Genomic DNA, 45,739 nt, shown 5'->3' on the forward strand with positions numbered 1-45,739 from the left:
CCCGCGCATCGCCGCCATCCTGCCGCCCGGCGTGCCCTTGCCAAGGGCCGCGGTAGTGCATGCTGGAGGCAATGCCGAACCTCCCTGCCGCGGCATGGCCTTCGTAGTGGATGCCTCCTCAGCCAAGGTGTTCGCGCTGGCGCATTGGCTGGTCGGCGGGGCCGATGGCGGGCAGCTGTTCGTGCGCTGCTTTGATGGAACACCCAATGTGCGGGAGAACTTCGCCGGCGACGTGCCGGCCTCCGGCTCACCATGCAGTGGAACGGACCGGCGAAGGGCATGAACGTGGGCGCAGCGATGACCATCGCCTGGCTGAACCGGCGGCAGACGATCCGGGTCGGTAATGGCGCGGGCTCCGTGCCGCCGGGAGGCCCTGGCTATGACGGACAGATTGAGCTTGAGCGCTGCGTCTGCGCGTCACCGGAACCGGAACCGGAACCGGGACCGGGACCGGGACCGGGCAGATGCCAGCCAGCCGGTGAGGCCATCGCCGCTCGTCACACCCCGACAAACAAGTTAGGACTGGCTGCTGACCACACTGCACGGACGGAGAGTGGGGTCGGGCAGCATTCGGTAACCTCGTCGCATTCTGGATTTACAATGGCGCTGGTGAAGACGACGGCCCTGACGGGCCGCTTGAAGATACCAAGGGCGCCCTCCCCGGACACCCTGAGCCCTACGCCGAGATCAACAGCGCGGCGCAAGGCCGCCGCCGGCCAGGACAATGCCGGCGACCGGATGGTGGCCACCAGCCTGGAACTGGCCGGCGGCATCACCAAAGCTGCCAGCGCCGTGGAGGAGCTCCGCGGATCGCTGACCATGATCGCCTCCGGCGCCGAGCAGGCGGCCGGATCGGCCCATGAATCGCTGGCCGCCGTGGTGGGCATGGCGGCCGCCTTCGAACAGGCCCGGGGACTGGCGGAGACGTCGCGCCAGCGCACCGATGCGCTGCAGACACTGCTGATCCAGTCCGGCGCCGCCATCGATGCCTCGATCCGGGCTGTGGGTGCGAATGCGCAGCGGCAACTGGCGGTGGTAGAGGTGGTGGGGGCGCTGGAGGCGCATGCCGCGCGAATTGGCGAGATCACGCAGAGCGTCGCGGATATTGCCGACCAAACCAACCTGCTGGCGCTGAACGCCGCGATCGAGGCCGCGCGCGCCGGCGAGGAGGGTCGCGGCTTCGCCGTGATCGCCGACGATATCCGCGCCCTGGCTCGGGCCGCGGAGCTGCGGTCGCTCGATATCAAGACATTGGCGGAAGCCATTGCCGCCTCGGTGCGCGACGTGGCCGGCCGCCTGCGCGAGGCCGCCGCGGTGGCGGAAGGGGAGGCCCGGGCCGCCGCGCGGGTCGGCACCACGCTGGTCTCGATCCGCAGCGAAATGGCGGCCCTCGGCGAGGACAGCCAGTCCATCCTCAGCGCCGCGGTCGATGCGGTCATCGCGATCAACGAGGCGCGCAAGGGGTCCGAGATCATCTCGAGCGCCGCGGAGGAGCAGGCGGCGGCCACCGCGCAAGCCCAGGCGGCGGTCGAACAGCAGGCGACCGCACTCGACCAGAGCCAGGCCGCGGCCGCCGCGCTGGCCGAGATGGCGGACCGGCTGGTCCGCGGCAGCACCAGCGCCGAAGCCGCGCAAGGCTCGGCCGCGGCCGCGGAGGAATTGTCGGCAACGGTGCAGGAGCTTTCGGGCTCGGCCGGTGAGATCCTGGTCGCCATCGAGCAGATCAGCCGCGGCGCGCAGCTCCAGGCGGCGGCGACGCAGCAGGCCGGCACGGCCATGACGCAGATCGAGACCACGGCGCGCAGCTTCGATGCCAGCGCGCGCGCGCGGGTGGCCCGGGTGGCGACCATCCAGGCGCAGCTGGCCGAGGGCCGTCTCGCCGTCGCGGGCCTCGCCGAGGGCGTCGCCACCGCCGTGGCTGGCAACAAGGACGTGCAGGCGCTGATCGAGGGGCTGGAGACGCAGGCCACGGCGGTAGGCCGGGTGGTCGATGGGCTTGGCCTGATCGCGGTGCAGACGACGATGCTGGCGACCAGCGGTGGCGTCGAGGCGGCCCGCGCCGGGGAAGCCGGGCGCGGCTTCGCGGCGGTCTCGGGCGATGTCCGTACACTGGCCCGCGACGCGGCGCAGAACGCGGAATCGGTGAAGGACCTTCTGGTCGCGATCGTCGCGCGCATCGCCCGGGTCCGCCGCGAGGTGGACCAGATCGCGCTGATGTCGGAGGCCGAGATCCAGCGGAACCAGACCCTGGAGGAGCGGCTGGGCCTCGTCGCCGAGGACAGCCAGAGCCTGCAGGCCGGCGCCGAGGACCTGGCCCGGACCAGCCGGACCATCGTGGCGGCGAGCGCGGAGGTGCTGTCCGGCATCGGTCAGATCGCCGCGGCGGCGGAACAGGCCAGCGGCGCCGCGACCCAGGCGGCGGCGGCGGCGCGCGAGCAGTCGCAGACCGCGGACGACCTCGCCGTCGCGATCGAGGAAATCGCCTTGTTGGCGAACGAGCTTCAGCAGGCGCCGGATCGCTAGGGCGTGTCCGCTCAGGGGGGCCATCGGCTCACGGTGCGGGCGGGCGGGGTGCGCCTGGCGCTCGCGGCCAGCGGCGTGGCGGAGGTGATCCGCCCGCGGCGGATGACCCGCGTGCCGAACGGCCCGCCGGGGCTGCTGGGCGTCATTCCCCTGCGCGGCAGCGTGCTGCCCGTGCTGTCGCTGCGTCAACTGCTGGACACGGCGGGGCAGGCAGAAGCTGCGGTGGGGCGCATCGTGGTCCTGCGCCACGACCCGCCGCTCGGCCTGGCCGTCGATGCCGTCGAGTCCTTCGAGGCCGTGGATGGCCCGGCATCGCCCGGGCCGGGCCGGCTGATGCTGGAACAGGCGGATGGCGCCGAGGCCCTGGACCTGGCCGCGATCCTGCAGGCGCGCTTCGCCACGGCGGTTCGTGGTGCCGCAGGCCGCGCCGCGCCGCGCCCGCAGGTGCGGGCCAGCCCCGCAGCCCCGGCGCGGCATGACCAGGCCTTCCTCGCCTTCACCCTGGCGGAGCAGGATTTCGCGCTGCCGATCGACACCGTCGCGGAGGTGCTGGCCCTGCCCGCTTCCATCGCCGCGTTGCCGCAGACCGAACAGCTGCTGCTCGGCGTCTTCACCCTGCGCGAGGCGGTGCTGCCGGCCCTGTCGCTGCGCCTGCTGCTCGGCCTGCCGGACCGGCCGCCCACGGGCCGTGATCAGATCGTTGTGACACAGGTGGCGGGCCAGCGCATGGCGCTGGTGGTGGACCGCATCAGCACCATCCTGCGCGTCGCGCCCGACCGCGTGGGCCCGGCGCCGAGCCTGTTCAACACGGGCGGCGGTGAGGCACGCATCGGCCAGGTGCTGCGCCAGGCGGATGGGCGCGGCGTCGTGGCGATCCTCTCGCCCGCGGGCCTCCTGGCCGATGACCGCGTCGCGGCGCAGCTGACGGCTGTGGACCAGCAGAAGGATGCGAGCATGGCGACCGCCGCTTCCACCCCCGCCGCGGCGCGTGAACGCCTGCTGGTGATCCGCCTCGGCGGCGAAAGCTACGGCATGCCGATCGGCGCCGTCGATGAGGTGGTGCGCCGGCCCGGCATGCTGGCGCGCCTGCCGAAGGCGCCGGATTATGTGCGGGGCCTGCTGAACCTGCGGGGTCGCGTGATTCCGGTCATCGACCAGCGCCGTCGCTTCGGCGTGGCGGGCGACAGCGAAGTGGGGGAACGTATCCTCGTGCTCACCCTCGGCAGGCTGCAGGCCGGCTTCACGGTGGATGCGGTGACGGAGATCCTGGAGGTCGCCCGGGCCGACATCCTGCCGGCGCCGGAACTGGCGGGCACCGGTGCCGGCCAGTTCGACCGCGCGATCGAACACGACGGCCGCGTGATCCTGCTGATCGATCCGGCCGCGCTGCTGAACCAGGCGGAGGCCGACCTGCTGCGGGACCTGACGACAAACCCCTCCCCCGCATGATCAGGATCCTGGTCGTCGACGATTCCGCACTGATGCGCCGGGTCCTGGGCTCGGCCTTCGAGGCGGATGGCGGCTTCGAGGTGGCCTTTGCGCGTGATGGCACGGAGGCGCTGGTCCAGCTGCATGCATTCCGGCCGGATGTGGTCACGCTCGATGTGCAGATGCCGCGCATGGATGGGCTGAGCTGCCTCGACCGGATCATGGTGGAGCGCCCCTGCCCGGTGGTCATGGTGTCCTCCCTGACCTCGGAAGGCGCCGAGGCGACGCTGGAGGCGCTTGAGCTGGGCGCCGTGGACTTCGTGCCGAAGCCGGGTGGCGTCGTCTCACTCGCCATCGACGACTTCGCGCCCGTCCTCATCGAGAAGGTGCGTGCCGCCAGCCAGGTTCGCCTTCGCCGTTCGCACCGGCTGGCGGAGCGTCTGCGGGCACGCACGCCCGCATCCCCTGTCGCCCGGCCGCCCATCGGCGCCGTGCCGGCGACGGGCGGCGCGCTTCCGGGCTTGGTGATCATCGGCACCTCCACCGGCGGCCCGCCGGCGCTGGAGGCGGTGCTGTCGCAGCTGCCGGCGAGCTTCCCTTGGCCGATCCTGGTTGCCCAGCACATGCCGGCGGCCTTCACCGCCTCCCTCGCCCGGCGCCTCGATGGCCTCTGTGCGCTCCAGGTGACGGAGGTCACGCGGCCGACGCCGATCCTGGCAGGCGTCGTCCACATCGCCCGCGGCGATGCGGATATGATGGTCAGCCTGCGGGCCGGCGGCCCCATCGCATTGCCGGCCCCCGCGAGCCCGAGCCATCGCTGGCACCCCAGCGTCGATCGCCTGGTCACCAGCGCCCTGGCCCACCTGCCGCCGCAACAGCTGATCGGCGTGCTGATGACCGGCATGGGCAATGACGGTGCCGCCGCCATGGCGGCGCTGCGGCAGGCGGGCGGACGCACAATCGCGGAGGCGGAGGAGACCGCCGTGGTCTGGGGCATGCCCGGCGAGCTGGTGAAGACCGGCGGCGCCAGCCTGATCGCTCCGCTGGAGGCCATTGCGGCGCGCCTGGCCGCGCTGGTCGCGGCGCCATGACCAGCGCCGCACCCCTGAGCACCGCGGAGCTGCAGCGCCTCAGCACCTTCCTCTACCGCGAGACCGGAATGCTGTTCGGTGAGGCAAAGCGCTACTACATCGAGCGGCGGCTGGCCGATCGCTACACCGCTACGGGCATCACCGAATTCGCCGCCTATTTCGGCCACCTGCGCACCGATGCGGCGGAGCGCGAGACGCTGGTGAACGCCTTCACCATCAACGAGACCTATTTCTACCGCGAGGAGCACCAGCTCGCCTGCCTGTGCCGGTCGCTGCTGCCGGCGCTGATCACCACCCGGCGGCCCGGCGACAAGATCCGCATCTGGTCGGTCCCATGCTCCACCGGAGAGGAGGCCTATTCCATCGCGATCTGGCTGCTGGAGAACTGGCGGCTGGTCGATGCCTACAACATCGAGATCATCGGGTCCGACATTGACACACGGGCGCTGGAAGCGGCGCGGGAGGGGCTTTATGGGGAGCGCGCCCTGTCGCGCCTGCCGCCCAAGCTGCGCGATGCCTATTTCGAGCCGGCGAAGCGGCACCGTCGGCGGATCATCCGGGACCTGCGCGAATCGGTGACCTTCACCCCGGCCAACTTGATCGATACAGCCAGCATGGCGGCGCATGGCATCTTCGACGTGATCTTCTGCCGCAACGTGCTGATCTACTTCAATGACGAGTCACGCCTGGTCGCGGCAGGCACGCTGTACGACCGGTTGGCACCCGGCGGCTTCCTCTGCCTCGGCCATACCGAGTCGATGAGCCGCATCAGCCCGCGCTTCGAAACCCGCCGCTTCGAGGACGCCACCGTGTTCCAGCGGCCCGCCGCCCCATGACAGGGGAGCTGATGGCTCAGTTCCTGGTCGAGGGGCGCGAGCTGGTCGCCGAGGCGGGGCGCGGGCTGTCGGCACTGGCGTTGCGGCCGGAGGATGCGACGGCTATGGAGGCCTGCTTCCGCGCCCTGCACACGCTGAAGGGATCGACGGGGCTGTTTGACCTGGAAGCCATGGGTCTGCTGCTGCATGCCGCCGAGGACCGGCTCACCGCCATCCGCGACGGCGTCGGCCGTGACGTCGCTGCGTTGGTCGAAGTGGTGGACCAGGTGGATCGCTGGCTCGATTCACTGGAGCGCGACGGTCGGCTACCGGCCGATGCGGCCGCCCTTGGCCAAGCCTTGGCAGGCCGCCTCCGGGATGACGCGCCAGCCGAGGCGAAACCGTCCTGGACCATCCCAGCCGAATTCGCAGGGCTGGCGGGCATCGCCCTGCGCTATGTGCCGCGCGGCGACTGCTACTATTTTGGCGATGACCCGATCGCCATTGTCGCCGCCGTACCGAGGCTGAGGGCGCTCCGCCTCTCCGCGCGGGTGCCCTGGGATGCCTCCGACCCCTACGATCCCTTCACCTGCAACCTGGTGATCGAGGCCCTCTCGGGCGCCGGGCGAGCGGAGGTCGAGGCGGGCTTCCGGCTCGTCGCGGACCAGGTGCAATTCGCCGAACTCGTCGCGGCAGAACCGGTCGCGGCGATGGATGGGGCGGGCGCGCGGCGGACGCTCCGCGTCGATGCGGCGCGGCTCGACCGGCTGGCGGAGCTGACGGACGACCTCGTTATCGCCAAGGCCGGGCTCTCGGAGCTCGCAGCCCAGGCCGATGCGCTGCCAGGCGGGCACGTGCTCAGCCAGGCGCTGCGCGCGCGGCAGGCGCGGCTCGACCGCCTCGCGAGCGATCTGCACGCCACGGTCGGGCGGGTCCGGCTGGTGCCGCTCGCGCCGCTCATGGCCCGCTTTCCCCGCCTGGTGCGCGACATCGCGCGCTCCCTCGGCAAGACGGCGGCGCTGGAGGTGGTGGGCGGCGAGGTCGAGGTCGATAAGGCGGTGGTGGACGCGCTGGCGGATCCGCTGCTGCACGTTCTGCGCAATGCGCTCGACCACGGCATCGAGGACCCCGTGACTCGCAGCCAGGCCGGCAAGGCCGAGGCCGGCCACATCCGGCTGGCCGCGCGCGTGGAGGGCGACCGGGTTGTCATCGAGGTTACGGATGATGGCGCCGGCATCGACGCCGCGACCATCCGGGCAATGGCCGTGCGGCGGGGTCTGCTGGCGCCAGAGGATGCTGGGCGGCTGGACGATGCGGCCGTGATCGACTTGATTTTCGCCCCAGGCTTCTCCACCGCGGCAGCCGTCACCACGCTGTCCGGCCGCGGCGTCGGCATGGATGTGGTGCGCGCCGCCGCGGCGAGCCTCGGCGGCAAGGTCGCTGTCAGCTCCACGGCGGGACAGGGAACGCGGGTGCAGTTCCGGCTGCCGCTTGCCATGGCGCTGGTGCGGATCCTGGTGGTGACCTGCGGCGCGGAGCGCTTTGGCCTGCCCCTGGATGCCGTGATTGAGACGGCGCGCTTGACGCCGGACCGTATCGTCCCGGTCCGGGCCGGGCAGGCCTTCCAGCTTCGCGACCAAGTGCTGCCCCTGGTCAGCCTCGGCAGCCTGCTTGGCACGGCCCGTCCCGCCGCCACTGAACGGGTCGTGATCGCCATAGTTCGCGGTGAGCCCATAGGCTTCGGCGTCGATGCCTTCGTCGATCGCATGGATGCCGCAGTGCGTCCGATGGGCGGGCTACTGGCCCATGCGCCGGGCATCATGGGCACGACCTTGCTGGCCGATGGAAGCGTGCTGATGATTCTGGACTTGGCGGAGCTTCTCGCATGACCGTCCGTCTTGACGGCACCGTCATCCGCCTGGAAGGCGCCTGCCACCTGGAGGATGCGGAGGCGCTGACGGTTTTGCTGCAGCCCGGGGAGTCCAGGGTGGTGGACCTTTCGGCCTGCCAATCCCTGCATGGCGCCGTGGTGCAGGCCCTTCTCGCCCTCCGGCCCCGGCTGGCCGGCGAGCCTGTTTCGCCGTTTCTCCGGGATCTGCTGTTGCCCGCCCTGGCGGTGGAGAGACATGTGCTGCCGACCGACCTATAGTGGGACAATGCTTGCCATGTGCCGTGACCCACAGGAGACGTTCTTCATGGATACGACGGTACTGATCGTCGACGACAGCAAGCTGGCCCGGATCGTTATGGGCAAGGCGATTGCCGCGCTTCAGCCTGCCTGGACACGGATCGAGGCCGGCAACGCGGATGAGGCGGTGGCGGTCGTGGATGCCCAGCCAGTGAACGTCGCCATCGTCGACTTCAACATGCCGGGGCGCGACGGGCTTGCCCTCGTGGAAGAACTGCGTGCCCGCTTCCCGAGCATGCCGCTCGCGGTGGCCACGGCCAATGTCCAGGACGAGATCATCGCCCGCGCCCGCGCCGCCAACGCCACCTTCATCGCCAAGCCGGTGACGGAGGAGGGCATCCGCGGCTTCATCTCCGGCGCGGCCTTGCGGCTCAGGTCTGCCCCGCGATGACGGCGCAGGTGGTCACGCTGGAGGATATGGAGCGGGACGCCCTCACCGAGCTTGTGAATATCGGCGTAAGCCGCGCCGCGGTCAGCCTGCGCAAGATGGTGGGCCAGCAGGTGCTGCTTTCCGTCCCCTCGCTGGAAGTCGTGACCCGCAGCGGCGCCATCACCCTGATCCGGGAGCGGGAATACGGCCAGATGGTCGCCGTGCGGCAGGATTTCGACGGCGCCTTTTCTGGCCGCGCGCTGCTGATCTTTCCCGAGAGCAACAGCTTGGCCATGGTCCGTGCCGTGGCCGGTGCGTCCCTGACGTTGGAGGAAGCGTCCGCGATTGAGAACGAGGCGCTCGCGGAAACCGGCAACATCGTGCTCAACAGCTGCCTCGCCACCATGGCGAACATGCTGAAGCAGCCCCTGACCATGTCGCTGCCCGAGGTGATCCGCAGCAACGGATCGCTGCTGTTCGAGCCGCGTATGCACGATAACGACGGCGGGATCGTGCTTTTCCTCTACATCAACTTCGCCATCAACAACCACGATATCCGCGGCTACATCTCGATGCTGATGGACCTGCCTTCAATCCAGGCTCTGCGCCTGCTGATCGCCGAGTTCATCCGGCAGGTCATGGGCGAGGAGATCTAGCCTTGTTCAAGCCAGGCCGGTTTCCGAGCGTTGGTCGTGGTCGTGCCTGATCGTGGCCGAGACCCATCTCCGTCGCCTCAATTTCCCGCCGGCGCGGAACAGCCAGCGGCACTCATGCGCCTTTCCGACCTGGCAGGGCCGTGGCTCGAGATCCTCGGGCAATGCGGAATAGCGCTTGCAGTCACGGATGCCCGCACGCCCTCCGATCCCATCATCTTCGTCAATGCTGCCTTCGAGGCGCTGACCGGCTTCGACGCGGCGGAGGTGATCGGCCGGAGTTGCCGGTTGCTGCACGCCGAGGAGACGGATCGCGGCACGTTTGACCGCCTCGAGGTGTCGGTCGCGCGGACCGGCGCGGGCACCGCCGATATCCTGAACCGGCGACGGGACGGCACGACGTTCTGGAACCGGCTGAGCATCACCACCATCCGCGACGCGGAGGGCTCGCCCGCCTTCCGGCTGGCGACACAGGCCGACGTCACCCGCGACCACGCCCAGGGGACCGGCAACCAGGAATTGCCATACAGCCGCCGGAAGCTGGACGAGGCGCAGGCGCGGCTGCGGCACTCGCAGGTCTCGGCCGCAGCCGCGGGCGCCTGGGAGTGGGACATCGCGACCAACCGGCTGATCGTGGACGCACGATTCGCCAGCATCTACGGCCTGGACCCCGCCACCGCCGAGCTGCCCGGCGCCGCATTCTTCAAGCCGATCCACGACGACGACCGCATGCGGATGCGGATAGCCGTGGCCGGTGCGTTGCAGGGGGCCGAGGTGTTCGCCCGCGACTTCCGGGTGGTGGTCCAGGGCGAGGTGCGCTGGGTCGCCGCCCGTGGCCGCACCCATCTCGATGCTGAAGAAAAGCCGCTGCGCCTCGCCGGCGTGCTGACCGACATCAGCGAGCAGCGGAAGGTCGAGGAGCGGCTGTACGTCGCCCAGACCGCTGGCGGCGTTGGGTCCTTCGAATACCTCAGCGGCTACGGCACGGCGGATGTGTCGGAGGAATTCTGCCGCCTGCTGGGCCTGCGCCCAGCCCAGACCCTGCCGGTGCGCACCATCAACGCCGTCGTCCATCCGGACGACGAGGCGATCATCCAGAACCGCGACGGCCAGATCCAAGCCGGCGCCGCCTTCCACGAATGCCGGATCACGCGCGCCGATAATGGGGCCGAGCGCTGGCTTGCCTCGCGCGGCGAGTATCGGCGCGCGGTGGGCGGCGGCGTGATCTTCGCCGGCGTCATCTACGACGTCACCACCATCAAGCGCTCCGAAGCGAAGCTGCGGCAGTTGACGGAGAGCCTGGAGGAACGCGTGGAGCTGCGGACGCAGGAGCGCGACCGGGTCTGGAACCTATCGCGGGACCTGCTGAATGTAATTGGCCCGGACGGGCTGCAGAGATCCGTCAATCCTGCCTGGACAAAGCTGCTCGGTTTCGAGCGCTCCGAACTGCTCGGCTCATCAATGGACGCGCTGGTGCATCCGGATGATCTGGCGAGTTTCGCCTTTCACCTCGCCGCGCTCCGGTGCGACGAAATGACGGCCGATTTCGACATGCGCCTTCGTAGCAAGGATGGGACATATCGCTGGGTCAGCTGGACGGCCATGGCGGAGGACGGGACGATCTACGGGGTCGGCCGGGACGTCACGCAGCGCAAGGTCCTCGAGGACCAGCTTCGCCAGAGCCAGAAGATGGAAGCCGTCGGGCAGCTGACAGGTGGCCTCGCCCACGACTTCAACAACATGCTCACCGGCATCCTCGGGGGCATCGACATGGCACGCCGGCGTATCGACCAGGGTCGCCTGCAGGATGTCGATCGCTACCTGAATGCGGCGTTCACTTCGGGCCAGCGTGCCGCCACGCTGACGCACCGCCTGCTCGCCTTTTCCCGCCGGCAGACCTTGGACAGCCGACCTCTCAACGTGAGCGCCCTCGTACAATCGGTTGAGGATCTGCTACGCCGCTCATTGGGCGAGCGCGTCGAGTTGACGATCGACGTCAGTGCGGACCTCTGGCCTGCCGTCGCCGACGAGAGCCAACTGGAAAGCGCTATTCTCAACCTGGCCATCAATGCCCGGGATGCGATGCCTGATGGTGGACAGCTGGCGATCAGCCTCCAGAATGTTCATTTTTCGGACGATGCATCGACCAAGACGAACGGCGTCATTGCCGGCGATTTCGTCCAGATCCGGGTTGTCGACACAGGCTGTGGAATGGCGCCCGCGATCCTGGCGAGGGTTTTCGATCCCTTCTACACAACCAAGCCGGTGGGCCAGGGAACGGGGCTGGGTCTTTCGATGATCTACGGCTTCGTCCAGCAATCGCGTGGCCATATCCAAATCGCCAGTGATGAAGGCAAAGGCACAGCGATTGATCTCCTGCTGCCGCGCTATGAGGGAAGTCTTCCTCTCACCCCCGGTTCGAACAATTATCCGCCGTCGACTGGGGCCGGTGAAATAGTACTGGTTATCGAGGATGACCCCTCTGTTCGACTTGTTGTTTTGCAATCTTTGAAGGAACTAGGATACAATTCAATTGAGACAGAAAATGGTAGCGAGGCGGTGCCGATCCTCCAATCTTCGCGGAAGATCGATCTTTTAGTAACTGACGTGGGCCTTCCAGGGTTGAACGGTCGACAGATTGCGGACATAGGCCGTGAAACTCGTCCCAATCTGCCTGTTCTGTTCATGACCGGATATGCAATGGAAGCTACAGATCAAAGTCAATTTCTGACAGCGGGCATGGAAATTCTCAAGAAGCCCTTCTCCGTCGATGATTTTGGGCGGCGCATCGCTGCGATCTTGCAACGCGTCGCCAGGTCATAGATTTTTCCTGGTACTGGGCTATCGACGCCCTCAGTGGTTGCAGAGGCACCTCGCAAGCGTCTTTCCGGTTCGCAGCCCCCGGTTACGAAGGAATTTGAGGACGAGGCGGTGCGCCTGGTTCGGACGAGCGGGCGAACTCAGCGCGAGATCGCGGAGGATCTCGGGGTGGGGCTATCGACGCTGGTCCGCTTGATCGGCCGCAGCCGGGACCGAGCGGCGGACGCCCCAGTCGGGTCGGCGCTGCCTGACGTGGCGACGGAGCTGAAGCGGCTGCGACGGGAGAACGAGATCCTCCGCCAGGAGCGGGACATCTTGAAGCGGGCCACCGCTTTTTTCGCCAGGGACGGGGTGAGGCCCGAGCGCCACTGGTTCGAGCGACGGGCCGAACGGTGAGCTTCAAGCTCGTCGACGAGGCGAAGAAGGAGTTCCCCGTGCACCGCCCGTGCCGCGTCCTTGGTGTCAGCCAAAGCGGCTACCTTGCCTGGAAGGGGCGCCCGGCCTGCCGCCGTCAGCACGAGGACATGGTGCTGCTGGCGCACGTGCGGTCGGCCTTCGTGCTGTCGAACGGCACCTACGGCAGCCCGCGCATGACACGAGAGCTACGCGACGATGGCCTGCTTGTCGGCCGCCGCCGGACGGCGCGCTTGATGCGGCGCGCTGGTGATGGCATTGGCTGCCGGATTTGGAAGATTCTTCGGCGCGGTCGTCTGAAGTGTCGCTTCCGTTTCAGGCAGTCCCGGTCCAGCCTGTGCGGAATCGCCCATGCGTGCAGGGAGGCCATGAGCCGCACCGCCGAACCCGGTCACACGAAGCGGTTCTTCCGCGACTTCGTCAGGCTCTCCGGCCCCTACTGGACGGAGCGAAGGTGTTGGCGGCCGCGGCTGCTGGGCTTGACGCTGGCCCTGCTTGTCGTGGCCCAGGTCGTGCTGGTGGCCCGGCTGAATATTTGGACCGCTGAACTGTTCGATGCGTTGGAACGACGCTCGACGGACCGCGCCATGGACCAGATCTGGATCTTCGTCCTCATCCTGCTGGGCACCATGGCGACCAACACAGCGCATCTGATGGTCCGCCGGTGGCTGCAATTCGACTGGCGACGATGGCTGACGGCGCGGGTCATCGGCGACTGGATGAAGGATGCGCGGCATTACCAGGCCGACCGCATCCCGGGTGACCACGCCAATCCTGACGGGCGCATCGCCGAGGATATCCGGATTGCGACCGAGTTCGCGGTCGATCTTGTCAGCACCCTGTTCTACTGTGTGCTTCTGCTGGTGACATTCATCGGCATCCTGTGGTCACTCTCGGGCTGGGTCCGCGTCGCGGGGGTGGGCGTGCCCGGCCACCTTGTGGTCCTGGCGTTCGGCTATGCCGGTGCAGGCGCGGTTGTCGCCTTCATGCTGGGCCGGCCTCTCGTGCGCGCGACCGACGCGCGCCAGACAAGGGAGGCCGAGTTCCGGTTCAGCCTGGTGCGGTCCCATGAAAGCGGTGAGCCTATCGCGGTTGCGCGCGGTGAGCCCCTGGAACGCGAACGGCTCAGGACCGTCTTTGAAACCATCGCACAATCCTGGCGTGACCAGTCCGTGGGGCTGGCGCGGCTGCTGACATTCTCCTCGGGCTACGTGGTCCTCGCCAGCGTGCTTCCCATCCTGGTGGGCGTGCCACGGTTCCTCGAGGGCACGCTGTCCCTTGGTCGGCTGGTACAATCGGGGCAGGCGTTCCAGCAGGTCACGGCCGCCTTGTCATGGCCGGTCGACAATCTGGCCGTGATCGCCGGATGGCGGGCATCGGTGGAACGAGTCCTGTTGCTCGAGGAAGCGGTCCGCACTGCCGCCGCGGAAGCTGCGCGCAAAGGGGAGACCGCGATCAACCTGAACCGCGCACCGGCCTCGCAACTTCGGGTGCGGGATCTGTGGATCGCGGCGCCCGACGGGACAGCGACCTTGTCCGACCTCTCGCTGGCAGTAGAGCCGGGCGAGCGCGTCCTGGTCGATGGCGATCCCGAGGCGGCCAGCGCGCTGTTCCGCGTCCTGGCCGGCATCTGGCCCTGGGGGCGCGGCCAGGTGGACTTGCCTGCCGATGACACCCTGATGGCCATCGGGCCATGGCCGTTCCTGCCGCAGGGATCATTGCGGCAGGCGCTCGCCTTTCCCGACGCGACGGACTGTCACGACGATGCGGTGCTGCGGGCCGGGCTCGTCGGCGTAGGCCTCGCCTATCTTGCATCACGGTTGGACGAAGCGGCTGACTGGACACGCATTCTCAGCCCGGCGGAGGTACAGCGCCTGTCCTTCGCACGGATCCTTCTGTTGCGTCCGCGCTGGATCGTGCTCGGTAACGCGGCGGATGCGCTCGACCCGGCCTCGGCCGACGTCATGCTGGGCCTGATCGTTGACCGGCTACCGGAAGCGAGTCTCTTGCTCATCGGGCAGCATCCAGGATCGCGCGATATCTTCAACCGGCAACTCACGCTGGAGCGCGCAACCGGTGGCGAAATCGTTCTCCATGAACTACATGCGCGTCGCCAGGCAGCAAAGCTGCCGCGATCCAGGCCTCTCAGCGTGATCGATCGGCTGCGAGAGGGGTACGGAGGCTGATCCTCATCACAGTGAGATGACTGCTGCACATGGGTCGCGGCCGGCTGCGGCGGGCCAGCTGCTTCTCATCGGCTTGTCGTGGTGGACGTGGCGGCGGTGCCGTGCACGAGGATCCCGCGTGGCCCAGCGGTGGGCGCGGCCGTCCCTATGCGCAGGTGGCGGTGATCGGCTTCGAGGGGGCCGATCGATCTGCAATCGCTGCGGCTCTACGGGCTGCCGGAGATCGCGCCTGCGGTACTGAACGGCATGCCGCTATTGACGGGGGCGCTATTCGGCTCGGGGCGGCGCGAGTTTGCGGCGGAGGTGTCCTGGGACCTGCCGAGCCTGGCCCCGGGGGCGACCGCGCTGCTCGACGTCACGGTGACCGGGGCGCGGGCGGGCGATCTGGCAACGGCATCGCTGGTGTCGTCGACGCGGTTCATCGAGCTCGACGTTGCGGTGTGGTCGAACAACACGGTGCGGGTGATGGCGCGGAACATCTCCACGGCGACCTTCGACCTGGCGGCGGCGGCGCCGTCGGTGGGGGTGGTGAAGCGGCGGGTGCCGTAGCCAATGCTCTGCTCGACCCATTGATAACGAATGTCTTCGGAAGGTCATCACCCTTTAAACGGTGCGCCTCACCTGCTTACTGTTCCCGGTCGTCTGTTGCGCCGACGGAGAGATTGATCTCGTAGGTGCAATAGAAGCCGAGTTGGCGGTGCGGCGGCCGGCGTCCCGCAGCAGCGTCGGGCGAGCGTTGCAGCAAAGCACCATCGTCCCAAGACCGATGCAGCAGGCCAGGTGCGGCGCATGGCACCGGCCGATGCTGCGGGGCAACTCCATTCACTCGGGCAAATTTTCCGCTTGGAGCGCGCGGCGACCGAGCGCTGCCTCGAGCGTCTGGCGGGAACCGCTTCCGCGCCTGTTCTAAACAGCGCGCGGGAATAGAAGCTCGAATTCGGTCCCCTTGCCCGGCGTGCTGTCGAGCCGCACATGTCCACCCGAGCGACGCATCAGGCGGCTGACCATCGCAAGGCCGAGCCCAGTGCCCGCGCCGCGCGGCTTTGTGGTGAAGAAGGCATCGAAGACTCGAGTTCGTACTTCAGGCGGCATGCCGGTGCCTGTATCGCATACGGTGATCGAGACGTAGTCCCCGGGCGCCAGGCCCGGGCGCAGAGCGTCGCCTTCGTCAAGCGAGACATTGCGCATGTTGATCACCAGGCGCCCACCGGCAGGCATGGCGTCGAGCGCGTTGATTGAGAGGTTCAGCAGGGCCGTCTCCAGTCCGCCTGCCTCGACCATGATCGACCAGCGGACATGGGGCACGTCCAGCAGCAGCTCGATGGCATGACCGACGGAGGCGCGCAGCAGTTCCTCCATACCGAGCACAACCTCCGCTGGCACGATCCGTTCGGGCTCGGGCGATTCGCCGCGGGCGAGGGCGAGAAGCTGGTGCACCAGGCCTCTCGCGCGCGAGCCCGCCTCCGCCGTCTCGGCCGCAATGCGCTGCTGCAAGCGGTCCGACGCACCCCGCTCCAGCATGCGCAAGCCGGACATCATTGCCTGAAGGACATTTGCAAAATCATGGCTGAGGCCGCTGGTCAGCTCGCCAATGGCCTCCATCCTCTCCGCATGACGCAGCGCCTCCTCGTTGCGCCGCGCCTCGGTGATATCGAGGTGCATCACCACGGCGCCGCCCGCCCCGTCACCGCTGAGAGCAGCCGGTACCGCAACCAGACGGAACCAGCGCTCCCCGCCGCTGGACGGCTCGCAGGTGTAGCCGTAGTCGCGCTCGAAGCGTCCCTGCCGCCCGGCGAGCAGCTCGCGCAACGCCGCCGCCACCACGGCGCCTTCCGGTTCGCCCGCTGCCGCGGCCGCGTCGCAGGCCGCGATGTAGTTCCGACCCACGCAGGCCTCTGTGCACTTCAGGCCGTTCCGCGCCCCAAAGCGCCGCCAGGATTCGTTTACCGCCAGGATGCGGCCGTCCGGATCCAGCAACGCCACATGGGCCGGCAGCGCATCGAGAATCGCCGCCTGTTGCATGGCCATGCGGCGCAGCTCGCGCTCGCGTGCCTTGCGATCGGACACGTCGCGGAGGATTGCCGTAAAGCGGCGGCGCTGGCTGGTGCCCCGCCATTCTGCAATGGAGAGATCGAGCGTGATGCGTGTACCATCCCCGCAGAGCCCCTCCACTTCGCGTCCAACTCCGATGATATGCCGCTCACCTGTTCCAAGGTAGCGCGCCATGCAGTCGTCGTGGCCGGCGCGGTCTGGTTCCGGCAGGAGGATGCGCACGTTGTGCCCCACCATCTCGCCGGCTTGCCGCATAAAAATACGCTCTGCCGCGCGATTGGCCGACTCGATGGTTCCGTTCTCATCGCTCACGATGATCGCGTCTGCCGCAGTGTCCACCACGGCGCGGTAACGGGATTCCGCCTCGCGCTCGGCCGAGACGTCGAGCAGGACCGCGACCGCGCCCATCACAACGCCCGCCGCATCGCGGATCGGCGCCGCGGAGTTTAACGTCGGACGGATGCCGCCCCCGTCAAAGCGGTCAATGTCAACGGGCTCGCCGATGGTCGTCTCACCCTTGCGAAGCGCCCGTACCACCGCCCAGTCGGAGGGCAAAAGGGGCTTGCCGGTCGCCGGCCATCGGGCGCGCCAGGCGGCATAGTCGGGGATCGTGTCGGTCGCGACCACGCCGCCCCAGATCCGTGCCAGCTCCGCATTGGTCTCCAGCAACCGGCCATTCGCATCTATCACCGCCACCCCGACCGGCAGGCTGGCAAGCACGGCCTGAAGCCGGCGCCGCTCGGCGTGCGCCTCCGCGTCGGCATGGCGTCGTGCCTCCTCCGCCACGTGACGCGCCGTGATGTCGATGAACTGCGTCGCGAAGCGCCGCGGCCCGGTACGGTAGGCATGCGCCTCGTACCACCGCCCGAGGGCGGCGATAGGGCCCTCAACATGCGCCGGCTCGCCGCTCTCGGCGACACGGCCATAGGTTTCGATCCACATCTCCTCGATATCTGGGATCACCTCGCGGACGGTTCGGCCCAGCGCCACGGCGGACGGGATGCCGCTCAGGCGTTCGAAGGCCGGATTCACCTCAAGAAAGCGGAAATCCGTCGGCTTGCCATCAGTCCCAGAGATAAGTTCGCAGAGCGCGAAACCCTCATGCATCTGCTCGAAGGTGCTGAGCCAACGATCTTCGTTCGCGCGCGGCGCGCTTTCAACAAGCGTGTCGTGAACCGAGCGGTTTCCGGCATCTGCAATGTTCTGGCGGACGCCCGCACTCTCCCCGTCGGTGACTGAAACCGGGGGCGCCGATCCCAGATTCTCGGCGCCATCTCTGGCCACACCCGTCATGGCGGCACACTCCCGCTTAGGCTGGCCAGGCTCGCTTCGTCGTCGTCCTGCCCAAGTACGTTCAACCGACATGCAATGGTGCGGCCGCGGTTACAGTTCTCGCAACATATTCCTGCAAGCAGCGGCCTAACGGAATGCCCGGTTCACCAAAACAGGATCAAACTGCGACAGATGATGCATGGCGATTCAGCACCCCTATGTTTCGGTCGGATCGCGATAGGCCAGCAGCCGCAGAGCGTTCGCCACGACCAGCAGGGTGGATCCCTCGTGGAACACCACCGCCGCGCCGAGTTGCAGGCCGGCCAGCGTCGCCGGCACCAGCACGGCCACCATGCCCAGGCTGATCCACAGGTTCTGCCGGATGATGCGATTGGTGGCCCGGCTCAGGCCGATTACGAAGGGCAGGTGCGTGAGGTCATCACCCATCAGCGCGACGTCGGCCGTTTCCAGCGCCACGTCTGACCCGGCCGCCCCCATGGCGATGCCGACTGTCGCATGGGCCATGGCGGGCGCGTCGTTCACGCCGTCGCCGACCATCGCCACATCCTGCTCGGCCCGAAAGCGCTGGATGGCCGCGACCTTGTCCTCCGGCATCAGGTCGCCCCAGGCCTCGTCCAGCCCGACCTGCTGCGCCACCGCCTCGGCGACCCGGGCATTATCGCCCGACATCATCACCATCCGCGAAATGCCGAGCTTGCGCAGGCGCAGGATTACCCCGGTGGCTGCATCCCGCGGCGTGTCCATCAGGCCGATGGCGCCGAGATACTGCTCCCCCCGCCGGACGACCATCGTGGTGCGGCCACGCTGCTCCAGGCCGGCGATCATGGCCTGGATCTCTGCCGTCAGCGGTGGCCCGTCGATCTCCGCGAAAAGCACGGCCTTGCCGACATGGACGGGATCGGCGCCGATCCTGGCCGAGAGGCCGCGGCCGGTGATGCTGCGCAGGTCCTCGGCCGCCGGCACCGGTACCTCCGCGCCCAGCCTCGCCCGTCCATCGCGGACGACGGCCGCGGCGAGGGGGTGGTCGCTGAGCGCCTCGACGGCGACCGCGACCGTGAGCAGGGAAGGCTCGTCAACGCCCGGGGCGGGGAGCACATCTGTCACCTTAGGCTTGCCCTCGGTCAGCGTACCCGTCTTATCGAAGGCGATGGCGCCAAGCTTGCCGAGGTTCTCCAGCGGTCCGCCGCCTTTCACCAGGACGCCACCACGCGCGGCGCGCGCGATGCCGGACAGCACCGCACTGGGCGTCGAGATCGCCAGCGCGCAGGGGCTGGCGGCAACCAGCACCGCCATGGCGCGGTAGAAGCTCGCGCCGAAGCTTTCGTCGATCACGACCCAGGCGAAGAGCAACACGACGACCGAGACCAGGACGATTGGTACGAAAATGCGCTCGAACCTGTCGGTGAACCGCTGGGTGGGGGATTTCTGCGCCTCGGCCTCGTTCACCATGCGCACGAGGCGCGCCAGCGAGCTGTCCGCCGCCAGTCGGGTGACCTGTACTTCCAGCGCGCCGGCGCCGTTGATGGTGCCGGCGAAGACGCGGTTTTCCGCCTTCAAGCCTTCGGGGCGGCCTGCGGCCCGTCCCGCGTCGTCAACCGCGCGCTTGTCCACCGGCACGCTTTCCCCGGTGATGGGCGCTTGGTCGACGCTGCTTTCGCCGAGGGCCACGAAGCCATCGGCCGGAATGCGAGTGTTCGGGCGGACGATGATTGTGTCGCCGATGACAAGCTCCGCTACGGGTACTTCCTGCACCGCACCGTCACTTCGGCGTTCCGCGGTGGGTGGCGCCAGGTGGGCCAGGGCTTCGATCGCCCGCCGGGCGCGCCCCATGGCGTAGTGTTCAAGCGCGTGCCCCATACTGAAGAGGAACAGCAGCAGCGCGCCCTCAGCCCATTTGTCCAGCGCAGCCGCCCCCGCCGCGGCAACCAGCATCAGCGTGTCGATCTCGAAGCGGCCGAGACGCAGGGTGTCGATGGCCTGGCGCAGCGCGAAATAGCCACCGAAGCCATAGGCACCAACATAGAGCGCGACAGGGAGCCAGGCGGGCAACGCGGCAATCCAGGAGGCCGCATAGCCCGCGATCAACAGCGCCCCGCCAAGCAAGGCAAAGATGAGTTCGGTGTTCGAACCGAAAGGGCTACCATGCTCGTGGGCTGTTTCGACTTCGCGGTTTGGCGCACCGTCCTTGATCCGGACTCCCATGCCGGTGAGCGCGCTTCGCAGGGCGGCCTCGGACGTGGCGGTGCGATCAAACTCGACCCGCACCGGCCCGGCAGCGGAGGCATCGGCCTCCATGACGCCCGGAAGTTCAGACAGAAGGTCGGTGACGGTACGGGCGCGGCGTTCATGCTGCAGCCCTTCCACCTCCCACAGGACATGACCGAACCGCTGTGTCAGTTCGGCGCCGGCCCTGCGGGCGATCGCTCGCACTTGGGCCAAACTGGCCACGGCGGGATCATAGTCGATGCATAGCTGGGCTGGGTGTTCGCCGGAGGCGGGGAGAACGTGGGCTAGCCCAATGCCATCACGGCCGTTCAGATCATTGATGAGGCGCCATACGCAGGGATCCGTTTCGCCTGGAGCGTCGGGAAGGAGGATGGAAAGTTCGAGTTTGATCTGCTGCCGATGCCTGGTGGTCATCTCCGAATAGCCTGCATGCGCCGCCCGGCCAGCAGGTCCGCGGCACCGCAATCCGCACGCGTGCCGTGGTCGCCCAGCCCGGTTGCGTACATCCTGTAGCAGTGCATGGGCCAAGCTCCCGACTGTCGCGGAAGAATAGCCGATTGTTGGGGCTGCCCGACTTGAGACTGATCAACTCCAAAGTGCACTCCCCAGGAAGATCAGCGGCAATCACGCATGGAACGATTGGTCGAGAGCAATTCCTGGATGTGGCGGACGAAACTGCCCAACCTCTGGCCGAAGAAGGTCCGCAATTTTTCGTCCATTTCCCAGCTTCTGGCTTTGATCTGAAGCAAGGATTTCGGCCGCGGTTTGCGCGCATGATTGGCTCTCGGGACCCGCAAACCGGGTAAAAGTGAGACGAGAGAATCATCAACAGGGACGCCGAAATGACGATCAAGGATAATGGCCCAGAGCCGCTCTCTTTCGACATCGAACGCGCAACTAAGGAGAATAGCGCTTACCGTTCCGTTGCCTGGAGCGGGCGCTATCTGCAGGTCACGCTGATGTCGATCCCTGTCGGCGGCGATATCGGCCTTGAGGCGCATCCGGAGACGGACCAGTTCCTGCGGATCGATGCTGGCCAGGGCCGCGTCCAGATGGGCCCGGCGAAGGACGACATGCCCTTCGAGAAGCACGTGTCCGACGGTTGGTGCGTTCTTGTGCCGGCCGGAACCTGGCACAACATCACCAACATCGGGCCGACACCGATGCAGGTCTACGCCATCTACGCGCCCGCCCATCACAAGCCCGGCAAGGTGCAGGCCACAGCGGCGGCGGCCGAAGCAGACCAGGACGACGAGCCGGCCGACTGGTCAGTGCAGAGCAACGCCGTGCTCGACAAACACGGGTGACGGCGCCCCAGCTCCTTTTCTACATTTCCGCCGCGCTGCTTCTGCAGATCACGATCGGGATCGGCCTCGCTGCGTGGCGTTGGCAGCGCAGCGGCACGTCGCCGAAAACACTTCCGGTCAATGCGGGCGCCAGCATCCAGGCCCTTGCCTGGCCAGGCCTGCGTGACTTCCGCGTGCTGCGGCGCCAGTTCGAAGACGCGCGGCAGACGCAATGCTCCTTCACCCTCGCGCCGGTGGATGGGGCGGCGCTGCCGCCCTTCCGGGCAGGCCAATTTCTCACGCTCGCACTCGACATCCCGCAAGCCTCGGACGCCGCCAGCCGGCTGGTCACGCGATGTTACTCCGTGTCGGAGGCACCGCGGCCGGATGCCTACCGGATCACGGTCAAGCGGATTCCGGCGCCAGCGAATCAGCCGGATCTGCCTCCAGGCCTCGCCTCCAATCATCTGCATGACCGGGTCCAGGAAGGCGACCTGCTTCGGGTAAGGGCCCCTTCGGGTCGCTTCTTTATCGACGGTGATGCCGAGTTGCCGGCGGTCTTCATCGCCGGCGGCGTCGGCATCACGCCCATGATGAGCATGCTGACCTGGTGCCTGGAGCAGCAGCCCGGGCGCGTCCTGCACCTCTACTACGGGCTGCGGCACCGCGGGGAGCATGCCTTCAAGACACGGCTTGAAGTGCTTGCAGCCGAGCACTCTCGCCTTCATCTCAACGTCGTCTACAGTCAGCCCTGCCCCGGTGATGTCCTGGGGCAGGACCATCAACACACGGGGCATGTCGATGTGGCCCTGCTGCGGCAGACGCTGCCACACGGCCGACACGCCTTCTACATCTGCGGCCCGCCGCCAATGATGGCGAGCCTGATCCCCGCCCTGCTGGCCTGGGGCATTTCTCCCCAGGATATTCATCACGAAGCCTTCGGCCCGGCCTCGCTGGCGCCGATGCAGGCCGCCTGCGACGACGCGGCGCCGCCCTTGCTCCCCGCGGTGGATATCCAGTTCCGCCGCTCCGGCCGGACCCTCGCCTGGACAGGCCAGGATGCAAGCCTGCTAGACTTCGCCGAACGGCATGGGGTGGCCGTGGAGTCAGGCTGCCGATCGGGCAGTTGTGGCAGTTGCGAGACCGCCATTGTGTCGGGCACGGTCCGCTATGCGGTGAAGCCGGACCATGACGTCGCGCCGGGGCACTGCCTGCTCTGCGTCGGCATGCCGGCTAGCGCGCTGGTGCTCGACGCATGACCGGCAGCCTGATCAACCGCGAGGTGCTGCCCTTCGTGCTGGCCCTGGCGGCACTCGCCGCCGCGGCGCTGCTGCTCGATCTCGTCCTGCACCTGGTCGATGCGGTCTGGATCGGCCGGTACTTGGGCATTCCCGGCACGGCGCTGATCCTGCTCTCGCTCCGCTACTCGCTGCGCAAGCGCAAGCTGATCACCACGGGCGATCCGGTGTCGCTGCTCCGTCGGCATGAATGGATGGCCTGGGCCGGGTCGCTGCTCGTGCTCGTTCATGCCGGTATCCATTTCAACGCCATCCTCGCCTGGCTGGCGGTCTGGGCGATGCTCATCAATGTCGCCAGCGGGTTGACCGGCAAGTACCTGCTGGCTCGATCGCGCCGCCGGATGGAGGCAAGCCGCCAGCAATTCCGCGGCGAGGGACTGTCCGCAGGAGCCGTTGAACAGCGGCTCTATTGGGACAGTCTGACCTTTGACGTCATCAAGCAGTGGCGGCTCGTGCATTTTCCGATCACGCTCGCCTTCGCCGTCTTGGCGACTGCGCACATCCTGAGTGTCTTCCTGTTCTGGGGATGGCGATGAAGCGGCCCTGGATCATGCTCATCGTCGCGGCCAACCTGGCCGTGATCATAGCACTCGCCTTCATCTACCCGCATCTGATGGTAAGCCCTGGCCCATTGATGCCGGCGCATGCGCAACTGGCGACGGATTGCTTCGCCTGTCACACGCCGCTGCTTGGGGCGTCGGCAGGGCGTTGCGTCACCTGCCACGCCGTCGTGGATATCGGCGTGCGCTCGACCATCGGTGTCGCGCTGGCACGAACGGGGCCGGCGGCGCGAACGCCCTTCCACCAGCATCTGTTCGCGCAGAACTGCCTTGCCTGCCATAGCGATCATCAGGGGTCCCGGATCGGCCAAAGCAGCCGGATGACCTTCTCGCACGCGCTGCTGCAGCCGGTGACGCAGGCGAGTTGTGCCTCCTGCCATACGGCACCAACGAACAACCTGCATCGCGGGCTGACCGCCACTTGCTCGACCTGCCACAGCACCGAGCGCTGGAGGCCCGCCACCCTCGACCACACGCGTTTCTTCCAGCTGGACGGCGATCACAACGCGCCGTGCGCGACCTGCCATGTAAACAACGATACCAGCCGCTACACTTGCTACGGCTGCCATGAACACCAGCCGGACAGCATTGCCGCCAAGCATCGGCGGGAGCAGATCCGCGACTTCCAGAACTGCGTGTCCTGCCACCGCAGCGCACATGGCGAGCCGGAGCGCCCCGGTGGACGGGATCGCCGTGACGGACGCGGCGGCCGGGAAAGGGACTGAAGCCACATGCCACGCCTGCACCTGCACCCTGAACGTCACCTCGTATCGCGCATTGGCTGGATGCGGGCAGCGGTGCTGGGGGCGAATGACGGCATCGTCTCGACCGCCAGCCTCATCGTCGGCGTGGCGGCCGCGGCCGCCACGCAGAGCGACATCCTGATCGCCGGCGTGGCCGGGTTGGTCGCTGGTGCTATGTCGATGGCGGCAGGGGAGTACGTGTCGGTCAGCTCCCAATCCGACACGGAGCAGGCCGACCTGGCACGGGAAGCGCAGGAGCTGCGGGACAACCTTGTCTTCGAACACGAGGAATTGGCCGACATCTATGTCCGCCGGGGCGTCGAGCGCGGCTTGGCCCGGCAGGTGGCCGAGCAGTTGATGGCCAAGGACGCGCTGGGTGCCCATGCGCAGGATGAACTCGGGATGTCCGATATCACGACCGCGCGACCGATCCAGGCTGCGCTGACGTCAGCAGGGACCTTCGCCGTTGGCGCCGCGATGCCCCTGCTGATGGTGATCGTCGCACCGACCCATCTGTTGGTCTGGATCGTCTCCGGTGCTTCGCTTGCCTTCCTGGCCTTGCTGGGGGCCGTCGGCGCCCAGGCCGGCGGTGCCGATGTGCTGCGGGCCACAGCGCGCGTGACCTTCTGGGGCGCGCTCGCCATGGCGCTCACAGCGGGCATCGGCGCGCTTGTCGGCACCGCCGTGTGAATGATGGCCGGTCGCGCCAGACCGGTTGCTTCAGATCAAGGACGCGCCGCTCCCCCAGGTCCATGAGGACCTGCAACACGGCGCACCGGCCGTTGCGGCGGGGGACTTCTGATGCGGCGCATTGGCCTTTTTGGCAGGTCTGGTCGTCTTCGGGTCCGCGCTCGGCCTGTCATGGTGGACGCATGGTAGCGGAGTCGTGCACGACGATGCTGCGCGCCACATCAGCATCCCACAGGCGCTGACCGTCCCTCTCACCGTCCAGGTGGCGCATGACGGCACCGACGTGTGGTTCCGCTACCGCTGGCTGGCACCGAACGCCGGCATCTTCCACGACATGCTGCGCTTCGATGGCTCGGCCTGGCAGGTACGCGGCGGCGCAGTGCCGGGTTTCAACACGGACGGGCTGCACGAAGACCGCGTCTCGATGATGCTGGACGACGGCAGCGTGCCGGAATTCGGCCGCTACGGCGGCTATGTCGCCATCGGCGACGGACACGCGGGGTTCACGGTCGAGCAGGATGGTCTGGCCGCGGCCGAAGTAGACATCGGCTGGTGCGAGATTGCGCAGGCTCTCGTGGCCGGGGCGGGGACGGAGGATTTCTGGCTCATCTTCACTCTCCTGGCGGTTACGATGAGCCAGAAATCCTCCGTTCCTCAACTCCGCTCATCTGTCCCAGGGGTGCTGACGCCGGACAGTAGACGGTCCTCTCGCCGAACTCGATCCTGCCCGGTTCGACAAAGACGGTGGCCTTCATGGTCCTGCGAATCGTCATGCTCCCCCGAGGTGTAGCGTCGCGGCGCGCCTAGCGCGCTCCGATCAGGAAGGGCGGTGGCACCGAGAACTCGATCTCCACGCGCTTGACGCCGGGCAGTCCCTCGGCAAGCACCCGAAGGGCGCGGCGGATCTCCTCGGACCCGCAGAAGCCGTGCAGGCGCACGACACCGTCGGCGACGTCAAAGAACATGAGCTGGCTGTCGAACCACGAATGCGCGCGCAGCGAAGTGGAAAGCGCACGCCGGATCTCCACATCCGATCGGGCAGCGGCGGTTCCACCTTCGCCTATGATGAGGGCGCGCAGCAGGTCGGCACGAGAGACGACCCCGACCATGACATTGTGGCGGAGCACGGGAACGCGCCGAACCCCGCGCGTCTCCATGATGTGAGCGATGTGCTCCGCTGTCGCGTCCTCGTTCACGCTCGCCACGTCGAGGGTCATAGCGTCCTTCACGGTGCGGCCATGGACCCGGGCGAAGCGCGCGGCCTCCGATTCGGGCGCGCGGAACAGGCTGGCGAACCATCCCGCCTTCGGCCCAGAAGCAGCCGCAAGCCTCTTGATGAGATCACCTTCGGTGATGATCCCGACGAGCTGCCCGTCATCCCGGACCACCGGCGCGCCCGAGACGCCGCGTTCGGCCATGGCGCGTGCCGCAGCCTCCAGTCCCATATCTGGCAGGAAGGTGAGCAAACCGGTCGACATCAGATCACGCGCGAGCATGTTACGTAACCTTGGTGCGGTTCGCCCCACGAGCGACCGCATTGGGTGAATGACTGCCCGGCGTATCGAAGGGAGATGACAGGCCATCTTGCAGGCCCGATGGTGTCTCATTGCCGCTCGCAGGCGGGAGGGGCGGTCCGCTGCCAACGTCAGCAGGAAGGCTCGCTGTTCGGAAAGTCGCGTGTGTGGCCAGGAAGGCCTCCAGGTCGCGCGGGATGACGCGCCACTCGCGTCCGAGATCAATTGCCCTGAGCTGTCGCAGCTTGATCCAGTGACGGACACTCGCCTCGGACACCTGAACCAGGTCCGCAACCTCTTTCACGGTCAGGAATCGTCGCGTCAGCATCGCGCCACTCCGGTCGACTGCCCTTCCGTGCCGGCACAATGCCAATCGACTTAGGCGCCCGCATTGACCTGTATCAATGCCTGTTGAGCATCATTGAGTGCATCTGGGCGTGGGTGGCCCGGTGGCTGCCCCGTAGATCTCAGCCTGCAGCATAAAAAGGCGGCGACGGTCAGAGTTGGCGCGAACGGAGACTAGTCAGTCGTGGCAACCCAGCCCGCTTCGCGTGGAAACCCACCTCTCATGCGGGTGACATACGGAGGTCCGCGTCAATCTGGAGGAGACGATATCGTGGGCATTACGACGATTGCGCTACATGTGGAGCCCGGCACTCTGGAGACGGTGGACGCGTGCCTTGCGATGCCATCGGCGATCGCCGAGGCCCACGCCGCGCATGTGACAGCCCTTGTGTTCGCGGCGGGCATGTTTCGTGACGCATCGGGCGTGAACCTGACGTCGCTGACCGAGCAGGATCTTATCGCCCGCGAGGATGCTGTGACCGTGCACGTGCGGAAAGTCCTGGAGTCGCGGGGCCTCCGGTTCGAGGTGCGCGGCCGCAGCAGCTTCGCCTACGGGGTCGGCGAAGTCCTCGCAGACCAGATGCGCGTCAGCGACGTTGGAATCGTGTCATTTGGTCCTGGCGCAGATGTCGGGAGGCGCTTCGTCGCATCCGGCGGCATCTTCACGTCCGGGCGGCCGCTGCTGCTCGTGCCGCCCGGCCACGTCGCTGCATCTCATCCCTCGCGCATCGTCCTGGCCTGGGATGCTTCACCTGCGGCGGTTCGCGCGATCCATGGTGCGCTCCCGTTCATCAAGCGGGCGGAAGCGGTCACCGTCGTGAGTGTCACTGACGACAAGGAGTTCCGGCAGGGTCAGTCGGGCGTCGAGCTGGCGCATCTGCTGGCGCGCCATGGCGCGCATGCGGCCTTCCGCCCCGTCCAGCGGGGCCGCGGCGGCGTCGGGGCCGCAATCCTGGACGTCGCGCGGAAGGTCCAGGCCGACATGATGGTAATGGGCGCCGTCCGTCACGCGCCCCTGCACAATCTGGTGTTCGGCAGCGCGACGATGGACCTGCTCGACCGGGGCCCAACGCTGCCCACGCTGCTGGCTGAATAGACCTATCGGTCGGACGATCCGTCCGCTCGATCAGCCCGGCCTCTTCTCGCCGAGCATTGGGCGGACGGCCATATACTGGGGGCAGGCGCCGTGCAACGTGGTTCGGAGTCAGCAGCAGAGCGCATGCCACGTGGCGAGGATCCCGCGTGGCACAGCCTCGCCTTCGAAGACGTGATGAGACGCGCCGTCGCGCAGCCCGAAGGCCTGACCGGGGCCGAGGCCGCGCGACGGCTGGCCGCGCACGGGCCGAACCGCCTGCCCGAGACGCGGGCACGCGGGCCGGTCCTGCGGCTCCTGGCGCACCTCCACAACGTGCTGATCTACGTGCTGCTCGGCGCGGCCGCCGTGACAGCCGCCTTGCAGCATTGGGTCGACACCGGAGTGATCCTGGCCGTGGTGGTCGCCAATGCGGCGATCGGCTTCATCCAGGAGGGCAAGGCCGAGGCCGCGATGGCAGCAATCCGGCAGATGCTTGCGCCGAGGGCCGCCGTGCTGCGCGACGGGCGGCGGGTGAGCGTGGACGGGGCGGACCTCGTGCCAGGCGACATCGTGCTGCTCGAGGCGGGCGACAAGGTGCCCGCCGACCTGAGGGTGATCGAGGCGCGGGGGCTTGCGGCGCAGGAGGCGATCCTCACGGGCGAGTCGGTCCCGGTAGAGAAGACTGTCGACCCGGTGCCCGCCGATGCCGCATTAGGCGACCGGCGGTCCATGATGTGGTCCGGCACGCTGGTCACGCAGGGCACGGCGCGGGGCGTCGTGGTTGAGACCGGAGCCCAGACCGAGATCGGACGGATCGGCGGCCTGCTCGCCGAGGTCGAGCAACTGACGACGCCGCTCGTCGCGCAGATGGACCACTTCGCGCGCTGGCTGTCCTTCCTGATCCTCCTCGTCTCGGGCCTTCTTCTGATCTACGGCTACTTCGTCGGGCATCACGCTTTCGGCGATCTGTTCATGGCTGTCGTCGGCCTCGCGGTCGCGGCTATTCCCGAGGGCCTGCCCGCGGTGATGACCATCACCCTCGCCATCGGTGTGCAGGCGATGGCACGGCGCCATGCGATCGTCCGGCGCCTCCCGGCGATCGAGGCGATCGGCTCGGTCTCGGTCATCTGCACCGACAAGACCGGGACGCTGACGCGCAGCGAGATGGTGGTTACCGCCGCCGAGACGCCCGACGGCGCATTCGAGATCAATGGCGAGGGCTACGCGCCCGAGGGCAGCGTTGCGCCGTCGGGCGACCTGTCGCGCCTGGCCCTTGCGGCGGCGCTCTGTAACGACGCCGCGCTGCACCAGAAGGACGCTCACTGGACGGTCGAGGGCGACCCGATGGAGGGGGCTCTGCTGGCCTTCGCCGGCAAGGTCGGTGGCGATCATGCGGCACGGCGGCTGGACGCGATCCCCTTCGACAGCCGTCACCGCTTCATGGCCGTGCTCACCGACGGCGCGGCGGGCCGCCTGGTCCATGTTAAGGGCGCGCCGGAGCGGGTCCTGCGGATGTGCGGCGGCATCGACCACAAGCATTGGCACGACCGGGCCGATGCGATGGCGCGGCGGGGCCTGCGTGTCCTGGCGCTGGCCGAGCGGAACGGGGCAGGCGAGCGCATCGAGACTGCCGTACTGGAAGGCGGGCTCACCCTTCTCGGCCTCCTCGGGCTGATCGACCCACCCAGGCCCGAGGCCATCGCAGCCGTGGCGGAATGCCGGGCGGCGGGGATCAGGGTCAAGATGATCACCGGCGACCATGCGGGCACCGCCGCGGCCATCGCCGCGCAGATCGGGCTGGAGAATACCCGCCGCGTGCTGACCGGGGCCGATCTCGACAAGCTGGACGACGCACAGCTTGCTCTCGAAGTGGTCTCGGTCGACGTCTTTGCCCGCACCAGCCCGGAACACAAGCTGCGCCTGGTGACCGCGCTGCAGGCGAACGGCCTCTCGGTCGCGATGACCGGCGACGGCGTCAACGACGCGCCGGCGCTCAAGCGCGCCGATGCCGGCATTGCCATGGGGCTGAAGGGGTCGGAGGCCGCGAAGCAGGCGGCTGACCTCGTGCTTGCGGACGACAACTTTGCATCGATCGCCGCCGCGGTGCGCGAGGGGCGGACCGTCTACGACAACCTGAAGAAGGTGATCAGCTGGATCCTACCGACGAATGCGGGCGAATCCTTGGTCATCGTCACCGCCCTTCTCGCGGGGTTCCTGCTGCCGCTCAGCCCCGTGATGATTCTGTGGGTGAACACCATTACCGCGATCACGCTGGGCTTGGCCCTCGCCTTCGAGCCGACCGAGGCCCGTACCATGACCCGTTCGCCGCGCCGCCGTGACGCGTCGATCCTATCGGGTGAACTGGTCTGGCACGTGGTGCTGGTCGCTGTGCTGTTCATCGCCGGTATCATGGCCATGTTCAACTACGCCCAGGACCGGGGCTATTCGCTCGCGCTGTCCCAGACGATCGCGATGAATACGCTCGTCGTGCTCAAGACCTTCCACCTCTTCTTCATCCGCAACATCCACGGCACCTCGTTGACCTGGGACGCCGCGAAGGGAACGAAGGTCGTCTGGACCGTGGTCATCATCATCACCGTGGCGCAGGTCGCCGTCACCTACCTGCCGCCGCTCCAGGCGCTACTGGGAACCGAACCCGTGCCGCTGGCCGATGGCCTGCTGATCGTCGCCGTGGGTGCAGCCTTCTTCGCCACGATCGAGATCGAGAAGCAGATCCGGTTGGGGTTGAGAGGGCGTGGCAGGATGACGGCAGGGTGACGCATCGAGCATTTGGAGTATAAGCCAACAGCCATGGCGCCGGGCAGAGGCGCACCGAGCATCCCAATGGCGATGACCTACGTCACCGCGGTCCCGTCGTCGTCGGGCTGGCCTTCTTGTCATCGCACCATTCGGGCAAATGCCGCCCGCCTACCAGATTGCCCTGACGGGGCCTCGCGCTTGCCCTCCGGAGTTTCTCCGACGGCCTTTCGAGACGACTCAGCACCGCCCTGGCGCTGATTGAAGCGGTGCTTTTGCTCCGCCTGACGGTCGGATGGACCTGACTTCTCGTTGACGTGTTCGGCCCCGATGCGATCGAGTAACCGCCTAGGATCAGATGGCCTCCTGCGATAGGAGAGCGTCGCGCCGGGGCACCATGGTGCAGGCCGATCAGCTCTGCGTGGAGGACGTGATAATCTCGGCGGTGCGCTCCGCGGCTTCCTGGACCGGAAGCAGGACCAGCGGGGCTGATCATCATCGCCACCTCGACCACCACCGCGACCTTCAGGGCGGATTTCTGCTTCAAGGGGTTGACCGACCTGACGTCGACCGATCGCCGTAATGCTGGCGGCCAATCGTGGACTGGGGTGGATGCTCGATACCTCCCAGGCGAAGGAGTTCGCGCTGACACATTGGCTGACGAGCGGCGCCTCGGGCGGGCGATTGTTCGTGCGGGTGTTCGACGGGGCTGAGAATGTGAGGGAGGACATCGCGGGCGACGTGCTGGCCTCCATCACCACCATGCAGCGGACCGGGCCGGCGAAGGGCTGGAACGCCGGCGCTCCGATGGATGATGCGAACTTCAATCGCCGGCAGACCATCCGGGTCGGCGCGTCCGTGGCCTATGCGCAGGTGGGCGTGATCGGCTTCGATGGGCCGATCGACCTGCAGTCGCTACGGCTCTACGGGCTGCCGGAGGCGGCGCCCGCGGTGCTGAATGGCACGCCGTTGCTGACGGGGGCGCTGTTCGGCTCAGGACGGCGGGAGTTCGCGGCGGAGGTGTCTTGGGGTCTGCCGAGCCTGGCGCCGGGGGCGACGGCGTTGCTCGATGTCACGGTGAACGGGACGTGCGCGGGCGACCTGGCAACGGCGTCGCTGGTGTCTTCTACGAGGTTCATCGAGCTCGACGCCGCGGTGTGGTCGAACAACCCGGTGCGGGTGATGGCCAGAAACAACTCAGTGGCGACGTTTGACCTGGCGGCGGCGACGCTGTCGGTGGGGGGTGGTAAAGCGGCGGGTGCCCTGACCTCTCGCCTGCGTTGGGTGGCAACGCTCCAGCGCCGCCACCGAAGGCGGGTAGGCTCCGAGCAAGCAGCATCTTTCCCTTCCTTTGGCCCCCGTATCCGACGCACGCCGAAGCGTGACCACGACCGATTCGCCGGTCGACTTCTTCTCCGACTCGTCAAACCGGGTTTCGACCTCCAGTGGAAGTTGGGCCGGCACCCTGCGGGATGCGTTGTTGGGTGGCTGCAAGCCGCGTCATCGCTCGATCAAGCGTGTCATCCGCCCGAGAGGTTCCGCTCAATCCATCGCGCCGCCTCGGTGACGTCGGCGGCCGCCAATGTATGGTCGACTGGAAGCTCATGGGCTTCGACACGCGCACCACATGCGCTAAGGACCTCAGCCAGCGCCGGCCCGTCGCGGGTCCATGGATCGTCGCGCCCGTTGAGCAACAGCAGCGTCGTTCCAGAGAGATCTGGAGCCGGCGGCCCCTGCAGCACCTGAAGGCTTCGCAGCAGAAGCGCGCGGCGCACGAGGCCCGGATAAAGCTGGATGACAGCCGCCAGCAGATTGGCGCCGTTGGAGTAGCCGAGGAAAGCAAGCCTGTCCGGGTCGAGCCCGTAACCGGCTACGGCGCCGTCGACGAAAGCCCGGAACGCCGCGGCTTCGCCATGGATATCGGACTGGTCGAAGGTGGTGTCGTCGACACGGCGGAACCAGCGATTGGTTCCCCCCTCGGTCGCCCGGCCGCGCACGCCCAGCAAGACGGCGCGCGGCGCGATGCGGCGCGCCATCGGCATGAGGTCGGCCTCGCTCCCGCCGCTGCCATGCAGCAGCACCAGAGTGGTGCCGTCAGGATTCTCTGGCCGGTTGAAGCGATGAATGAATGGTAGATCACGGGCGGGGAGCCGTTCCGCACCAGGCAGGGCGAATTGTGGAAGCATCGCCTTGAGATCGCCGGCGCGCTCGGCGTCGTGCGGCGGCAGGAACAGGGTTTCACCGAGCGCATCGGGCGCTTCGTCGACGGTCAGGCCTGGCCCGTCGGTCGCGTACTCCATGAGAATGCCGGCCGGATCACGAACATAGAGCGACAAGAAGTACTTCCGGTCATGTACCTCGATCGGCCCACTGTCCTTGAGCGACAGACGCATGGATCGGACCGCATCGGCGTCGTGCGCGCGGAAAGCCACGTGGTCGGGCACGCCAGCGCCCGCCGCGGAGGGCAGGAAGCCGGACACATCCCTGACATCCACCACATCGGTGTCGGACACCATGCGCTGCGTCGGGCCGGAGCGCTGTTCGCTTCTGTAGCCGAAGCGTGTCAGGAACCGCGCGGTCTCGTCCGCCCTGTCCGTCAGGACCGTGACGCCCCGCAGCCGGGTGGGCGCGTGCGGAAGCGGAGCCGCGGTCGGCATATCGACGCCGATGAGCTTCACGATCAACCCGTCCGGGTCCTTCAGCCGCAGGACCGGCTCTCCGAATTTCCGAGATGGCCCCTCGACCGGTACGTTGGCGGCGAGCGCCCTCGTCAGCCAATCACCGAGAGAATGCGGCGATATGGCCAGCGCCACTTCCGATACCTGCCCGATGCCGGTGCGGCCGCGACCGCCGGCTTCCCAGATGAGAAAGGTCAGCAGCGAGCCGGGGCTGCCGAGGCCGTCCCCGTAAAGCAGGTGCAGTTGCTTGGCATCCGCAAAGCCTGCGGTCCGCTTCACAAGTTTGAGGCCAAGAAAGCCGACGTAGAAATCGACATTGGCCTGCACGTTGTCCGTGATCCCGGTGACGTGATGAATGCCGCTCTTCATGAGTTCCATGCCTTCCGCGGTCAGCGGCGCGCCTCGCGCGCCGGAACCTTCTGCACCGCCGGATCGGCGGCCAAGCGGTCATGCAGCGCCTGCACGTTCGGGACTGCTTCGAGGCTGCCCGGCAGGAGCTTCCTTGCCCAGCGCATCATCGGAAAGGCGTAGGCGTCAATGACCGAACGCCCGCCGTCGAGGATGCCGAACCGCTTCCTGACCAGGTCATGTCCGGCTTCAACCACCGCCTGCCGTGCCGCATCGCTGTCGTCGCGCGTGGAGCGATCGGGCATGAAGATCGGCCGGAAGGAGGCGTGAACGTCCGAGGTCAGGAAGGCGGACCAGCGATGCGCGTCCGCCCTGGCGCGCGGGCCCTCACCGCCGGCCAGTCGGGCCTCGGGATGCTTGTGGGCCAGGAAGTCAAGGATCGCTCCGGCCTGCGTCAAGAGCCCGCCATCCTCCTCGCGGAGGGTCGGCACGGCGCCGCCCGGGTTCATGATTCTATCCTTGAGAGCGGGGCCGCAGCCCCGATGGCCTTCCATCCACCCCCTGGAGGGCGGTCCTAGGCCGCGGCCCATGCGGATCCGTCGCTGCGCCTCAGCCTTGGTCATCGGCACCACCGGGGCGCGTCCCAGGCCCATCCTGCCCTTCCAGCTTCGCGAGCTTTGCCAGCAGGCCGCGGACGTGTTTCACCTCGTCGTCATTGATGCCGTGGCCCATGCCCGGGTAGATCCGCTCCGCGACGACACCACCGAGGCGGCCGAGCACGCTCGCGCTCTCATGCACGCGGGCGAGTGGGATGTGCGGGTCGACGTCGCTGCAACCCAGCAAGACCGGCGTGCCACCCAGATCGCCGGCATAGTCCCGCGGCGTCTCCTCCGGCCCGATCAGGCCACCGCTCAGGCCGATCAGGCCGCCGTAGCGCCGCGCTCGTCGCGCTGCGTATTCCAGCGCGAGGCAGGCGCCCTGCGAGAAGCCGAGCAGGACCACCCGCCCGGGCGCGAAGCCCGCCGCCGCAAGATCCTCCAGCAGGCGGTCCAGCACACCGAGCGCGGAGGACAGGAAAGGTTCATTGCGCTCGACCGGCGCCAGGAAGGAGAGGGGATACCAGCTTCGGCCCGCCGCCTGGGGCGCCAGGTAGGCGAGGTCGGGCTGCGCGAAGACCTCAGCGAGGGAGAGCATGCCCTCCGCCTCGGCACCGCGGCCATGGATCATCACCACCGCCGCCCTCGCGCGGTGCAGCGGCGCGCCCGCCGTGGCGATGGGCTGGCCGGCATGCGGCCCCTGTCCGGCGGTCGCGTCACCCATGGTCGGTCTCCCCTGTGCGGCGCATCAGAGCGGCTTCAGGCCGCGCTCGATCGCGGCACGCCGCGGCTCCAGGAACGGCGGGAGGGACAGGCGTTCGCCGAGCGCTTCGAGCGGTTCGTCGGTGGCGAAGCCCGGGCCGTCCGTGGCGATCTCGTAGAGGATGCCGTTCGGCTCGCGCGTGTAGAGGCTGCGGAAGTAGAAGCGGTCCACCGGCCCGCTGGAGGGGATGCGCAGCCGTTGCAGACGCTCGACCCACCCGTCGTACTCATCGTCCCGCACCCGGAAGGCAACGTGATGGACGCCCCCTGCACCAGGATCCGCCTGCGGCAGGTCCGGCTCGACCCGCACATGCAGTTCCGCCGCCGGGCCGCCCTCGCCCATCTCATAGACATGCACCGAGACGCCGGGCGCATCGGCCGCCGCGTAGCGCCGCACCTGGCGCATCGCCATGACATGGAGGAGGAACCGATCGGAGGGGGCGAGGTCGGGCACGCTGATGGTGATCGGGCCGAGGCCGCGGATCTGGTGCGCCTCGGGCACGGTGCTGCGGGCCCAGGGGTGAAAGGGGCCGGCGCCGCCATCGTCGAGCAGCGTCAGCCGCTGGCCTTCCGGATCCTCGAAGTCGAGCTGGGGCCGCCCGTCCACCTCGCGCACGGGGCCGTGCGGCACCTTGGCCTCCACGAACCGCGCGGCCCAGTAGTCCAGCGCGGGCTGGCCGGCCACGCGCAGCGCCGTCCGCACGATGGCGTGCGTGCCGCGCCGCTCCGGCCCCACCGGCCAGTCGAAGAAGGTGAGGTCGGTGCCGGGGCTGGCCGCGCCATCCGCGTAGAACAGGTGGTAGGCGCTGGTGTCGTCCTGGTTCACGGTCTTCTTCACCAGCCGCATGCCGAGCACGCGGGTGTAGAAGTCGTGGTTGCCGCGTGCATCGGCGGACACGGCGGTGAGGTGGTGAATTCCGTGAAGCTGCATCGTGGTGTCCTTCGTCATGTTCGTCACTCTCCTGAGCCTACAACGCGATCAGGTGCGTGACGCGCGGCGGCTCCGGCCCCTCATGCAGCGCCGTCACCTTCGCCTGCAGCGCCTGGTCGGCCACCGTGACGCGATGGTGCTGGCGGATGTGTTCGGCCCAGCTGGCAAGCATGAACCATTCTACAACGCGGTCCGGTGCCTCGGTATCCGCGAAGACGCCCCAGGCCAGTGCGCCATCCCGCCGCCGCGTGGCGCCGAGCGGCGCGATTGCGGCATGGAAGGCCGGCTGGCGTTCCGGGGCCACCTGGTAGGCGATCTGCACGACGATCGGACCACGCTCCGGCTCCAGCGGCATCGCGACTTCGGGCTCGACCCAGTGCCGCGACGGATCGAGGCTTTCGCCGCCGGAGGGCAATGGCAGCGCCCGCATGGCGAACGCCGCCGCGGCACCGAGGGCCGCCGCCGTCAGCAAGGCCGCGGGAACGCCGATCAGGCTCGCGGCCTGGCCCCAGGCGAGGCTGCCGAGCGTCATCCCGCCAGAGAACACGGTAAGGTAGATCGCGAGCCCGCGGGCCCGCACCCAGTTCGGCAGCACGGATTGCGCCGTGGTGTTGACCGTGGTGAGCACCGCGATCCAGGCCACGCCGGCGAGCACGCACAGGGCCACCGCCGCGACCTCCGACGTGATGAGGGCCAGCCCCGCCTGCGCCACGGCGCTGCCCAGCGCGCCCGCCAGCATCAGGCCCTCCGATCCACCCAGCCGCTGGCGAAGCCAGGGCAGGGCCAGCGCGCCGCCGACGGCGCCGGCGCCGATGCCCGCCAGCAGCACGCCATACAGAGTCGGCCCGCCGCCCAGCACCTGCCGGGCCACCAGCGGCAGCAGCGCCCAATGCGCGGCGCCGAAGACGAAGAACACGACCGACCGCAGCAACACCCGCCGCAGGGGGGCCGAGTTCGCCGCGTAGCGCAGCCCGGCGCGCATGGCCCCCGGCAGGCTCTCTCGCGGTCCCTCGGCCACGGGCGCCGCCCTGCGCCACCACAGCAGCGCCGCGATGACAATGACGTAGCTGAAGGCATCCACCAGGTAGGTCGCCGCGACGCCAAGCGTGGCGAGGATGAGCCCGCCGAGCGCGGGGCCGATGGCGCGGCTGGCATTGATCCCCATGGAGTTCAGCGCCACCGCGGCGCTGAGATCGGCCCGCGGCACCATCTCGGGCACCGAGGACTGCCAGGCGGGTGCGGCCAGCGCGGCGCCCACGCCGCCGGCCAGCACGAGCGCGATCAGCAGCCAGGGCGTCATGACGCCCAGCGCGGTGACGATGGCGAGGGTCAGGGACACGCCGCAGAGGAAGACCTGCACCCAGATCAGCATCCACCGCCGGTCCAGCAGGTCCGCGAGCGCACCCGCCGGCAGGGCCAGCAGGAAGACCGGCAGCGTGCCGGCCGCCTGCACCAGCGCGACCATCACCGGCGAGGGCGCGAGGGAGGTCATCAGCCAGCCCGAGCCGACATCGCGCATCCAGGTGCCCACATTGCCGATGACCGTCGCGGTCCAGAGCACGGCGAAGACCCTCTGGCGCAGCGGCGCCAATGCACTTCCGGAGGGGGCACTTCCGGAGGGGGCACTCGCGGAGGGGGTGGCGTTCATGGTGCGTCTCCCAGGATGTCCGCGCGCGCGACGTAGACGAAGGCGCCCATGAGCCCGAGGTGCTCGAAGAAGGCGTTGGTGGTCGCGGTGCGCGCCTGGCCGGGCGGCCGTTCCCAGAAGCGGTTGGCGATGAGGGCCCCCGCCAGGGTGAAGGCGGCCAGCGCCAGCGCCGCCGCCCAGCGCCAGTGGCCCGTGAGGATCAGCGCGGAGGCGCCGAGTTCCAGCATGATGGTCAGGGCCGCCGCCAGCGGTGGCAGCGGCAGGCCGAAATGCCTCGCCTCCGCGACCGCGCCGGGCAGGTCGAGCAGCTTGGTCAGCCCGCCCTGGATGTAGGCGGCGCAGAGGCCCGCCAAGGCGAGCCAGCCGATGATGGGATGCGCCAGAAGGCTCTGCATCTCACACCGCCCAGCAACTGCAGCCGAATGCGCCCCAGAACCCCTGCTGGTCGCGCACCGGCGCCTCCAGCCGTGCCCAGGCATGGGCGTGGCCGTGGATGCCACAGGCGCTGCCGCAGCCGCAGGCCGACGCGGTGCCGACACCCTCGGCAACCAGGCTGCGCGGCAGGCCCTGGCCGCGGCGCTGATAGCCGCCGAAGGTCCGACCGGGCGACCAGTCCGGCAGCACCGGCGGCGGGGGCGGTGCCAGCGGGGCAAAGCCGCCCGCACCATAGACCACCTTGCCGCCGAGGATCGTCAGCACCGCCTCGAGATCCACGATCTCGTCCTCCGGCACGCGGAAATAATCATCCGAGAGGACCACGAGATCCGCGAGCTGCCCGGCAGAGATCCGACCCTTTTTGCCCACCTCGGTGGAGAACCAGGCGTTCGCTTCCGTCCAGAGGCGCAGCGCCTCCTCCCTGTCCAGGCGGTTGGCGGGCGGATGCATCCGCAGCCCGCCCACCGTCCGGCCGGTCACCAGCCAGGCGAGGCTGACCCAGGGATTGTAGGAGGCGACGCGCGTGGCGTCCGTCCCAGCGCCGACAGGCACACCGGCCGCCAGCAAGCGCCGGACCGGCGGCGCACGCTCGGCCGCGGCGGTGCCATAGCGGGCGGCGAAGTCCTCGCCCTGGAAGGCCAGGCGGTGCTGCACGGCAATGCCGCCACCGAGCGCCGCCACGCGGTCGATGTTGCGGTCGATGTTGCGGTCGCTGATCGTCTCCGCGTGGTCGAAGATCCAGTGGAGATCACCGATGGGCTGGTCGCGGTTGATCTTCTCGAACACATCCAGCGCGCGGGTGATCGTCTCGTCATAGGTGGCGTGCAGCCGCCACGGCCAGCGGTTCTCCACCAGCTTCCGCACCACCGCTTCGAGCTGGCCTTCCATGCTTTCCGGCAGCTCGGGCCGCGGCTGGCGGAAGTCCTCGAAGTCGGCGGCGGAGAAGACCAGCATCTCGCCGGCTCCGTTGTGGCGGAAGCTGTCGTCGCCCTGGCCGGGACTGACCATGCGGCCCCAGCGGGAGAAATCCTCCAGCTCCTCGCCGGCCTTCTGCGTGAAGAGGTTGTAGGCGATGCGCAGCGTCAGCTCGCCATCCGCGTGCAGGCTGCGGATGATCGCGTAGTCGTCGGGATAGCTCTGGAAGCCGCCGCCGGCGTCGATGACGCTCGTGATGCCGAGGCGGTTGAGCTCCCGCATGAAGTGCCGGGTGGAATTGCGCTGCGCGTCGGGATCGAGCTTTGGCCCGCGCGCCAGCGTCGCGTAGAGGATCAGGGCATTCGGCCTGGCGAGCAGCAGACCGGTCGGCTCGCCATCCGGGCCGCGCTGGATCTCGCCGCCGGGCGGGTCCGGCGTGTCGCGGGTGTAGCCGACCGCGCGCAGGGCCGCGCGGTTCAGCAGCGCCCGGTCATACAGATGCATGATGAACACGGGCGTGTCGGGCGCCGCCGCATTCAGCTCATCAAGCGTCGGCAACCGCTTCTCGGCGAACTGATACTCGGTGAAGCCACCGATGACGCGCACCCATTGCGGCGGTGGCGTCACCTGCGCCTGCCGTCGCAGCATCGCCATCGCGTCGGACAGCGACGGCACGCCGTCCCAGCGGAGTTCCAGATTGTAGTTGAGACCGCCACGGATCAGGTGCGTGTGGCTGTCGATGAGGCCCGGAATCACGCGCCGCCCGTCGACATCGACAATCTTCGTCCGCGCCCCGGCAAGCGCCATGATCTCGGCATCGGTGCCGGCGAGGAGCACCTTGCCGTCCTTGATGGCCACGGCCTGGGCCTGTGGATTCGAAGGGTCCAGCGTCGTGATCCTGCCGTTGAACAGGACGAGATCGGCTTCGGAAGTCTCCGGCACGGTCTGAGCCTCCAGCAGCGAGGGGAATGGTCCGGCCGGGCCGACCGACGGCGCGGACAGGTACGTCATGACTATGGGCGGCCCGGCATGCGCGCGATCACCTTGAACTCGAAGTCGAATCCGGCGAGCCAGATGACGCCGATCGCGGTCCAGGTTGGGTGGGGTGGCTCCCGGAAGGCCTGGCTCTTGACCTTCATGACAGCCTCGAACTGGGCTTCGGGGTCGGTGTGGAAGGTGGTCACGTCGAGAATGTCGTCGAAGCCGCACCCGGCAGCCTCGAGCGTGGCCTTGAGGTTGTCGAAGGCGCGCTGGACCTGACGTTCAAAGCCGGGCTCGGGGCCGCCATCCTCGCGGCTGCCGACCTGGCCAGAGACGAAGAGCAGGTCGCAGGATCGGATCGCCGCGGAATAGCCGTGCTTCGCGTACAGGGCGTGACGATTGGGCGGAAAGATCGCTTCACGCGCGGCCATGGGCTTACTCCTTGGTCTGTCTGGGCAGGGTGGCGCTGCGGCGGGACGAGACGGAAAACGCGGCCTGGGCCGAGGCACCACCCCGGCAACGGCCGCGTTCCGGGTCAGCCCCTTACGAAGGCGAGCAGGTCGCGGTTCAGCACGTCGGCATTCACGGTGAGCATTCCGTGCGAGAAGCCCGGATAGGTCTTCAGTGTGCCGTTCTTCAGCAGCCTGGCGGCCAGCCGCGCCGAATTGTCGATCGGCACGACCTGATCATCCTCACCGTGCATCACCAGCGTCGGCACGGTGATCGCCTTCAGGTCCTCGGTCTGGTCGGTCTCCGAGAACGCCTTGATGCCCTCGTAGTGGGCCTTGGCGCTGCCGTTCATGCCCTGGCGCCACCAGTTCTGGATCACGCCTTCCTGCGCCGCCGCACCTGGCCGGTTGAAACCGTAGAACGGCCCCGCCGGCACATCCCGGAAGAACTGTGCACGATTAGCCGCCAGCCCATTGCGGAATCCGTCGAACACCTCCATCGGCAGCCCGCCGGGATAGGCCTCGGTCTTGAGCATGATCGGCGGAATCGCGGAAACCAGCACGGCCCTGGCAACGCGACCGGCCGGCTGGCCGTGTTTCGCCACGTACCGCGCCACTTCTCCGCCGCCGGTGGAATGCCCGATATGGACCGCGTTGCGGAGGTTCAGGTGCTCGGCCACCGCGAAGGCATCCGCCGCGTAGTGGTCCATGTCGTGGCCGTCGGAGACCTGGGCCGAGCGGCCATGGCCGCGCCGGTCATGCGCGACAACGCGATGGCCGCTCTGCAGGAAGAACAGCATCTGCGCGTCCCAGTCATCGGACGAGAGCGGCCATCCGTGATGGAACACGATGGGCTGGGCATCGCGCGGGCCCCAGTCCTTGTAGAAGATCTCCACGCCGTCGCTGGTTGTCACGTAGGGCATGTCGTTCGGTCCTTCTGCATGTCTCGTGGATGCGCCGGCTGCGCCTGGCAGTGCGGCGAAGGTGGCCACCGCGGCCGCCGCCAGCTCGATGGCCTGGCGCCGGGTCGGAGACGGTGGGGTCGTGGAGGCTGGCTGCTCGGATGACATCGCGCATCTACTCAATGGCCTTCGGAGGCGCCGAACATGGTCTTGGCATAGGTGATGCCGAGTCCGTAGGCGCCACCTACCTCGCGGGCGATCCCGGTCGTCAGTTCGTAGGTCTCGCCCCGAGCCCAGTCGCGTTGCAGTTCCAGCAGATACTGCAGGGCCGTCATGGGTTGGGCGCCGGCCTGGATCATGCGTTCCATCGCGCGGTCATGCGCCTCGTTCGAGATGTCGCCGCATGCATCCGCGATGACGTAGACCTCGAAGCCCTGGTCGAGGGCTGAGAGCGCCGGGCTGACGATGCACACCGAGGTCCAAAGCCCGGCGAGCACGATGCGCGTCTTGCCAAGCCGGTTGACCTCAGCGACGATCGCCGCGTCCTCCCAGGTGTTCATGCTGGTGCGATCCAGCATGCCGTGGCCGGGGAAGGCCGCCGCGACCTCGTCGAACATCGGGCCGGAAAAGCTCGTTGCCGCGACAGTGGTCAGGATCGCTGAGACGCCGAAGCCGTGCGCCGCGCGGCCAACCAGGGCCACGTTGCTGCGCAGTGCCACTGCGTCGATCGACTTCGTCGCAAACGCCATCTGCGACTGAAAGTCGATCATGATCAGCGTGTGGTCCTGCGGCGTGAGCAGCCGCTTTCCAGGGATTGTCGTGGCTTCCGGCATCATCTTGATCCTTTTGTGTCATGGCCGGCATGGACGTGCCGCGGGGCAGCGGGTCGATGGCTGATGCATTGGGGGAGTCCGAACTTCAGGTGACGGAACGCTCGGCCATGGCACACAGGTCTCGGCATGCCCGCTCAGATCATCCCGCGGTGCTCGGCACCGGCGTGTTGAGCAACTGCTGTTCCCACAGGAAGGCGATGCCGCTCCCGGCGGCGTGCTGCAGCATCACGTCGTTCAGTGACATCGCGGTTTGCGCCCGCGCCCAGTCGCGCTGCCATTCGGCGGCCAGCGCCATCCAGGTCATCATGTTCACGCCGGCGGCGATCATGCGCTGGATCGCGATCTCATGGGCCTCCACGGAAACCGCGCCCGATGCATCGGCGATGACCGTGACGTCCCAGCCTTCGCCCGCGGCCTGGATTGCCGGCATCGCCACACAGACCTCGGTCCAAAGACCGGCCATGATGAGTTGCTTGCGACCGATCTCCTTTACGACGTCGACCACCTTCGGATCTTCCCAGGTGTTGATGAACGTCCGGTCGATCACTTCCTGGCCCGGGAAGACATCGGTGATCTGCGGAAAGATGCGGCCGCCACGATCAGCCACCACGCTCGTCAGGACGGTCGGGACGTTGAAGACCTTCGCAACCTTTGCCAGCGCCGCCGAATTGTTGACCACGATATGCGGGTCGTGGCTGTTCAGGTTTGCGAGCTGGTACGGTTGGTGGTCGATCAAAATGAGGACCGAGTCCTCGGGACGAAGAAGCGAAGCAAGTCCGTTGCGGAAAGCCATGGTTTCATCCTCTGCCACCGTTGTGCGAGAAGCGGGGCGCGGGCGCCCTCGCCCGGATCGCTGCTGCATGGGCCGGAGAGTGGAGAGGAAGGCTGGGTCGGAACAATTGTCTCTTGGTATCGCACGCCTTGAACCTGCGGCTACCGCGAGCGCACGCCCTGCGTCGTGACGCCCACTGAGAAGGGCCTATCGCCACGGCGGGATGCGCCAGCAGAACGAAGATGGGAGCGTTCAGGCATCTTTCGCGAGAGCCGAGAGGATGCACGCGAGCAGTTCCTCCGGTGCCAAGGGCTTTGGCAGGTAGCAGTGGACGTGCGCATCGAGCGCGCTTGATCGGGCTGTGCCATCGGGGTGCGCGGTCATGATGATGGTCGGCACCGGAGTGCCGCCGCTGAGCAGGTGCCGATGCAGTTCAAGCCCGGTCATGCCTGGCATCCGCATGTCGACGATCAGGCAGGCTGTCCTCGCGCGGCTGCTGGACTGCAGAAACGTCGCCGCACTTGCAAATTCCCTCGCCGTGAACCCGAGCGACCGGACGAGGGCGGCGACGGCCTCGCGTCCCGACTCATCGTCGTCGACGATCGCCACAAGCGGTCTACTTCCCATCGGTCCCTTCGCCGTTCGCATCGGCCCTGATACGCATTCGGGCGCGAGTACCGCAGCCAGGCGGGATCATCCCGCCGATGACAGCCTTGGTCAGCGGGCCGGGTAGCGGCAACTATACCAAGGTATGCCGGCCTAGAGTTTCGGACCGTCGGCAGCCAGGCGGTCAGTCATGCGGACCAGTTCCGGCAAGGACCGTGCCTGCATCTTTGCCATCACCTGGGCGCGATGGACCTTCACCGTTACCTCGGCAAGCTGGAGCTCCGCAGCTATCTGCTTGTTCAGGTGCCCGGCAGCGACGAGCGCCATGACTTCGCGCTCCCTGGCGGTGAGTGTGCCGAATCGTTCGCGCAACGTGGCAAGGGCGGCGGATGCTTCCCGGCGGACGCGGTCGAGTGCAAGCGCGCGGTGGACGGCATCAAGAAGATCCTGGTCTCGGAACGGCTTGGTGAGGAATTCGATCGCCCCCGCCTTCATCGCGGCGACCGACATCGGGACGTCGCCATGCCCCGTTATGAAGATGATCGGCAGTAGAATGCCGGCGGTCACAAGCTCTCGCTGAAGGTCGAGCCCGCTTTGCCCCGGCAGCCGCACGTCCAATACGAGGCATCCAGCCGCGTCCGCCATCCGCTGGCGATGCTCGAGCAGGTCGCGCGTGCACGCGAACGCCTCGACCACGTGGCCAACCGAGCGCAGGAGGCTTTCCAGCGCTTCGCGGACCGACAGGTCATCATCCACGACGAAGACAACAGATGTCACGTGACAGCCTCCTCCGCCGATGAGCCGGGGTCTCGATCGCAGGGCAGCGTGAAGTGGAAAATCGCACCGCGCGGGGCATTCTCGGTAGCCCAAATGCGCCCTCGATGCGCCTCCAGGATCAGGTGGGAGACGGTCAGCCCGACGCCCAGGCCACCGGCCTTTGTCGTGAAAAAAGGCTCGAAAAGCCGATCTCGATACGCCGGAGGCAAGCCGGTTCCCGAGTCTCCAACCGATACGAGCACCTCGCCGCCCGACGGCGCTGCGGACCGGACCAGAAGCACCCGCTGCCCACCGGACACGGACCGCATGGCGTCGATCGCATTCACGACCAGGTTGCAGGCAACCTGTTCGATCTGCACGCGATTCACGGACACCGGCGGTAGATTTGGGTCGAGCTCGGTCCGTACGGCCACATGGGCCATCCGAAGCTCGTCCCTGTAGCGGTCGAGCATCTCGCGGATGAGCAGGTTGAGGTTGAGCCGAGCGTGGTCCTGCCCGCCCTTGCTGAACGTGGCACGGATGCCTTCGATCACCTTCCCGGCGCGGTGGCCGTCCCTGGCAATGCGGGCCAGCGCCGCGCCGGCTTCGTCCAGATCGGGCCTATCGCGCGCAAGCCAGCGAAGCCCCGCATCGGCGTTGGTGACCATGCTCGCCAGCGGCTGGTTGATCTCATGCGCGATCGATGCCGAGAACGCCTGCAAGGTTACCAGTCTTGCCTCATGCGCGCGACGCTCGGCCGCCATGGACCGCGCAAGCCGAGCCGCCAGCGACGCCGCCTCGGCGAGCAGGACCATCAGGACCACGCTCGCTGCGGTCAGGCTGTAGAGCCGCCCGGCCCACCAGCCGACGCTCAAGCGCAAGCCGGAACTGATGAACGAGAGCAGGAGAAGGTCGATCGCGAGGGCGCAGATGACAACCGTCAGCCAAAGATCCAGGACCGACCGTCCGAACAGCCCGAGCAGCAGCACCAGCAACGCATACAGGACAAGGGCAACGCCAGGCACATACATCCAAAGGTCGGTGATGCGCCCGCTGTCCTCCGTGAAGCGCGGAAGCAGGTCCTGGTTCTCGACGATGATCCAGGTGACGCCAACGACCGTCGCCGCGACCGACGCGATGCAGCCGACGATCAACGCTGGGACCAGCTCGCCCGGCGCTACCTCCCTGCTCCCTCGCAGCAGGGCGTATGTCAGCAGGAACAGTGGGCAGCCGATGCGTCGAATCGCGGCAATTGCGGCAGTCGTCTGCTGGCCTGCGTCGGAGAAACCGAGCTGCGCGAGCACGCCGGGGAAGCTGATGGCCCAGGGCACGGCCAGGAGTCCCGAGTAGACATAAGCCATCGCGAGCACCAGGATTGCCGGTGACCGCTGGATGGCGAACAGTGACAGGAGCAAGGCCGCGGTGAGGAATTCGGTGGTCAAGGCGGCGGCAGCGTAGGCCAGCACCAGCGTCTCGGTGCCTTCCAGCTCGTTGCGTGCGAATGGTGCGACCAGCAGCATTGCGACAAGCAGGAGGACGACCACAGCGGCCGCGAAGATTTTTTGTCGTTTGTTCGGCGGGGCGGTAGAGAGCAGGAGGATATGCTCATTCCGCTGCCCTATCTCCGCTCGTGCCATCCCTTGTCCCCGGCCCTGCTAGTCTGATCCTTGTATCGGCGCGCCAGAGGGACGCAACACGAAGCTAAACTCGACCGCGATGAGACCCGACAGGACGAAGGAGAGCGCGGTGGCCTTCGGTTGAACCAGCAGGGACAATGTCCTTGGAAACCATAGCTAGCTG

The 45,739-nt window shown here is 67.8% G+C and carries 38 protein-coding genes and 1 pseudogene (1 of these 39 running past the window's edge); 21 read left to right on the forward strand and 18 right to left on the reverse strand.

From position 1 onward, the window contains the following. From ACFHPP_RS10425 to ACFHPP_RS10485, 13 genes and pseudogenes are all read left to right on the forward strand, one after another. Positions 1–283 carry the 3' portion of a hypothetical protein gene (locus tag ACFHPP_RS10425; protein ID WP_437163198.1) on the forward strand. 77 nt of this gene lie to the left of the window's left edge, so only the last 283 of its 360 coding nucleotides appear in the window; its start codon lies beyond the left edge, outside the window; it ends in the stop codon at positions 281–283. Positions 284–600: 317 nt separating this feature from the next. Next, complete coding sequence (locus ACFHPP_RS10430) at positions 601–2,523, forward strand: methyl-accepting chemotaxis protein (protein ID WP_437163199.1); 1,923 nt, start codon at positions 601–603, stop codon at positions 2,521–2,523. A gap of 3 nt (positions 2,524–2,526) precedes the next feature. Next, a complete protein-coding gene (locus ACFHPP_RS10435; protein ID WP_437163200.1) occupies positions 2,527–3,972 on the forward strand; it encodes a chemotaxis protein CheW in 1,446 nt (481 codons plus the stop codon). Next, positions 3,969–5,042, forward strand: a complete 1,074-nt coding sequence (locus ACFHPP_RS10440; RefSeq protein ID WP_437163201.1) for a protein-glutamate methylesterase/protein-glutamine glutaminase — start codon at positions 3,969–3,971, stop codon at positions 5,040–5,042. The genes ACFHPP_RS10435 and ACFHPP_RS10440 overlap by 4 nt, the downstream gene beginning before the upstream one ends. Then, positions 5,039–5,878, forward strand: coding sequence for a CheR family methyltransferase (locus ACFHPP_RS10445; protein WP_437163202.1), 840 nt, complete (start codon positions 5,039–5,041; stop codon positions 5,876–5,878). Before ACFHPP_RS10440 ends, ACFHPP_RS10445 begins: the two co-directional genes overlap by 4 nt. Before the next feature lie 11 nt (positions 5,879–5,889). Further along, entirely contained in the window at positions 5,890–7,746 is a 1,857-nt protein-coding gene (locus ACFHPP_RS10450) for a chemotaxis protein CheA (RefSeq protein WP_437163203.1), read from the forward strand. Beyond that, on the forward strand, positions 7,743–8,006 hold the full coding sequence (locus tag ACFHPP_RS10455; protein WP_437163204.1) for a hypothetical protein: 264 nt from the start codon (positions 7,743–7,745) through the stop codon (positions 8,004–8,006). Before ACFHPP_RS10450 ends, ACFHPP_RS10455 begins: the two co-directional genes overlap by 4 nt. 46 nt (positions 8,007–8,052) lie before the next feature. Further along, positions 8,053–8,436 (forward strand): response regulator transcription factor, encoded by a 384-nt coding sequence (locus ACFHPP_RS10460; protein ID WP_437163205.1) that lies wholly within the window; start codon positions 8,053–8,055, stop codon positions 8,434–8,436. Further along, positions 8,433–9,071, forward strand: a complete 639-nt coding sequence (locus tag ACFHPP_RS10465) for a chemotaxis protein CheC (protein ID WP_437163206.1) — start codon at positions 8,433–8,435, stop codon at positions 9,069–9,071. The genes ACFHPP_RS10460 and ACFHPP_RS10465 overlap by 4 nt, the downstream gene beginning before the upstream one ends. A gap of 114 nt (positions 9,072–9,185) precedes the next feature. Further along, positions 9,186–11,891 (forward strand): PAS domain-containing protein, encoded by a 2,706-nt coding sequence (locus ACFHPP_RS10470; RefSeq protein WP_437163207.1) that lies wholly within the window; start codon positions 9,186–9,188, stop codon positions 11,889–11,891. 33 nt (positions 11,892–11,924) lie between these two features. Continuing rightward, positions 11,925–12,553, forward strand: a pseudogene (locus ACFHPP_RS10475) (IS3 family transposase); the annotation flags it as partial. Between the two features lie 117 nt (positions 12,554–12,670). Further along, positions 12,671–14,488 carry an ABC transporter ATP-binding protein/permease gene (locus tag ACFHPP_RS10480; protein WP_437163239.1) on the forward strand — a complete coding sequence of 606 codons (1,818 nt, stop codon included), beginning with the start codon at positions 12,671–12,673 and terminating at the stop codon, positions 14,486–14,488. Positions 14,489–14,734: 246 nt separating this feature from the next. Beyond that, a complete protein-coding gene (locus ACFHPP_RS10485) occupies positions 14,735–15,037 on the forward strand; it encodes a hypothetical protein (RefSeq protein ID WP_437163208.1) in 303 nt (100 codons plus the stop codon). 357 nt (positions 15,038–15,394) lie between these two features. Here the strand turns inward: ACFHPP_RS10485 and ACFHPP_RS10490 are convergent, their stop codons facing one another. Next, entirely contained in the window at positions 15,395–17,833 is a 2,439-nt protein-coding gene (locus tag ACFHPP_RS10490; RefSeq protein ID WP_437163209.1) for a PAS domain S-box protein, read from the reverse strand. Positions 17,834–18,028: 195 nt separating this feature from the next. Further along, positions 18,029–20,473 carry a heavy metal translocating P-type ATPase gene (locus ACFHPP_RS10495; RefSeq protein ID WP_437163210.1) on the reverse strand — a complete coding sequence of 815 codons (2,445 nt, stop codon included), beginning with the start codon at positions 20,471–20,473 and terminating at the stop codon, positions 18,029–18,031. Positions 20,474–20,901: 428 nt separating this feature from the next. Here ACFHPP_RS10495 and ACFHPP_RS10500 point away from each other — a divergent pair, with 428 nt between their 5' ends. From ACFHPP_RS10500 to ACFHPP_RS10525, 6 genes are all read left to right on the forward strand, one after another. After that, positions 20,902–21,366, forward strand: coding sequence for a cupin domain-containing protein (locus ACFHPP_RS10500; RefSeq protein ID WP_437163211.1), 465 nt, complete (start codon positions 20,902–20,904; stop codon positions 21,364–21,366). Next, complete coding sequence (locus tag ACFHPP_RS10505) at positions 21,363–22,604, forward strand: 2Fe-2S iron-sulfur cluster-binding protein (RefSeq protein WP_437163212.1); 1,242 nt, start codon at positions 21,363–21,365, stop codon at positions 22,602–22,604. The genes ACFHPP_RS10500 and ACFHPP_RS10505 overlap by 4 nt, the downstream gene beginning before the upstream one ends. Beyond that, positions 22,601–23,179, forward strand: a complete 579-nt coding sequence (locus ACFHPP_RS10510) for a hypothetical protein (RefSeq protein ID WP_437163213.1) — start codon at positions 22,601–22,603, stop codon at positions 23,177–23,179. Before ACFHPP_RS10505 ends, ACFHPP_RS10510 begins: the two co-directional genes overlap by 4 nt. Next, a complete protein-coding gene (locus tag ACFHPP_RS10515; RefSeq protein WP_437163214.1) occupies positions 23,176–23,928 on the forward strand; it encodes a hypothetical protein in 753 nt (250 codons plus the stop codon). Before ACFHPP_RS10510 ends, ACFHPP_RS10515 begins: the two co-directional genes overlap by 4 nt. A 6-nt stretch (positions 23,929–23,934) precedes the next feature. After that, on the forward strand, positions 23,935–24,636 hold the full coding sequence (locus ACFHPP_RS10520; RefSeq protein ID WP_437163215.1) for a VIT1/CCC1 transporter family protein: 702 nt from the start codon (positions 23,935–23,937) through the stop codon (positions 24,634–24,636). Positions 24,637–24,757: 121 nt separating this feature from the next. After that, positions 24,758–25,426 carry an ethylbenzene dehydrogenase-related protein gene (locus ACFHPP_RS10525; protein WP_437163216.1) on the forward strand — a complete coding sequence of 223 codons (669 nt, stop codon included), beginning with the start codon at positions 24,758–24,760 and terminating at the stop codon, positions 25,424–25,426. A gap of 13 nt (positions 25,427–25,439) precedes the next feature. Here ACFHPP_RS10525 and ACFHPP_RS10530 read toward each other — a convergent pair whose 3' ends face one another. Then, a complete protein-coding gene (locus ACFHPP_RS10530) occupies positions 25,440–26,132 on the reverse strand; it encodes a CBS domain-containing protein (protein WP_437163217.1) in 693 nt (230 codons plus the stop codon). Position 26,133: 1 nt separating this feature from the next. Beyond that, positions 26,134–26,478: a helix-turn-helix domain-containing protein gene (locus ACFHPP_RS10535; protein ID WP_437163218.1), complete on the reverse strand. Its 345-nt coding sequence runs from the start codon at positions 26,476–26,478 to the stop codon at positions 26,134–26,136. A 288-nt stretch (positions 26,479–26,766) separates the two neighbouring features. Here ACFHPP_RS10535 and ACFHPP_RS10540 point away from each other — a divergent pair, with 288 nt between their 5' ends. Next, positions 26,767–27,591 carry a universal stress protein gene (locus ACFHPP_RS10540; protein ID WP_437163219.1) on the forward strand — a complete coding sequence of 275 codons (825 nt, stop codon included), beginning with the start codon at positions 26,767–26,769 and terminating at the stop codon, positions 27,589–27,591. Between the two features lie 123 nt (positions 27,592–27,714). Next, positions 27,715–30,348, forward strand: coding sequence for an HAD-IC family P-type ATPase (locus ACFHPP_RS10545; RefSeq protein ID WP_437163220.1), 2,634 nt, complete (start codon positions 27,715–27,717; stop codon positions 30,346–30,348). 1,499 nt (positions 30,349–31,847) lie between these two features. On the opposite strand, the gene ACFHPP_RS10550 is transcribed toward ACFHPP_RS10545, so the two are convergent. The 14 genes from ACFHPP_RS10550 to ACFHPP_RS10615 form a co-directional block, all read right to left on the reverse strand. Beyond that, positions 31,848–33,383, reverse strand: a complete 1,536-nt coding sequence (locus ACFHPP_RS10550) for a VOC family protein (RefSeq protein WP_437163221.1) — start codon at positions 33,381–33,383, stop codon at positions 31,848–31,850. Positions 33,384–33,394: 11 nt separating this feature from the next. Then, positions 33,395–33,862 carry a glutathione S-transferase family protein gene (locus tag ACFHPP_RS10555; protein WP_437163222.1) on the reverse strand — a complete coding sequence of 156 codons (468 nt, stop codon included), beginning with the start codon at positions 33,860–33,862 and terminating at the stop codon, positions 33,395–33,397. Positions 33,863–33,962: 100 nt separating this feature from the next. Further along, positions 33,963–34,673, reverse strand: coding sequence for an alpha/beta hydrolase (locus ACFHPP_RS10560; protein WP_437163223.1), 711 nt, complete (start codon positions 34,671–34,673; stop codon positions 33,963–33,965). A 24-nt stretch (positions 34,674–34,697) separates the two neighbouring features. Continuing rightward, positions 34,698–35,660 carry a ring-cleaving dioxygenase gene (locus ACFHPP_RS10565; protein WP_437163224.1) on the reverse strand — a complete coding sequence of 321 codons (963 nt, stop codon included), beginning with the start codon at positions 35,658–35,660 and terminating at the stop codon, positions 34,698–34,700. 19 nt (positions 35,661–35,679) lie between these two features. Then, positions 35,680–37,290: an MFS transporter gene (locus tag ACFHPP_RS10570; protein WP_437163225.1), complete on the reverse strand. Its 1,611-nt coding sequence runs from the start codon at positions 37,288–37,290 to the stop codon at positions 35,680–35,682. Then, positions 37,287–37,685, reverse strand: a complete 399-nt coding sequence (locus tag ACFHPP_RS10575) for a DoxX family membrane protein (RefSeq protein WP_437163226.1) — start codon at positions 37,683–37,685, stop codon at positions 37,287–37,289. Before ACFHPP_RS10575 ends, ACFHPP_RS10570 begins: the two co-directional genes overlap by 4 nt. Position 37,686: 1 nt before the next feature. After that, on the reverse strand, positions 37,687–39,651 hold the full coding sequence (locus ACFHPP_RS10580; protein WP_437163227.1) for an amidohydrolase: 1,965 nt from the start codon (positions 39,649–39,651) through the stop codon (positions 37,687–37,689). 2 nt (positions 39,652–39,653) lie between these two features. Continuing rightward, a complete protein-coding gene (locus ACFHPP_RS10585; protein WP_437163228.1) occupies positions 39,654–40,052 on the reverse strand; it encodes a RidA family protein in 399 nt (132 codons plus the stop codon). A 104-nt stretch (positions 40,053–40,156) separates the two neighbouring features. Continuing rightward, entirely contained in the window at positions 40,157–40,993 is an 837-nt protein-coding gene (locus ACFHPP_RS10590) for an alpha/beta fold hydrolase (protein ID WP_437163240.1), read from the reverse strand. 158 nt (positions 40,994–41,151) lie between these two features. Next, positions 41,152–41,808 (reverse strand): hydrolase, encoded by a 657-nt coding sequence (locus ACFHPP_RS10595; protein ID WP_437163229.1) that lies wholly within the window; start codon positions 41,806–41,808, stop codon positions 41,152–41,154. Between the two features lie 136 nt (positions 41,809–41,944). Continuing rightward, the gene (locus tag ACFHPP_RS10600; RefSeq protein WP_437163230.1) at positions 41,945–42,598 is read right to left on the reverse strand and encodes a hydrolase; all 654 of its coding nucleotides are present in this window, start codon (positions 42,596–42,598) and stop codon (positions 41,945–41,947) included. Positions 42,599–42,829: 231 nt separating this feature from the next. Then, positions 42,830–43,186 carry a response regulator transcription factor gene (locus ACFHPP_RS10605; RefSeq protein WP_437163231.1) on the reverse strand — a complete coding sequence of 119 codons (357 nt, stop codon included), beginning with the start codon at positions 43,184–43,186 and terminating at the stop codon, positions 42,830–42,832. Positions 43,187–43,336: 150 nt separating this feature from the next. Further along, positions 43,337–43,960, reverse strand: coding sequence for a response regulator transcription factor (locus ACFHPP_RS10610; protein ID WP_437163232.1), 624 nt, complete (start codon positions 43,958–43,960; stop codon positions 43,337–43,339). After that, a complete protein-coding gene (locus ACFHPP_RS10615; protein ID WP_437163233.1) occupies positions 43,957–45,576 on the reverse strand; it encodes an MASE4 domain-containing protein in 1,620 nt (539 codons plus the stop codon). The genes ACFHPP_RS10610 and ACFHPP_RS10615 overlap by 4 nt, the downstream gene beginning before the upstream one ends. Between the last annotated feature and the right edge of the window lie 163 nt (positions 45,577–45,739).

Origin of the sequence: Falsiroseomonas sp. E2-1-a20, from assembly GCF_051433195.1 — a bacterium.
Taxonomy (GTDB): domain Bacteria; phylum Pseudomonadota; class Alphaproteobacteria; order Acetobacterales; family Acetobacteraceae; genus Falsiroseomonas.

Bases quoted from the DNA above. Each gene is read 5' to 3' on its own strand.
- ACFHPP_RS10430 (WP_437163199.1), top strand. From the start codon at position 601: ATGGCGCTGGTGAAGACGACGGCCCTGACGGGCCGCTTGAAGATACCA.
- ACFHPP_RS10440 (WP_437163201.1), top strand. From the start codon at position 3,969: ATGATCAGGATCCTGGTCGTCGACGATTCCGCACTGATGCGCCGGGTC.
- ACFHPP_RS10445 (WP_437163202.1), top strand. From the start codon at position 5,039: ATGACCAGCGCCGCACCCCTGAGCACCGCGGAGCTGCAGCGCCTCAGC.
- ACFHPP_RS10450 (WP_437163203.1), top strand. From the start codon at position 5,890: ATGGCTCAGTTCCTGGTCGAGGGGCGCGAGCTGGTCGCCGAGGCGGGG.
- ACFHPP_RS10455 (WP_437163204.1), top strand. From the start codon at position 7,743: ATGACCGTCCGTCTTGACGGCACCGTCATCCGCCTGGAAGGCGCCTGC.
- ACFHPP_RS10460 (WP_437163205.1), top strand. From the start codon at position 8,053: ATGGATACGACGGTACTGATCGTCGACGACAGCAAGCTGGCCCGGATC.
- ACFHPP_RS10465 (WP_437163206.1), top strand. From the start codon at position 8,433: ATGACGGCGCAGGTGGTCACGCTGGAGGATATGGAGCGGGACGCCCTC.
- ACFHPP_RS10470 (WP_437163207.1), top strand. From the start codon at position 9,186: ATGCGCCTTTCCGACCTGGCAGGGCCGTGGCTCGAGATCCTCGGGCAA.
- ACFHPP_RS10480 (WP_437163239.1), top strand. From the start codon at position 12,671: ATGAGCCGCACCGCCGAACCCGGTCACACGAAGCGGTTCTTCCGCGAC.
- ACFHPP_RS10485 (WP_437163208.1), top strand. From the start codon at position 14,735: ATGCCGCTATTGACGGGGGCGCTATTCGGCTCGGGGCGGCGCGAGTTT.
- ACFHPP_RS10490 (WP_437163209.1), bottom strand. From the start codon at position 17,833: ATGACGGGTGTGGCCAGAGATGGCGCCGAGAATCTGGGATCGGCGCCC.
- ACFHPP_RS10495 (WP_437163210.1), bottom strand. From the start codon at position 20,473: ATGACCACCAGGCATCGGCAGCAGATCAAACTCGAACTTTCCATCCTC.
- ACFHPP_RS10500 (WP_437163211.1), top strand. From the start codon at position 20,902: ATGACGATCAAGGATAATGGCCCAGAGCCGCTCTCTTTCGACATCGAA.
- ACFHPP_RS10510 (WP_437163213.1), top strand. From the start codon at position 22,601: ATGACCGGCAGCCTGATCAACCGCGAGGTGCTGCCCTTCGTGCTGGCC.
- ACFHPP_RS10515 (WP_437163214.1), top strand. From the start codon at position 23,176: ATGAAGCGGCCCTGGATCATGCTCATCGTCGCGGCCAACCTGGCCGTG.
- ACFHPP_RS10520 (WP_437163215.1), top strand. From the start codon at position 23,935: ATGCCACGCCTGCACCTGCACCCTGAACGTCACCTCGTATCGCGCATT.
- ACFHPP_RS10530 (WP_437163217.1), bottom strand. From the start codon at position 26,132: ATGCTCGCGCGTGATCTGATGTCGACCGGTTTGCTCACCTTCCTGCCA.
- ACFHPP_RS10535 (WP_437163218.1), bottom strand. From the start codon at position 26,478: ATGCTGACGCGACGATTCCTGACCGTGAAAGAGGTTGCGGACCTGGTT.
- ACFHPP_RS10545 (WP_437163220.1), top strand. From the start codon at position 27,715: ATGCCACGTGGCGAGGATCCCGCGTGGCACAGCCTCGCCTTCGAAGAC.
- ACFHPP_RS10550 (WP_437163221.1), bottom strand. From the start codon at position 33,383: ATGGAACTCATGAAGAGCGGCATTCATCACGTCACCGGGATCACGGAC.
- ACFHPP_RS10555 (WP_437163222.1), bottom strand. From the start codon at position 33,862: ATGAACCCGGGCGGCGCCGTGCCGACCCTCCGCGAGGAGGATGGCGGG.
- ACFHPP_RS10560 (WP_437163223.1), bottom strand. From the start codon at position 34,673: ATGGGTGACGCGACCGCCGGACAGGGGCCGCATGCCGGCCAGCCCATC.
- ACFHPP_RS10565 (WP_437163224.1), bottom strand. From the start codon at position 35,660: ATGACGAAGGACACCACGATGCAGCTTCACGGAATTCACCACCTCACC.
- ACFHPP_RS10570 (WP_437163225.1), bottom strand. From the start codon at position 37,290: ATGAACGCCACCCCCTCCGCGAGTGCCCCCTCCGGAAGTGCCCCCTCC.
- ACFHPP_RS10575 (WP_437163226.1), bottom strand. From the start codon at position 37,685: ATGCAGAGCCTTCTGGCGCATCCCATCATCGGCTGGCTCGCCTTGGCG.
- ACFHPP_RS10580 (WP_437163227.1), bottom strand. From the start codon at position 39,651: ATGACGTACCTGTCCGCGCCGTCGGTCGGCCCGGCCGGACCATTCCCC.
- ACFHPP_RS10585 (WP_437163228.1), bottom strand. From the start codon at position 40,052: ATGGCCGCGCGTGAAGCGATCTTTCCGCCCAATCGTCACGCCCTGTAC.
- ACFHPP_RS10590 (WP_437163240.1), bottom strand. From the start codon at position 40,993: ATGCCCTACGTGACAACCAGCGACGGCGTGGAGATCTTCTACAAGGAC.
- ACFHPP_RS10595 (WP_437163229.1), bottom strand. From the start codon at position 41,808: ATGATGCCGGAAGCCACGACAATCCCTGGAAAGCGGCTGCTCACGCCG.
- ACFHPP_RS10600 (WP_437163230.1), bottom strand. From the start codon at position 42,598: ATGGCTTTCCGCAACGGACTTGCTTCGCTTCTTCGTCCCGAGGACTCG.
- ACFHPP_RS10615 (WP_437163233.1), bottom strand. From the start codon at position 45,576: ATGGCACGAGCGGAGATAGGGCAGCGGAATGAGCATATCCTCCTGCTC.